This is a genomic window from Halalkaliarchaeum desulfuricum (genome assembly GCF_002952775.1).
In the GTDB taxonomy this organism is placed as follows: Archaea; Halobacteriota; Halobacteria; order Halobacteriales; family Haloferacaceae; genus Halalkaliarchaeum; species Halalkaliarchaeum desulfuricum.
Window position 1 is genome coordinate 2977898 of the sequence record NZ_CP025066.1, and the last position, 57671, is coordinate 3035568.

The window sequence follows — 57671 nt, forward strand, 5'->3', positions numbered from 1 at the left end:
TGTGACGTCCTTGCTCAACGTCAGCGACCTGTTGGCCACCGCGCAGACGCGTGGGATGTCCGTCACCGCATCGTTTCCGGTGTATCGCTACGACCTCTGGAGCTTCGTCGACGCCCCCGACGACGGTGGCCTCACGGTCTCGGTGCCGTTCGGGACGGTGGAGTCGATCGCGCTCGTGATTCCCCTGCTCGTGGCCTACGTGATCGTGTCCGGCGCCCTCAGTGCAGGGTATTTCGGCAGCATCGCGTCGGGACTTACGACCGGGTCGTTCGATTTCGTCGCCAACGTGCGCCGGTTCGGCCTCCGGATGATCGCACTCGAGGTGCTCGTGATCGCCGCGTTGCTCGTCGTCTTCCTCCCGTTGCTCGTGGTCCCCCCGCTGTTCGTCCTCGCGATCCTCGCCGTCCTGGTCCTCGCGTACTTCCTGTTCCCGACCGTCTACGTGCTCGTACTGGAGGACCGCGGCATCGAGTCCGCCCTCCGCCGGGGGTATGACCTCGTGACGACACACCAGCCGATCGTGGTCTTCCTCGCGATCGTCGTGGCGACGCTCATGTGTTCGGTCCCGCTGAGCTCCTGGCGTATTCGGGGATCGGTGGCGCGCTCGTGGCCGCACTCCTCGCCGCACCCCTCGGGCTCGCGTTCAACGTCGCGACCATGGTGATGGTGCCCAGCATGGTCGACGTCAGCGTGGTGGAGTGAGGTCCATCGTCGAAACTGCTTCCAGTTGGGGGACCCACACCTCGTACCGAGTGAAATATGGATGGCTGACGATCACCAGCACTCGGCGGGAGCAGCCCGGTCGGGACGTTCCCGAGTGGAAGCGTCTCCCTCTTCTCTTTCCGTTCCATCCTTCCCCCTCCCGTCACGCTAGCGTCTTCCGATCGCTGTCGTCGTCGAACTGACTCACCACGATTCGACTCACCACGATTCGATCCGTCGCGATTCGACCCGCCGCCATCTCGCCTATCGGGGTAGATCAGGTCAGCATCAGTCGAGCAGCGTTTCGGGGACGAGCCGATCGACCAGGCCGTCGAAATCGTCGTCGAAGCTCAACACCGAGTCGACGTCGTGGTGCTCGACCATCGCGACGGTCATCGCGTCGGTGAAGTTGAGTCCGTGGTCGTCGTACCGTTCGTAGATTGCGACGGCGTCCTCGAAGCGCCGTGGCGAGGAGTAGAGCAACTCGATGGCGTCCGGATATCCCGCTCCCCGGATCCGGCGCCCGACCGTCACCGCGTCGGATACCCGTCCCGTCTGCCGGTGGGTGAGGGTCACCGTCTCGTCGTAGACGTAGTCGCTGGTCATCGGGCGGCCGTACTCCACCGATCGAAGGACGCGTTCCAGTGCCCGCGTGGCGACGTCGTGGCGGGTCGCGTCACGATCGTGGTGCGCGTACAGGACGCCCGTGTCGAGGAAGACGCTCATCCGTTCACCCGTACAGGATCTCGTCGATGTCGTCCTCGTCGGTCTCCACATCCGAGGAGATCTGTCCCTCGTGGAACCGGGCGATCTCCTCCTCAGAAAGCGCCGTCGACCCGTCTCTAAACGAGTCGACGAACTCGTCGCGGGACTCGTAGGCGTCCTCGACGAGCCGTTCCAGGACCTCCTGTTGTGTCACTTTCGTTCCCGTCTCGAGTTTGATCGCCGCCTGGAGTTCCTCGAGGCGGGACTTCGTGTCTTCGTCCATCTTGACTGCCGTCGCCATAGATGTGGTTGTATCTGGAACTCAATTAAGTCTTCTACCGACTCGGCTGGGCGATCGTCCATCCACGAGCCGAATCGTCGTATCGAGAACGAGCATTCCGAAACGGGTATTCACAGCCGTTCCCCGCGGGTATCGTCGACGATCGCTGACGTGTCACAGCGTTTCATCGTCAGGAGGGGACAGCGCGGCACGGCTCAACGCTTCGATATCCGCGATCACCTCGTCGTGGATCTCGCGATCGAGCACGCCGGCGCCCGTGACGTCGGCGAGTTGTCGACGATCCTCGAGATACTCCCGGATGACCTCGCTGAAGCTTCGATCGCCCTTCTCCGGTTCGAGCGACTGTTTCCGGGCGAGCAGCCTCGTTGCATCCGCCACGAACTCGACCTTGTCGATAATTCGGTCGATCGTCCCGTCATCAAGCGTCAACGGCGTCCTCCATCTCGGTGAGTAGCGCGTCGAATCGGTCGAGCCGATCACCGCGCGTGTCTTCAGTCGTTCGATCGGCGAACTCTCGCCGTCGCCGATCGGCCCGTCCGGGGCTCCCGACGAGGAGCACCCCCCGTTCGAGGGCTGCCTTCCCGATCGCCGGGCGAACCCCGTCGAGATCGACGACGTCGACGTCGTCAGTTCCCAGTTCTCGGGTCAGATCGACGATCACGTCGAGTCGTGCCCGCCGTCTCTCGTCGGGTGAGAGCTCCCCGTCGAATTCGACGGCAACGTCGACGTCGCTGTGGGCGTGTGTCGATCCGGTCGCCCGCGAGCCGAAGAGGACACCGAGTCGAATCGGGTACCCCTCGAGGACACGCCGGATCGCATCGACGTCGATTGCATCCGTATCGTCGGCGGTGCCGGCCATACGAGTGGATAGCTCCGCTTCGCGTATAAAGCATGGCTCGCGATGGCAGATCACGGTCGGAAAATGAACCATCACACCTCGTACCGAGTGACGGACGTGCAACTGAGGATCACCAGCACTCGGCGGGAGCAGCCCGGGCGGGACCTTCCTGAAAACAATCGCCCAGCCCACCCCGTCAACCTACCGTCTTTCGCTTGCTGTGATCACCGGGCGCAGTTGTTTCCGGGCCTGGCAGCGTGCCCGCCCCTCTCCCCTGGGGTTCAACATTCCAGAACCGTTCCGTTTCGAGGGTCTGCATCCTCGTCATCGGTGCGATAGATGACTCCGGGGGCGACGTAGTAGGCGGCAGACAGATAGTGATCCCCGTGGACGCCCGGGAGCTCGCTCTCCGAGACCCGGATCAGGTCACCCTGGTAGTCGATGACGACCCCGTCGACGTCGCCGGCCGCCGCCTCGAGTTGGTCCCGGGTCCGTCGGTAGTCGGGGTGTTTCTCGGGAATGTCGGCGGTCCGGTCCCCCGTGGCGGCCTGCTCGAGCGCCTCCTGGAGCGTCGGGTTGTCTTCGAACGTCTCGTGGTCCCACGGGACGGGATCCGTCGCCGCGTCCGTCACCAGTTCGAATCCGAGGACCGTCCGGTCCGGTTCCCACGTCGCCCAGAAGGTTTCGACTGTGACACGATAGCCCTCGTCGACGTGCGTCACGTCCACGATGCTGGTTCCCGGATCCTCGATCCGGTCGTACTGCTCGCGATCGATCCGGGTTTGATCGACGTAGGCCGGTTCGTACTGTTCGAGGAAGGATTCGACAGTGTCACGGTCTAGTTCTGTCGGTGGCTCCACGTCTTCGACGGTGTCGACGGGACACGCCTCCGGGCGGGCGTCGTCGGGCTGGGGTCCGGCGCCGTCGCCGCCGTCGCCGCCGTCGCCGAGACAGCCAGCACTCGCGAGGGGCGGGAGGCCGCCGAGCGACGCGAGGACGGTGCGTCTGTGCATGGGGTCCGGTGAGTCGCTGGGGGAATAACGGTGTTCGAGACTGAAACAGTCACCTGGGTGTTGGTCGGGCATTGTGTGGGGTCCGACGTGGGACGACTGGCGTGTTCCGTGCGCTCAGGAGTCAGCGATCGGATGCCGTTTCGCGTACTGTACTGGTATAACGGAGCGATGTACGGCCGTCGCACGTCGACGGTATATCCGTGCTAACCACTACACCCACCCACACACCTCGTACCGAGTGTACTACTCGCGGTCGGGGGCTTCGAGGACGAGCACAGGAGATTGAAACAACCGGTGGACACGATCGGTCACCCCCACCCCCGGGTGTGTCGTGAACTATTGAGAACTCCTCTACCCCATCCGTGGTTGTTCTCGGCAGGCGGTCCGATTCAACTCGATCACTGTAAGGTCGATCCTCCGATTCGAGTTCGCGACATACCCGGGAGTGGGTTGATCAGTAACCAGTCCGAGATATCGTGCCGCGCGAGCGAGTGTCCGAGATATTTTGTAACTCCTTCGGCGACGGCGATCAGGTTGCTGTCCGACAAGTAGCGGATGGTGGGAATCCGACAACGTTTCATCACCCGAATTGGAGTCACGGCCGAAAGCCGACCATTGCAAACAAACGACCCCAAACAGAGCCCGACCCACCCCCAAAGACGGCCATCGACAGTCACCGGAACCCCGGCACGTCGACGCGAGGTCGGCTGCCACACTGACGACCCATCTGATCCGCGGGCGCAGTCGCAGTCACCCGCCATCCCGGCCGACCGAGAGGACTGCAGACAGGCACCCGGCAGCGACAGCGTCTCTCGACAGCCGTGTGCCGTCGGCGAGGCGGAACACCGTACTCCCGGGAAGTCCGGGTGGCGACACCGACGCCTGAAACCGACGTCGTGGCTGTCGCCGCTGCGACCGACGTCGTCGGCACGCACCGGGTAGGTCTCGTCACCTCCCGTCATCGCCGTTCCCGGCGACTCCAGTCCTGACTCGACCGCACTCGATCTCTACCCTCATCTTCTCGGTCCGGGTTCTCGAGCGACAGATCGGCCGTCGCTCGTCACACCTGTGTGTGTCATGTATCCTGTACTCCGGAACGAAGAGATGTCTGTCAGGCCACTGTGGAGCTATTGCAACCCCCGAGTCCATCTGTGACCGCACCTGTAGCCGTCAATAGTGCTGTCACAGCTGGTATCTCGCTTCAGGAGACGGGACCCCATCAGGGGACGTCGCCGCTGGATCGCTACGAGTTGGATGCGCCTGGGTGTTCGGCGATCCGGACGCTTTCGTCGGTTTCGGCCGAAATGTTCGAGCGGGTGTTGACGGCGGACGGGGGGTGATGGTGGGACTGGTAGCGATCGGGATGGCGGCGAGAGGATGGAGACGGTGTCGAAGGGAGACGGACATCCAGAAAGCCCCCGGCCGCTCGACTTCGTTCGCTCCTTCGGCGGTCTCCCGGCGGTCGACCGCCCGTCGCTCACCCGCCGGGGCTTGCTGCGCGCTTCCCTCGCTTTTCGAGGTCTCCCTTCGGTCGACCTCGCCTCGCTCGGTGCAGTGCTTGCGGCGCCCGGGCGGGATCGAGCGGCCGGCCCCTTTCAGTCCCGCCCGGGATGTTTGGGTGGCTTCGGGGCGGCTGGCGTGTTCTGTGCGCTCAGGAGTCAGCGATTGATTTCATGACTGATAATCGGGAGGAATGGTTTAATTACCACCTCTCAGTAGGATGTGATATCCACCACCGGAGATGCGGGGGTGCGGCGGCGGTGTCGCAGCCGCGTTTGGTGGGGAGGATCGAAGACGACAACCGATTCGAAACACAACGAGACAAATCATGCAATTGAAAGCGTTTTTCGAAGACAGAGAGGCGGTATCGCCCGTAATCGGGGTCATTCTCATGGTCGCGATTACGGAGATCCTGGCTGCGGTGATCGGGACGTTCGTGCTCGGGCTGGGTGACCAGGTCGGGGAGACGGCGCCGAATGCGAATTGGGGTACTGACGTTAATGAGGATGAAACGGAGGTAACGTTCACTCACAACGGCGGGGACAGCGTTGACAAAGACGAACTCCGATTCACGGTGTCAGGTGATGTTTCGCTTGAGGACGCGGATGATCACGGGGATGGCGGGGAATTAAAAGAGGCAGTCGACACCCCACTAACCGCTGGAAGCAGCATCACAGCGGTCGTATCTGTTGATAATGATGATGATACTGGAACAGTAACACTCGTCTGGGAATCTGGAGACCAATCTAGCGTTCTTAAATCGGTTGATGTTGATCCCGACGCATAAGCTGTAGAACTTCTTATTTATTCATCTGCTATATAGATATACATCTATAGCTATGCTTCTCAAATTTTTCACCCATGATAATTAGCAGAAAGGCTTTATCAGTGAGACAAAAGAATCGGCAAGTCACCACCACGATGCTAGGGGCACACGACACACTAGCGGTGCAAGAGATGGCTAGCGCTGCGTGTCACCCATCAGTGGGGGATTCAAAATCATGCACTTGAGAGAGTTATTCAAGGACAGAGAGGCGGTATCGCCCGTAATCGGGGTTATTCTTATGGTCGCGATTACGGTAATCCTGGCAGCAGTGATCGGGACGTTCGTGCTAGGTCTCGGAGATCAGGTGGGAGATACGGCACCGAACTCGCAGTTCGAAGGGGAACAATTGACCGAAGATATGGAAGGACAGGATGTGGAGGAAATTGTAGACTTCCGCCATACCGGCGGAGATAGCGTTGAGGGCAGTGCACTTGGGATAAGTGTTAGCGGACTTAGTGGGGAAGATGTTGACTCTGAGAATATTGAGTTTGATCTGTTAACTGATGAGGGTTCCTTGAGTGCAGGTGACACCGCCACAGTTGAAGTAGAAGTTACTGGAGGTGACCCTACTTCCGAGGACGTAGTAGTTAATGAAGGTACAGAGATCAGCCTTACGTGGGAAAGCGGAGATCGGTCGTCCGTACTCCGTGCATACGAACTACCAAATGACATCGAGTACGGCGAAGAATAAGGAGTCAACCTTAGCGTGAAGGAAGCGGCCGAGCAAGGGTGGATTGGTGGTTCAACAATGCTCAACCGCATGGTTGAGAAGACTCGCCAACAGGAAGTATTTCCCCGAGGGAACACCCCGACCGAGCGGCGTGTCCTCGCAGCGTTTTTGTACATGCTGGCCCCTCGATCAGCGGATCGTACCGTTAGTCGGTCCTGTTTTTGAAGGAAATACTCAACAGTGCCGAGGTCGCCCGCTGGTGCGGGCTGATCGCGGCCCGTAGTACGATTGGACGCTGAAATTGTTAGACTGCGAGTATGAATGTAAAACGTGGGAAATCGGTCACTGATTAAGGTGTGGTTCGGGGTTTTCAAGTACCGAACCAAACGATTTTATCACCGATTCCCCTTCCACAACATCGACAGCTCAACCAGATCGCGGCTCACAGCCTTTGCCGCTCTTCAAATGCCACGCTCTAACCTTGACACCCTTGTAATTCATCTATGATCCAACTCTTTGCGTTTCAGCGATCCGCTCAGCTTAAGTAAACAGTTCAAAGATGAGCCCGTGGTACGACCGACATTCACCGAGATACGTTCTCAATGCGCTCTCGAACGTCGACGATCACATCGACACCAAGGGGCAATCGAAGAACGCCAATACCGGATCAGCGTTTCCGACTACATCGGTAACTCGTCACCGACGGCCGTGAACAGCGTGACGTGTTCGATGCCAAGAGGAAACAGCACGAAGCGTCGCCGACACCGAGATTCCATCATAGAACTGGACCCACACACCTCGTACCGAGTGTACTACTCGCGGTCGAGGGCTTCGACGACGACCTCGGGGGACCGGAGCAACCGATGGACGCGATAGCTCCCTTCCCCATGGCCACCGCCAGTGTACTCGCTTTCGGTGATACCCAAAAACGCCTGTTCCTTGAGGAGACGCTGCACGCGATCGTAACTCAAGGGAGACGTGTTCGTTTGACTGACGACGTTCTCGTAGGCGTCGTACACCTCCGCAGTGCGGAATCGGGTCCTGCCAGTCTCTTCGGTGAGTAACGCAAGCGCGCGAAGGATGTGTTGTTCTAGGTCGCACGACCTCGCGGAGGGCAGAAGTGTAGTCTCCCCTTTTAGGCACCTGTGTTTGATTGACGGCCGTTTTCGCATCCGACAGTGGGATCGCTCGCACCCAGAGATTACTGCGCCCCCAGCTTCGAATAGTAGAAACTACCCCCACCCCCGGGTGTGTCGTGAACTTCGAGCGGTTACTCTCGCTTGGAGCCTTCCCTCCGATCGATCACGGTCGACGTGACGGGAGACGATAGATCACCCCCACCCCCGGGTGTGTCGCGAACTATTGAGGATTTCTCCACCCCATCCGTAGTTGTTCTCGGCAGGCGGTTCCGATACAACTCGATCACTGTGAGCTCGATCCTCCGATTCGAGTTCGCGACACACCCGGGGGCTTGACGACGTTCACGATGCACAAGTTATATATGAAAGACTGATTATGAACAACCTATGCCGGAGTATTTTCAGGACCGGTCGTCGATTTTTGCCGACGAGTCCGTTCTGGTTGAAGAATACACGCCGGACGAACTCCCGGAACGCGAGGCCGAACTCACGGAATTAGGCGCTGCCCTGAGTCCCGGGTTGGGGACTGGCAGGCCTCACGACGTGTTCCTCCAGGGGAAGACAGGTCAGGGAAAGACGGCCGCGGCTCGGTTCATCCTCGATGAGTTCGAAGCCGAGGCGGCCGACAAGGACGTCGATCTCACGACGATCTTTCACACGTGTGCCGGACAGACCTCGTCGTATCAAGTCGTCTGTAATCTCGTCGAACAGCAGACGGGTGAGAACCCGAACGGCCATCCAAAGCGAACGGTGTTCGATCACTTTTATGATCTCCTCAACGATATCGGCGGGACGATCGTCCTCGTTCTCGACGAAGTCGACGCCATCGGGCAAAACGACCTCCTCCTGTACGAACTGAGTCGTGCGAAGGACAACGACCACATCGCCGACGACGTCGACGTGAGTGTGATCGGCATCAGCAACGACGGGAACTTCCTCGCAGAGCTCTCGCCGAAAGTGAAAGACTCGTTCCGGGAGCGTAGGGTCATGTTCGACGCGTACGACGCGGAGCAGCTCCGGTCGATCCTCGAACGTCGCGTCGAGAAAGCCTTCGTCGACGATGCCGTCGACGAGAGCGCGATCGCGCTGTGTGCCGGCTACGCCGCGAACGATCAGGGCTCCGCCCGGCAGGCGATCGACTACCTCTACGAGGCCGGCGAGATCGCGCTCCGGCAGGGCGACACGCGAGTGACGGACGAACACGCCGAGCAGGCCGAGGCGAAAGTCGACCGGCGGTCCGTCATGCGAAGCATCGAGGAGCTCACGCTCCAGGACCATCTGGCCCTCGTCGCGCTCGTCGTCCTGGAGGCTCACGGAGAGACCCCCGCACGGACGCGACGGGTGTATGCGACCTACCGAAACGTCTGTGCGGAGATCGACGCAAACGACATTTCGCTGGACCGCGTCCGTGACCATCTCAAGGAACTCGATCTGCTCGGCGTTACGCAGTACACGACCCGGACAGCCGGATCCGAAGGGGGACGGAAGTACTTCTGGGAACTCAATACGGATCTGGGTGCGACGATCGAAGTCCTGGATTCGATCGATCGGCTCGACGGGGTGATGCATCTGGTCAGATAGTTCACGACACACCCGGGGGTGGGGGGTGGGTCGATCAGCAGCCAGTCCGATATCGTGGTGGAGGCGACACCGGCGAGTTCGGCAGGTAGCAGTCTCTCTCGGAGTTGCGAAAGACTCGGTCAGAATTCGACCGGAAGAACTGCGTCGAGACGGCCAGTTTCGAATCACCGGATGGTCGGTCGTACACGACGGGGGCAGCCCGGGCCGTGTCGACGTCTCGGACGGTGACAGTGGATCCGTCTCGATCTTCACTCGGTACGAGGTGTGTGGGTGGGGGATCGTACGGTGCTGCAGTTGGTCACAGAGTTCGCGACACACCCGGGGGTGGGGGTGTATCGATTAGGGACCAAAACGATGATCGAATTGCAGGGATCATCACTCCCTGGATCACACCGCGGGGTCGTCGACGACTCGATCGAGGAGTTTCCCGATCGGTGTGAGTTCGAGGGATGGCCGGACGAGGAACCAGACGAGGACGAGGCTCGCGCCGAGGGTGTTGACGATGACGTCAGCGACCATGAAGTGGGTTCGTTCGGGCACGAACACCTGACCAAACTCCATGAGGATCCCGTACGAGGCGGCGATGGCGATCACGAGGGCGGCGTGGCGCCAGCGCGGCAGTCGCCAGTGGTCGGTGGCGTACGCGAGGGTGCCGGCGAGGGTGCAGTAGGCGACGAAGTGACGCCAGTACGAGAGTGGACTGAACCACGGGCGGGCGTCGTCGACGATCGTCTCCGGTGGGGGTGACAACAGGGAGGCGTAGAGTATAAGGCCGGCGACGGCGGCGACGGCCGTCCATCGGATCGGACGGGGCAACAGGGGGATGGTTGGCCGCATTGGATTCGGGTGGTTGGTGTGGTTTGAAGGGTGTTGTGGTTTTAGGGTGATTTCGAGTGCAGTTTTGTTGGAGTTGGCAGAGCTGTGACTTCCTCGAAAGCCCCCGCCAGTTCGACTCCCGGGACCGCGGCTGCGCTCCTCGCTCCCTCCGGTCGCTGCGGTGCTTGCCGGGTCCGGGTTCGCCGAACTGGCGGCCCCTTTCAGTCCCACCCGATGGTAATTAGCTAGGCTACAGTGGGTAAGAGAGAAAATGGGACTGGCAGTTCGGAAAACCAGGAGTAGCAACCCTACGAAAAATGAGGGCCGGACAGGGAAAGCGCCTCAGATCACTCGAAAGGTGACCAAAAGTAACCGCGAGAGTCCCGGAAGCCACCATCGTGGGTATTTATAAGGAGCTCGGGGGTTCTGACCGAAAAATTCAGGTGATTTACCTCAGATATAACAAATTTATGATTTTTTGAGATATACTTATTACCGCAGCTTGATTATGTCAATACACCCACACTGGTGGGGGAGAAATACATGAACCGCGAAACTCAGCCGTTTCGACGACGTACAATGCTTAAAACGATCGGCGCGTCCGTAGTTGCGAGTGGCGCGTTAGCGGGAGGCGCAGTCGGCAGCGATCACTGTGACCACACAGTAGAGGATGGGGAATCTATTCAAGCTGCAATTAATGAGGCAGAAGATGGCGATGTCATTTGCATTGAGTCAGGCACGTACGAGGAGAGTCTCAACATTACTCAGGCAGACGGCTTGACGCTCGAAGGTGCCGGGCCTGGTGAAGTAGTGGTCGATGCCTCGGGAGAAAAGGGGTATGGTGTAGATGGCGTCTTCTCGTCAGATGAGTGGGGCAGTGACGTTACACTTCGCGGATTCACCTTAAAAGGCCCGAGGCAAGGAACCGCATCACAGAACTTCGGACTGAAACTCTCATATATAGATGGGTTGACCGTTGAGAACGTGCACGTCACAGAGAGTCGTCGGACAGGTATCGATGTCAATCCTGCCGAGAATGTATCGTTACGTGATGTCAAATCGACGGACAATGATGCAAACGGGATCGCCATCCGGGACGCTGCCGACGTGACTGTCGACAATGCGACGACTGAGGGCAATGCGTGGGGAGGGTTTGCTTTCTATGCACTAGGCGAGGAGAGCGTAGACAATGTGGTCATCTCCAATTCGACTTTCCAGAACGAACCAGCGGGCATCTATCTACAACATACTGATCATACAAATATTCGTATTAGAGAGAGTTCTCTCGTGGATAACACGGTGGGATTGGCGGTGGCGGAAAGCGTAGACGGTGGAGAAGTAACGGCGAACAACAACAATATCGAAGGCAATGCCGATTATGGTGTCGTGAATCAAAGCGATGGTATCCTCGATGCTCGACGGTGCTGGTGGGGCGACAGACGAGGACCGAACAATCCCGCAGATGAACGTGGTGGCGACGGGGACACAGTTTCCGAGAACGTGCGCTTTCGCCCCCACCGGAATAGACCAGTCTGATCAGCGTATCGGCATCTATCTCATCTCAGATGTCTCCGCCGTTCCTTGATTGGTGGTTCGTCAAAACCAAGGGTTCAGTCGGTATATGACGTCGAATCGAACTACCCGTCATGCCACATCCGCCTCTGTTTTGCAGGACGTTGGTCAGTTTCCTTGAGTAAGCAAGAGCCGTTCTAAAACCGACTCACAGACATCTCTCGACACCACCTTCTGGCACTGACGCCCCAAATTGAATAACGAGGACCGAACTGGTCACAAAACGAATCCAATGCGTATAAACGAAGGTAACCCGACCACCCGATAATGAGCGAGGCCGAAGAGATCAGTCGGCGCGAGCAGCTCCGGGCGCTGATACGGGTCGCCAGATATCGCCCGGTGTTTACCGCCGCGATCGTGGTCGGCGGCGTCTTCGCCGCCCTGCTCGAGGGCGTCGGCCTGAGTTTTATCCTCCCGATCGTCGAGATCGTCCAGGCCCCCGGCGATCCCGCAGCCGAAGCCGACGGGGTGATGCTTGCGTTCGTGACTGCCTATCAGTACCTCGGCATTCCCTTCACCCTCGGATTCGTCATCGCCGGCGTGAGTCTGGTGCTCGCGATACGGTGGACGTCGACGTTCCTGGTTCGGTGGCTTCGAGAGGCACTGGTCGTCGATTACACGCGAGAGATCCAGAAGCGTTCCTTCGACAATGCGCTGGATGCACGAATCGCGTACTTCGACGAGGAGGGATCCGACGACATCCTCAACGCCATCGTCACGCAGGCTGAGTATGCCGGGCGGACGATCAAGTACGTGATTCAACTGATAGAGCAGTTCTTCTTGGCCTTAATGTATCTCGCAATCGCACTCATTCTGGCCCCGTATCTGACGCTGTTTGCGATCGCGCTGCTGGGTGGGTTTACAGTGTTGTTCCGGTACGTCGTCGAGCCGGGATACGAACTCGGTGACAAGGTCGCCGAGGCGAACGAACTCGTCCAACAGACGGCGCAGGCAGGGACACAGGGGATTCGGGACACGAAGGCGTTCGGACTCAGAAAAGAACTGTTTCAGGACTTCCTCGATGCAGTGAACCAATTCGCGGAGTCGAGTATCAAGCTTCGCCGAAATGAGCAGGCGATCAAGAGCTTTTACAACCTGTTGACTGCCGTATCCGTGTTCATTCTGATCTATCTGGCCATCGTCTTTGCCGACATGTCGCTTGGCGCGTTGGGGATCTTCCTGTTCGCGATGTTCCGGTTGGGGCCGAAGGCGAGTAACCTGAACTCGCTGTTTTATAAGGTCGAGAACAACCTTCCGCACCTGGTTCGAACCCAGCAGTTCATCGACGAACTCGAACGGAACAGCGAGCCCGACGCCGATGCAGAGCCGGTTCCAAGCGAGGTTCGGACCGTCGAGTTCGACGACGTGTGGTTCTCCTATAACGACGACGAGCAGGTTCTTCGCGGCATCGACTTCGAGGTGGAGAAGGGCGAGTTTATCGGGTTCGTCGGGCAGTCGGGTGCCGGGAAGTCGACGATCGTGTCGTTGCTGGCACGGATGTACGAGGTCGATCGAGGAGAGATTCGGGCGAACGGTCGGCCGATCGACGAGATGGACATCGACGAGTGGCGCGATCGGCTGTCGTTGGTACGGCAGAGTCCGTTTATCTTCAACGACACGCTTCGGTACAATCTGACGGTCGGGAACCGGGACGTGAGCGAGCGGGAGCTGGATCGGGTGTGTGAGATCGCGAAGGTGGACGAGTTCATGATGGATCTGCCCGAGGGATACGACACGATGTTGGGAGATGATGGGGTTCGGCTTTCTGGTGGGCAGAAGCAGCGGGTTGCGTTGGCGCGGGCGTTGATCGAGGACGCGGATCTGTTGGTTCTGGACGAGGCAACGAGTGACCTAGACTCGAATCTGGAGAAGCAGGTGCAGCAGGCGATCGAAGAGATGGAACGCGACTATGCTATTATTACGATTGCGCATCGGTTGTCGACGGTGAAGAACGCGGATCGGATCTATACGGTCGAGGATGGCCGGATTACGGAGGCTGGGGAGCACGGAGAGTTGGTCGATAACGGTGGGAAATACGCAGAGCTGTACGGAATCCAGTCGAGTGGATAGTCACCGAAAAGGAATAGCTACCGGATTCGAACAAGGTAGTCTCGATTAGGGAGATTTTTCCCTAATCGTTGAATCTGCCATTGTATGCACAACAAGCGAGTGCTTGTAACTGGTGGTGCCGGATTTATCGGCTCGAATCTCGCCAACTATCTCGCAGACGATAACGAAGTACACGTGGTCGATGACGGATATTTGGGAACTCCGGAAAACCTTGACGACGACGTGATGTATCACGAACGCAGCGTGCTCGAAGATGACCTCCCAACTGATGTCGATGTCGTGTTTCACCTTGCAGCACTCTCCTCGTATGCCATGCACGAGGAGGATCCCCAACGTGGGGCTCGCGTAAATGTAGAGGGGTTCGTGAACGTGGTCCAACAGGCTCGTCAGGACGGATGTGATACCATAGTCTATGCAACGACGTCATCCATCTACGGGAGTCGAACCGAGCCGTCCCCAGTCGACATGGACGTGACTGTCAATACGGGATACGAAGCGTCCAAAATGGCCCGAGAGAAGTATGCCGAATACTTCTCGAATCACTATGACCTCTCGATGGCCGGACTTCGGTATTTTTCAGTTTATCAGGGTTACGGTGGGGCAGAAGCGCACAAGGGTGAGTACGCGAACGTCATCGCACAGTTTGCAGACGACATAGCAAATGGTCGGTCCCCCAAACTCTACGGGGATGGCAAGCAGACCCGTGACTTCACCCACGTCTCAGACATCGTACGTGGGACCGTACTCGCCGCCGAAAACGAACTCGATGGTGTCTACAATCTCGGCACCGGTGACCGCTATTCATTCAACACCGTCGTGGATATGATCAACGACGAACTCGGCACCGATGTCGAACCCGAATATGTGGAGAACCCAATCCCATCGGACGTTTACGTTCACGACACGTGTGCCGATACATCCAAGATTCGTTCGGAAACCGGATGGAAACCGGAAATTGAATTTGAAGAAGGAATCGAACGCGTTTGTAGACAGTACAAGAGCTGAAAGGGAGAACTCCAAGCGACATGCTTCGGGAGGGCCAGTGACTTTCTGATATAACTGGCGGAACGAATGGGAATCCTTTAGCCGAAGAATATATAGTGCAAATACATGACAGAGCAGATCCGTGTCGGCAATCGAACGATCAGTCACGACGACCCAGCGTACGTGATCGCCGAGGCCGGAATCAACCACAACGGAAGTATCCAGATCGCGAAGGAACTCGTCGACGTCGCGGTCGAGGCGGGGGCGGACGCCGTGAAGTTCCAGAAGCGGAAACTCACAGAGACGTACGTCGAGGATATTGTCGAGGATCCGGCAATCGCCGAGATGGGCGTCGAGTATACAGTATCCAATCTGAAGGACGTCCTACTGACAGACAACCAGTACCGTGAACTGGCGGAATACTGTGAGGAACAGGGAATCCAGTTCCTGTGCTCCCCCTGGGATGAAGACAGCGTTGACTTCCTAGAGGATATCGGTATCCCAGCATACAAAGTCGGATCCCCAGACATGACGAATTTCGTACTGCTGGAACGACTGCTGGAAACTGGGAAACCACTCCTGCTGTCGACGGGTATGTCCGAGGAGAGAGAAATTGATCGCACCGTCGAATTCCTCCAAGAACGGGATGCTGAATTTGGACTATTACACTGTCGAAGTACGTACCCCTCTCCATTCCATAACCTCAACCTCGACTTCATGAACGAACTGAAACGGCGATATCAGGTTCCGGTCGGATATTCCGGGCACGAACGGGGTATCGCTGTTTCGTCTTCGGCTGTCGCGATGGGTGCTTGTGTGATCGAGCGACACTTCACTCTCTCGCGTGACATGGATGGTCCCGATCACTCCGCTAGTTTGGAGCCCCAGGGACTCGAAAAGCTCATCCGAGATATCAGAAATATCGAAGAAAGTCGGGGGACACCTCGGCGATACATTACACGCGGGGAGTACAACAATCGAGTCTCCCTGGCCAAGAGTCTAGCGACAACACGAAATATTCAAAAAGGCGAAGAGATCACTCGGGAGGACCTTACTTCGAAGAGTCCGGCAAAGGGAATCTCACCGCAAGAATTGTACAACGTCGTTGGGAAGCGCGCCCAGCGTGATATTGGGTCAGATGAACTCCTCCAATGGGAGGCTATTGAAGACATCGACGGGGAAAAATTTGATATCGACCTCGAAAACTGGGGGATTGTCGTCCGATTCTCAGATATCTCCGAACACGACTGGGGGAATCCGGATGTCTTCGAGTTCCGGATCAACGGGGCGGATCTCGAACAGAAGTTCGAGATCGAATCCTACGATAAGCAACTCGGTATTCACGCACCCGAACAAAAAGGCCACGACGTAGTCGACCTCAGCGCTCGTGACGAAACCCGTAGGCAGGAAGCGGTGGACATCATGCAACGGGTCATCGACAAAGTCCGGGAAGACGTCAAACCACACTTCGAGACGGAGGAACCACCGATCGTTATTCATCCTGGAGGGATCACGGAACACGACATGAATTTAGAAGCTGTCCCGGAGATGAACGACGCGCTGGAGCGCAGTATGAACGAACTAGACGATGACGGTGTCCAACTGTTATTGGAGAACATGCCGCCGCTTCCGTGGATCTACGGCGGCCAGCAGTACCACAATAACTTCATGGACGCCGACGAGATTGCAGAGTACTGCGAGAGAACCGGACAGAAGATCTGTTACGACACATCTCACGCGAAATTGTGGTGTAACTACGCGGGCGAGGATCTCTACGAGCACGCCAAAACGCTACGACCGTACACAGAGTATCTACACGTTGCAGATGGAATCGGTGTCGACGGCGAAGGAATACAAATCGGAGAAGGAGAGATCGATTTCGCTCGTCTTATGGAACTCTATCAGGACTTTGATGGCCCGATCGTGACTGAGATCTGGCGAGGCCACGAACGAAAGGGTCGAGGGTTCAAGAAGGCAGCTGAAACGCTGTCTCAATACATCTGAGACGTGTGCGTCATGAAGTAATTGGACGATCTATCCGGACTGTTAGTGATCCTTGGCCGCGAACTTGATGTTTTTGCCGATTGCTTCGACGATTCGGTAATCTTCAGGCGTATCGATTTCAAAGCTCATCTCTTTGGGCATTTCGTGGATACCGATAGATCCCCCCAGTCGGCATTGCTCTTCTTCCAGAATTTCTCGTTTCATCACGTAGATGGACCCGTTCTCTTGATACCGTCTGTCAAGATCCTGTCGGCGCTTTCGTTCGGCCGGATCGTAATTGATAGGAACGGCAGTATTGTCTTCGTAGGTCCAGTAGAAACTGTGGTCTTCACAGCAACTTACTACAGAATCGTAACCCTCGTCTTTTACCAGACGGATCGCCTCGTCGAGATCGTCTTCTCGGCGAAGGGGGGAAGTACACTGGAGTAGGACGACTATTTCGGGAGACTCCGGAATTGATTCAAGGGCGTGTAAAAGCGCCTCTTCAGTTGAGGAGGTATCACGAGCCAGTTCGGCGGGCCGATCAATGATTGTTGCACCAGCCTTTCGGCTAACCTCTGCGATGTGGTCGTCATCGGTCGACACGTACGTCTGATCCACAAGATCAGTCGTTTCAGACTGGCGAATCGTATAGGAAATAAGCGGTCGACCCAGAAACGGGACGACGTTTTTCTTCGGAATTGCTTTGCTTCCACCGCGTGCCGGGATAACAGTGTTGATCACGAGTTATATCTATTTCACGTGGTCAAAATCACTTGCGACTGAATGGATAAGGCAGATCTTGCGAAGAAAATATTATAACGGATTGCTTTCTATTAATTAATCTCGTGTGATGGAAAGCCAATGAACACCGTTCAGAGAGCACTTCAAATACTTCAAACAGATGGGGTAAAAGTCCTCACACAAAAATCTGCACATAAATTAAAAGATAAGATTATCACAAATATGTTCACATATGCTAATAATCCAATTCCGCTGCTTCAAAGATATTATTCTACATGCAGACTATTGTTCCCCGATCGTTATACTGATGCTGATCCTTTCAAAGTAATTTATGTTGATCCTCACGATATCCGATTTGAACAAGGCCTACAATATAATACGCGGGACGGGCCTACTGGATGGGCACGTGTTGTTGAGGGAGATTGGGATAAGAATAAAATCAGGTTTGATGATTGTTTCAAATATAAATCGATCTATAGAAGGTACAAAGAGAAAGTCCCATGGGAAAAGACAGAGTACTACCAGCGATATGTTGAGAAGGTCAAAACAGATCCACCGGTATATGGTTGTGAATCGCCAAATGAAATGAAAGCAAGATTTCAACACCTCGATGATATTTATGAATCTATCCAGGAAAATGGATTCAAAACACAAAAACAACTTTTAGCGAAAAATCCAGATCTAACTCAACGCGATTTAAATGATGGATATCACCCATTAATGAACGAAATTACTGTGAACATCACTCGAAATGGAAATCTCATTTATTCTTGTAGTGGCCGTAATCGGTTATGTATGGCAAAAGTTTCAGATGTTGATAAAGTTCCCGTCCAAGTAAGAACGCGACATAAATCATGGCAAGAAGTGCGAGAAAATATCTTGAGTTCAAGAAATGACCGGAAGAGAATTTCTGATCATCCAGATCTCCAAGATCTCATTCACTAATGGGGACTACTTGCGTCAATATCAAAAACGACTTCTTTGGTGAATTAGAGTTAAGACTATGACTGATGTCTATTTTGTAAACGATACGACTACAGCTAAAAATTGGGGTGCTCGTGGCACTACACGGGCACTGCGAGGATTGGTAGAAGAAACTGGTGCAAATATCACCCATACGCTCTATCTCTCAGAAATGTCTAAGCGAAAACCACTGTTACTACACCACATCTTCCCAGATAGAGTTAGAAGATATATAGTAAAAAATTATGGAATTCAAGAATCGTATCTCTGGTTCCAACGAAACATTACTGGAAAGTCTCATCTTGAGGCTTTCAAGTCTTATGAGTCACTCACCTCAAATTGGGATACCGTACCTGGATCTTGGAACGAATTTGACAACTTTGCTTCCAAAGTTAAAAAAGAAGAATTACTAGAACCTGTCGCTGAAGCCATCCAAGCTACAGATATCGTGGTGATAAATGGTGAAGGGAGTATCTATGATCGGCAGCGGAAAGGACGTATGATGCTATTTGTTGCTTATCTCGCAAAGGAATATTTCGATACAGACACCATTTTGGTTAATCATACGGCCGATTTGTCTGATAAAGAGATGCGGAAGATGGCCGCAAACGTGTACCCGATCCTTGATGATGTGGTGTTCCGTGAACCGGCCTCCGCTGACCATGTAAGCAACGTAATCCAGAATGTAGAGTATCGGACTGCAGCAGATGCAGCATTTGTATACGACCCAATAAAAGACCACAATTCATGGGAAACCGTGGCCAACCGCAACGGTTATTACAGCGTTTGGCCAGATTCGGCGGCTGGATTTGATCTCACAGAAGATTATATCTGTGTCGGTGGAAGTTCTATCTACAATCGTCCAGATCGACCACCGTACGATCCGGTACCAGCGTTCCAGAATCTATGTCAACGCCTCAAATCAGAGGTAGGTCCAGTTGTACTAACGGCATGTTCAGGCGATATCGATATCATCCGACCTATTGCTGATGAGTTGGATCTGCCTGTTATTGGTCCCCGAACCCCCATACAACAACTGGTAGACGTTTTTGGAAACGCATCTTTGTTTATTTCCGGGCGCTGGCATTCAAGCGTGTACGCATTGACTGGGGGAGTCCCAATTATAACGCTAACAGCAAATACACACAAGACAAAAGGAATTCTCGACTTAGTAGGATTGGACCAACCTGTCTTCGACGCACTCGATCTCGATTCAGAGGTTGAGTCAATCGTCAGCTTAGCCGAAGAATTGATCCAATCACCTGTGAAAAAAGATTTACAAAATCGATCTGTTGAACTTTCAGATTCCACTCGAAGTAATATAAGATACATTGAAAAATACCCCCAATAGTATACAAAATTTTACAAGAATATCAGTGCACTATAAGTGAAGTGCGTGAATACGTCTGTAGTCAGGCCTGATACGAGGGTCCTGTCGTTAGTCAACTAGTTGAGGATTTCGCGCAGCCGTTCCGTTGAACTTGGTGCAAAGTAGTAACCGTTGTCGAACGAGGCGTCATTCGTCCCGAGCGACGACGCCAGTTCCTCGGCCAAAGAGATCAGTTCGGTCTCGTGGCGGGGACGATGTCGAAGTCTGGTACTTCCCGTCGAAGCTTCCCGAATTAAACGCCGTCGAAGGATTCTGAGATCAGCTACAAGAGTGGTTCAAGTATTGGCTCGTGCCAGATCTTTCGTCGCTGAAAGACTAAATCTCACGAGGAGTGAACGCGATCAGCGAACCAAACATTTGGCCGTATCTTATCGAGCGTGTCATAGAAAACCGTCCATGGACGGTACTTCCCGAACGAGTCGAAACAGCGGTGTCTGAACGGCCAGAAATAGTCACTTGTTGTATGGTTCTACGCCGAACTCCGGTCATGACTGGAGAGTAACTGACCGGAGAAGTGGTTCACCGCTTCAGACGGACGATCCCACCTGCTTGTTGCCGCCTCTCGAAGAGAGCAGTCGCTCACGGCGTGGCAACTGGCCGTGGGCTGACCAGGGTCGGCCCGCGGCCACAGCCTGTGACGCCGGCACACCAACACCATTCATCTTGATCCTCCAGCGACGCCGTAACTCTGCTTCCAGCTCGTGTCGGATCCAGTCGCAGAACGTCTTGAACGTGAACTCCTCGGGCAGGTCGCGCCCGCCCCGTCGCAGGCGGGCGACGACCGCCCATCGCAGCACCAACCACAAGTTCTCCAGCAGTGCTGCAACGAGCATGATCGCAAACCGCGCGAGGGGATCACGTGTCGTCGTGATCTCTCGTACTTGCCGAAGCAGTCGGTAGCTCGTTTCGATGCCTGAACGCTTCCTGTAGAGGCGTTCGACCTACTTTGCTGATCGATCAATCACGCCGCAAGCCCCGTAGCCACGAACAACCTCACCACTCTTGCCTCGATCTCCTGCGTGATAGGAGACAGCGACCGCGAGCGGGAAGCGCAGTTCCCGCTCGCTGTCCTTGTACATGCGATAGGTCGTCATGTACGACTTGTGGATGTCGAGTTTGTCTTTCATCCGCTCGCTCTTCTTTGGCACGTGGACGACCGTTGCAGCGATCTGACGAGACCGGCGAATGACGCGCTCGTTGTAGAAGCCGCTGTCGGCGAGCAGCAGATCGATCTCGAAGGGATAGTTCTCGACGCGGGCGAGCACGCGCTCGACCGCGTCGGCCTCGTCTTCGTCGTTACGGACGTACGTCATCGCCAGCGTCACCGGCTTTTCGTTTGAGACGACCTACGCTGTACAGTATCGGTGGCAAGTGGTTGTCCCGTCTTTGGGAGCGATCGAGCAGAGTTCGCCTTCATCGACGTAGTGCTCGCCGTGGTAGGGGTTGACGATGAAGTCGATGGAGACGATTCTCGACCCTGACCGGTCGAGAATCGTCATGGCAAGGCGTCTTAGCAGAAGGTTTGCGACAAACTCAAGCCAGTATCGGTCGAGAGTGTGGAGCCACGTCAAGAGGGTGTCGTCACACGGCGTTCCGTCGGTGTCTTTTCAGGTTTCCCAGATCGAAGTTTCGTTGACACAGGCTAAGATAACGACGAGCCAGATATCGCCGGGGTTGAGGGGGCTCCCCCCGACACCCGGCAACGGGAGCGGAGTGATGACTTCTTCCGCTACGCCTTTTACGTCCGAGGCCGAAAGGTATTCGTCTGGGTCTGGTATGCTGAACACATCCTGATCCAGACACTTTCTCGTGGTTAACTCGGCGATTCAATCTGACCGATTACGTTAGTTGGGAAGTACCGAAATCAGTGATGAACCGCGAGAGCGTCCACCGGGACGGTGGGCGCTCGAAGCCGCATTGTCGCCACACGTCTTCGTTGCGGAGTTCTCGCGCTATTGGGCGTAGTCCGTAAATATCGTTGTAGAAGCAGTGAAGAACAGCTTTCAGCAACTCTGGGGGCTCATGGACCCGTGTTCGCCCCCGATCGAGGGGGCGAACACGGGCAAGTCAATGAGAAAGGAGAGATCAAGGTGTTCGAACAGCGCTGTCGTCTCTGTTTCCAGTGCTTTGAAGACCTGTTCGACCGTATCGTTATCTGGTAGGACGGCTTTGGTCGTAGACACATCAAATTCGTCCTACCGCTTTCCTTGTGAAGACTTCTGCACCACTCCTCTTAATCACTATCAATAACTGATTCAAAATCAATTCTGGGATGGATCTCTAGTTCTCCACCAATAGTAGCGTTATAAATTTGGGCTTCTCTTTCCATTAATTTATCACGAGCTAATAAATGTGCCCTCCTTTGGCGATCATCCTCCCCAATCATAATCGTGCTGGTACCATATCCGTCAAAATGTGGATCTTTCGCACTAAGCAGCCTTGGGATGTGGCTTGTAAACCAACCATATAGGCCATTAAAAAAAGATAAAAGTTTATTATTTGATTCTAATATAAAATGCAAATATAATAAGCTTGTTGAATCATATTTCCCTCTATTATTCCTTTTATAGGAATATGGATTACTACCAGAAGCAAATAACAAATGTTGATTACCGATCTCGACTGCAGCTAGATTCAATATAGATTTGATAGGGTGATCAGAATTTCTTATGAATTCAGAATAGATACTCAGAGGATACTCACCGCTATAATCGGATAGATTATTATTAAGGAACTTAATGGGGTCCCCACTATCTTCAAATAACAGGTAGTCTATATCCATTCCTAGGTCACATCCTATAAGGATTATTTTTTCAAATCCCATATAATATGCCATTTGATAAAGAGGATAAATTGAAGAATTATACAAATATACATAATCTGATAATTGATCCGACCAATAACTTCTCGCTTCATTCGGAATGGAGACGTTATCGAAACATTCAATAAGTGGATCATTATCTGGATGACATACATCAATAGGAATCGTACCCTTATACTCTGAAAGTATTTCTTGTCTTTTCGAATTTATAAAACATGTAGTACTATATCCCACAACATTTGACATGTCGTTGGTTTTAATATCATCAGTCATACTTGATAAAAGATAATAATCGGGCCTCCATTCTGTACTATCGTATATTTTATAAATTTTGTTTGTGGCTATTGTGTATTCGTCTTGTAATTGTTTAAGCGGTGTCTTAGCCAAACTAGGTCCATTCCCAACAATAAATACCCTCTCTCCAGAATGGATATCCTCATAGTCACCAACCTTATTTTCAGTCATTTCCAGATACAAAGACGAACATATTATCTTTTATCCATGTGGATTTTTCAAGGTTAAGATTTTGTTTAAGTCTAGTTTCTATCATATTATCTCGTATATATCCTTTTTCTTCAAACTTTTTTTCCCAGTAGGAATCTTTTTTAAGGTTTATGTGGTGTGTGCCCTGTTGACCTGGTGGTGCAGCCGTAAAGAACACACTTTCAGCTGAGTCAGTAAGTGAGGCAACAAGTTGATTAGCATATCGTTCTGGTATATGTTCTGCAACTTCGATGCAAAGTGCTAGATCCCTCTGTTTAGTGATTTCATACGGCTCTCGAAGGTCATGTTCCTCCAGATATTCATTTGGTATTAATGAATACTCAAAAGCTGTTGTATTTCCTTCAATTCCACAGACCTCAATTCCATGTTCGTGAAACCATTCTAAATGACCACCGATAGCACAGCCAAAATCAATTACTGATTCCGGTTCAAACTCATCATATAAGACTCGACTTACTTCGCGTGCATCCGAACGCCACGGGTCTTTTTTTCGTTTCCTGTAGTAGTCGTTATTGTATATTTTATTGGGACCAATAATTCCATATCCATCTCCAATTTTATAAAGTTTGTCACGGATATATTTTGCACTTTGTTTAATTTGTTCTAAAGTTACACTCAGATACAAAACCATCTGCCTATACGTCAAAATGAGGCGGAGTCTTAAATGGATAACGTATGACTTTTATCCGGGGTGAGAGCTTGTCCGAAAAACATCGGACACTCCTCTGTGAAATTGCGGTTCCACCTGAAACGCCCTCCTAATTTAACTAACTGCAAGTCCATCATTTCAATAGAATGGCTGTGTTGAATCACTAGACTGCGGCGGAACAAGCCAGTAAATCAAAGGCGTTGAAGCGGGAGACTCCGGTTGCCTATGACCGGTACTTCCCGAACGAGTCGAAACAGCGGTGTCTGAACGCCCTGAAATAGTCACTTCTTGTATGGTTCTACGCCGAACTCCCGTCATGACTGGAGAGTAACTGACTAGAGAAGCGATTCACCGCTTCAGACGGACGATCTCACCCGCTTGTTGCCGCCTATCGAAGAGAGCAGTCGCTCACGGCGTGGCAGACTGGCCGTGGGCTGACCCCGGTCAGCCCGCGGCCACAGCCTGTGACGCCGGCACACCAACTCCATTCATCTTGAGTCTCCACCGACGCCGTAACTCTGCTTCCAGTTCGTGTCGAATCCAGTCGCAGAACGTCTTGAACGTGAACTCCTCGGGCAGGTCGCGCCCGCCCCGCCGCGGGCGGGCGACGACCGCCCATCGCAGCACCAACCACAGATTCTCCAGCAGCGCTGCAACGAGCATGATCGCAAACCGCACGACGGGATCACGTGTCGTCGTGATCCCTCGTGCTTGCCGAAGCAGTCGGTAGCTCGTTTCGATGCCTGATCGCTTTCTGTAGAGGCGTTCGACCTGCTTTGCTGATCGATCAGTCACGCCGCAAGCCACGTAGCCTCGGACAACCTCGCCGTGCTTGCCCCGATTACCGTTCTGGTAGGAAACAGCGACCGCGAGCGGGAAGCGCAGTTCCCGCTCGCTGTCCTTGTACATGCGGTAGGTCGTCATGTACGACTTGTGGACGTCGAGTTTGTCCTTCATCCGCTCACCCTTCTTGGGGACGTGAACGACCGTTGCAGCGATCTCACGAGACCGGCGGATGACGCGCTCGTTGTAGAAGCCGCTGTCGGCAAGCAAAAGATCGATCTCGAACGGATAGTTCTCGACGCGGGCGAGCACGCGCTCGACCGCGTCGGCCTCGTCTTCGTCGTTGCGGACGTACGTCATCGCCAGAGTCACCGGCTTTTCGTTTGAGACAACGTATGCCGTACAGTACCGATGGCACGTGGTCGTGCCATCTTTCGGAGCCATCGAGCAGAGTTCACCTTCATCGACGTAGTGATCACCGTGGTAGGGATTGTCGATGAAGTCGATGGAGACGATTCTCGACCGGTCTGGGTCGAGAATCGTCATAGCAAGGCGTTTAAGCAGGAGGTTAGCGACGACTTCGAGCCACTCACGGTTGAGGGTGTGGAGCCACGTGAAGGTGGTGTCGTCACATGGCGTTCCGTCGGTGTCTTTGCAGGTTTCCCAGATCGAGGTCTCGTTGACGCAGGCTAATATGACGACGAGCCAGATGTCGCCGGGGTCGAGGGGGCTCCCCTCGACACCCGGCAACGGGAGTGGAGTGATGACTTCTTCCGCTACATCTTTGACGTCCGATGCCGAAAGATAACCGTCTGGTTCGGGGATCTTGAACACATCCAGAACCAGACACTTTCTCGTGGTTAATCCGACGATTCAATTCCACTGATTACGCCGGTTGGGAAGTACCGATGACGGCTGTGTTGAATCGCCATAAGGCAGTGGAATTCACTGTTTTACGGCACGCTTGATGTTGTAGACGACACACATCAGGGCAATTTCTCGAAACTCACGGAACCAAGATCGCGCTCGCACGGCGATAGTGATTAGGATAAGAACTGCAAGCGATTTCCGAGGAAATCGTCGATCCAAGACCGAGCGAAGCTTAGTCGTGAGGTGAGTTCCTCGAAGAGATCTTCGACGAGAGCGCGGAATTCGGTCGCGCTCTCGACGATGAGCGGTGAGGCTTCCCATTTCAACTGTTTCCAGACCTGTTCGATTGGGTTGAGGTCTGGCGATCCAACGGGTAAAAAGACGAGATCGATACCGAGTTGATGGGCACGTTTCCGCGTGTACTCACACGTGTGTGCGAAGTGGTTATCCAACACGAGCAGAATCCGCACGGCGGGATTCTGCTCGCGGACCCGTTCGAGCACTCGCAGATCCGTTCTTTCGTCTGATCTTCGGGGAAGCTAACCACGCTTTCTCCCTCAAGCGCATAGAAGCCGACCGCTGGTTCATGGAGATTCACCAGCGGTCGTTCAATATGCGGATCATCGACGTACCACAGCCGGTGAGAATTGTCCCACGGCTGTGGATGTGACGCATCAAAAAATCCCAGTACAGTACCGCCGTCTGTGCAGATATCGTCGTCAACCACCCAACCTTCCTCCTCGTCACCTTTGCGTTTGTTATGAGGCTCATCGGTGTTACCCTCGTCGAGCGCGTCGGCGACGCGCTCGTCGAGAATTTCTTCGGCATCATCCGGTCGTGAAGGCCGTTTAGTTCGAGGTATAGAGTAGGAGAGACCAAGATCGTCGAGAAATTGACTGAGGTAAACCGGATGGTACTCAACGTCGAACTCTTCGTTAAGGAGATGCTGGATCTCCTGTGATTTCCACGGTTGTCCATCACGAAGGAGTTCAAGGAGCTGTTGTTGTTCGGTTTCGCCGAGCTTCGGGGGACGTCCGTCCCCGAAGTTCGGCGTAAGAAGTCCGAGACCACCCTCGTTCCAGCGTCGTGCCCAGCGACTCCCAGTTGATTCTGACTTGCCGACACGGTTGGCTGCCTCTTCGAGAGTATCGCCTCGATAGAGATTCTTGATGAAGATGAGACGCTTGCTGATCTTTTCATCGTCTGTTTCGGCCAACAGGCGGTCGAGATCGTCCTCACTCAAGTGACGGACGATCTCTTTCCGACGCTTCTCGCTCATTGAGTGAACTTCTCACGCCATCCCCATAACTTCCCTTACGTACTAGCCAGCCCAGGTCAGCACGCCATCGCCTACTGGCAAGACTACTCTGTCCCAACTCACAGTACAGCTGTCGCTGTCTTCGCTCGTGTTCTCTCGTTTCAGTGATCGACATGACGACTGAACCGACCGATGAATCATCTCACCGACTCTCCGAGTTATCCAAATCAGCAACTACTGTTTAGGTGTGCGATCGTCTCGACCGGTTCAAAGAGTCCGATAGCGGCTAAATTCACACAAACCAACCAAGCGAATCTAGAGAAGGCGATGCTCGTCACGCGTGATGCGCCGATTTCTCCCCCGAAGTATCGCAAGAGTCACCAACACATTTGACTTCATTTTTGATCACAGGAACGGGTATGGTAAATACAAAATTATATTTCAATGTCGTCTGTATATCGCGTTTTCGTATCGATAACTTAAACTAAACAACGAATGAATTAGAAACCGTGATTTCGGTAACACACAATTTGATCATGCGGCCGACATCAACAATCGAAAGACACGTCACATCCACTGCTCTGTACAAGGAATAAATGAGTGGTATAACTGAAGCTGTCCCACATATCAGTGTGGTCATCCCGACGTACGAACGCCCAGAGTTCCTTCGAGGTGCGATAGAGACAGCTCTTGGACAGACCCACAACGATCTTGATATCGTCGTGGTAGATGACGGATCATCTGAACAATATGCTGAGGAAATAGTCGCCGAGTTTCCAGAGATAGTCCGCTGTGTTCGTCATAAGGAGAACAAGGGACTTTCAGCAGCTCGAAACACCGGTGTCAGCGAATCCAGCAGCGAGTACATAGCCTTTCTTGACGACGACGACCGATGGCACCGGGAAAAAATCGCTCGTCAAGTAGACGCGCTTGAGCGAAACGACACGGCCGGTATAGCCACTTGTCTCGTTGGTGCAATCACACCAAACAACGAACTCATCCACTGCGAGCAAAGCGCACCAAGTGGAGACTGCTCAGAGACCATTCTCGTAGGGAATCAGATCGGAACCCCGTCACGCGTTCTCGTTCGTCGAGATGCCTTCAAGGATGTCGGCGGCTTCGACGAATCACTCCCGACGAAACAGGACTGGGATTTCTACATCCGACTCTGTCAACAGTGGACGGTTGCTGCGGTACCGGAACACCTCTGTTTCAGGATGGTTCACCAGAGTATGTCTAGTTCACCGGAATCCGCGAAACGAGACAATGCCGCGATACTAGACAAACACGCCGCGTTGCTACGTAAACAAGATAGGTGGGAGAAAGCGCAAGCAGAGGTTGCAGAACGAGTGGGAAGAGCGTATTTACGAAACGGAAAACAGCCCAGTGCGCGGGAACAGTTTGAGAGGTCCCTACGATTCGACCCAACCATTCAACGGGCCGTACTGTATCTACTCACTGTCACACCACCCGCCGTCGTCAAAAAGCTACGAAAGATAAAAAGGCAACGTTCAATTCGGAAAAGCGGCTGTGACGATATGTTGACAACAGATGAGGTGAAGTTTACTGATGAGAAAGATATTATATGAGCAGAATAAAACGCATTAGACGAGCCCTCAAGAGTCCGCGACTATTCATCCGAGGCTTCAATAGGCTCTATCACCGCCGTGGAGGATCACGATCCGAAAACACCGCTGGCATAGGGGTGTTCAACGAGGACTGGGATACTCTCGTTGTGCTTGATGCCTGCCGGTACGATATGTTCGAGTCGACGAGTCAACTCGATGGGAGACTATCGTCACGCGGTTCTAAAGGTTCGTCGACTACGGAGTGGCTGCAAGCGAATTTTGACGGTCGCGATCTTCGAGATACCGTCTACGTCACGAGTAATCCCCAGCTCGAACGAAACCGAGATCGATGGGACATCACGCTTCACGAAACTATCAACGTCTGGCTCAATGACGGTTGGGACGACGAGACGGGGACAGTACTCGCCGAAACAATGAACGAAGCAGCCCTTGACGCCGCCGAACGATTCCCACACAAGCGTCTCGTCGTCCATTACATGCAACCTCACTATCCATTCGTTCCAGTTGACACTGAGTTCGACAAAGACCATCTTAGGCAGATAACCAGCACCGAATCTGGACCAACGGGGGAAAACGTCTGGAATCAAAAATTCATCGGTACTCTTGATGTATCTCGGGACGACCTTTGGACGATGTACGTAAGGAATCTCGAATATGTACTCGAGCACGTCGAAGAATTATTGGAAGAACTCTCAGGGAAGACAGTAGTCACAGGAGATCACGGGAATTATGTCGGTGAACGTGCGTCACCGATACCGATTCGAGAGTATGGCCACCCTCGCGGTTTGTATGACGAGCCCGTAGTTCGGGTGCCATGGCTTGAATATAACAGGGGAGAAAGGCGAGAGATTATTGCCGACTCTGTTCAGTCAGAGCGGAACGAAGTTGAGTCTGAAAAAGTTATTAATAGACTACGAGACCTTGGTTATACAGAGTAGATGAGACGATGTTGACAAATGTCCATCCAAGAGTGAGGTATCTCTATTTTGTGACCTGGTACCCCATAACTATTGAAATTATTACAGAGTGTAACGAGATTCCGATAAACGTGAGAGAATTAAACATCTGGATGATGAAAAATGAAACGAGAAACATCGATAGTAAAACTCCTGTTTTAGACACCGCTTCCAGCGCACTCTTGAAGAGTGTACTCAAAAAGAGTCCCAAGTACGCTATCCCACCTCCCACCCCCAGTGCAAGGAAAGCCCGAAGATATGAATTATGCACATTTGCAGGACTGCTGGGGGGCACCCGAGTACTAACTACATCAGCTGTATTTCCAAATCCATAGCCTAAGAGGTACTGCTGTTTGAAAACATCCGCACCTGCTACCCAAGACCCCCTACGATTGTTTAGCGAAAGTTCTGTAAGAAAGGCAGGACCCGGTATGATTTTGAACATCATAGCTAAGGCGACTACTGTAGTCAAAATCCCACCAGCGGTGAGTAACACGATCGCATCTCGGTTCAATAAAATGTATCCAGCCAATATACCGATAGCGGCGGCAAACGCAACCCAACCAGTACGATAGTTAGTAAAAAGTAATCCAACAAAATTTATGAATATTAGATATTTTGATATTGATGATTTGAATTTCCACCACTCCCCAATGGCAGATAGAGATCCGACTAACGTTAAAAAGCCCAGCCAATTTGCACCAACGAACACGCTTGTTAATGGACTAAGGTTAGGATACCAGTACAGTCGTGCGCCCCAGAGAGACAAGTCAATCACGCCGATCTGCGTTGGTCCTCCCAGATAAGGTAAAAATCCAAGGAGAACGATTCCAGCAGTGACTCTACTAGAAGCGAATAGAAAATGGTCAAAATCTATTATTTTTGGGAGAATAAACAGATTCATACTAGTAAATACAACAAAGGCCCCAAACCGACTAAAACTGCTTGCAGTTAGATTAAACATAGTTGATAATAAAATAGAAAAAGACAATAATAAAAACAACATAAAATAAATTTTCTCTGTTTTGATTTTTAAATCAGATATGGTCAAAAATACACCTAAAATAATAACATATACAAACGTGATAAAAGGTAAGCTCGCAACAGACGGAATCCCGGTATGGCGAGAAATAACCGACAATAAGAGTAGTACGGCTAGTACCAATGAAAGACGGTGTAGAGCCGTAATATCATGCCCTTGTTTTAAACTCTGTGTCGCGTTTCCATCCAACCATCTACTGAATATTATACTAAACATGAACGAAACACCAGATCACAGATATGCACCATAACAATGGTGTATCCAAGTCAAGGTTAAATTAGGTACAACCAATAATAATGATTCGGTTCCAGGTATGGGAGTAGACCAACGGAGCAATCTAATAGTGAGAGGTATGAACTATCAGTGCGTTACTCTAATACGTACTGGAGCCACAAACAACTATCAACTATGACAGTAGGAATAGGTATTAGAGAACGATGATTCGCGCACTCATCTTTTTGAACAGTATTACCCATACATCAATTCCGTTTGAATTATCTGTGCGTATTGCAGAGATAACGGAGGGAGAAATTGTTATCGCGTCATTTTACGACGACGATTTTGATGATCAATCCCCTGTTGAGGATATAGCAGACCTCCCAGTCGATGTTCGAACGTTCGGTGCCACATCTAGATTCGATCAGAAAGCGTGGTCAGCATTCCACAACGAGTTAAACCAGGGATATGACCTGATTCATACCCACCACAACTTCTCCGGATCGGTGGCCAGACTTCTTGCAACGAAAGAAGACCACCCCATCGTCAATACGGAACATCGAAACCACCGATCGAATTCACCACTTCAAAACATCGTTAATGCACCTACACTCCCTCTAGCTGATCGAATCGTTTCGAACTCACAAATAACACAGGATTCGTTCCGATGGTATGAACGTCTCCTTCTCAAGGATAGCCAGCTAGATGTCATTCACAACGGTGTTGACATTGAACGCATCGACAACGTCATAACAGAAACACCGAATCTAAATGAAGAATCCTCGTTGCGTATCTGTACCGTAGGTCGGATGGTTCCGGTCAAAAACCAGTCGACACTATTGCGAGCATTTGATTCTGTTGTTGAAGAACATCAGCAAGCAGAATTGCTTTTCGTGGGAGATGGACCTCTCCGAAGCGAACTCGAAACGCTCGCTGTTGATCTCGGCATCAACGATAACGTTCAGTTCACAGGGGAAGTACCTCGTCATCGCGTGTACGAAATCTTTGCACAGAGTGACGTCTTTGCGATGCCTTCGATCGCGGAGGGGTTTTGTGTCGCTGTCGTCGAAGCGATGGCTGCTGGGCTTCCCGTAGTTGTCAGTGATATTCCGATCTTCCATGAAGTGGTCGATGATGTAGGGATCTTCGCACAAGCGAACGATCCATCACAATTCACCACCGCAATCAGCAAATTACTGTCAAAGCCTGTAGAACGTGATCGACTTGGAAAACTCGGGAGTCGCCGCGTTCGCGAGCAATTCTCACTTGAGGAGACCGCAAAACAGTATATTGAAGTCTATGAACAGTGTGTCGCCGATTTATGATCGATACGGTCGCCGAGCTATTCACAGACCTCGACGACCGCGGGATAACCTACTGCCACTGGAAGAGTAACGAGAAGCTTCAAGCGGCACTTAACGCAAATACAGATCTCGATATTCTTTGTCACCATGGTGATCAGCGGACGTTTCACGAGGTTCTAAAAGATCACAGATTCATCAGACAGAAGGACGTCATATTCACCGGGTATCCGGGAATCGAGAACTACGTCGGCCATGACCCAGAAACCGGCCGTTGTATCCACGTTCATCTCCACACCGAGCTCACATTTGGCACACCATTCTTGAAGGAATTCGTCACCCCCTGGGGCCCATACGTACTCGAGAGAAGAATCATTGATCCAGAATCCGGCGTGTCGATCACCGACCCGACTACGGAACTCTTTCTCCTAATCGTCCGATACGCCCTGAAAATTCGTCGCTACAATCCGATCGCTCGACGGTCCTACTTCGAAGAGTTCCTCGAGGAATACGACTGGCTAGCCGAGCGCGCCGATGAATCCGAGGTGGAAACGATCGCTCGTGATTTACTGAATCCGAGAGCTGCAGACCGAATCCGTGACGTTTTCGACGGTGATCCGACGATCCGTGATCTCATCCGGGTTGGGAAACCCATCCGATCAGAACTCGATCCATATAGCACGTATCCATCGTGGACGACGACGCCGATCGCGCTGGCACGGAAGGGATTTCGCGGAATCGGAAAGCTCAACCGCGAGTTCTTGAACCGACCGTATCCTTCGAGACGAAAGCTTCCGAACCGCGGCATCGAGATTGCGATCATCGGGATCGACGGCTCGGGAAAGTCGACACATCTCTCCTCGCTTCACGACTGGCTCTCCTGGAAGATGGATGTCCACTCGGTCTACTTCGGCAGCGGTGATGGTCCATCCTCGCTCCTGCGATATCCTTTGAAAAAACTCAACGAACTTCGGACCAAGTTCAATGATGGCAGTGCAACGGGTTCCGGAGACGAATCCACGGATCTACACATAGCTCCGAAACAATCCGACGGTGATGATCAAAAGGAGAAAACAAATACTGACACAAGTGTTGGTCTTGCCAAGGCCGTCTGGGCAATACTACTCGCCCGTGAAAAACGAAAGAAACGACGAAGGGCGACTCGGGCCCGAAACCGGGGGATGATTGTCTTAATGGATCGATATCCGCAGAACCAGTTCGAAGACATCAACGACGGGCCACTCTTGCAGGGATGGCTCAACGGCAACTCGAAGCTTTTAGAGAAAATCGCAACGTGGGAACGAGACATCTACGCTGACTTGGAGGAAAACTCACCTGACCTCGTGATCAAACTCGAGACCGATCCGGAAGTAGCCAAAGAGCGGAAACCCGAAACACCGATGTCAAACCTGCAACGAAAGGCCGAAGTCATCGACTCGCTCGAATACGAGAACAGTCGTGTAGTCACCGTCAATACCCATCGCGATATCGATGACGTTCTGAACGAGATCAAAAAGGAAGTATGGGCCGAAATCTAAAACCTTCTGAAAAACAGTATAGTATCTCTAGTCCTATAGTCGTCGAGTTCGTGGGCCTTCCAGGTGTTGGCAAGTCCACCCTCTCAAGCCGAACCGCCGCAGCACTTGCGAATGACCACAACAAAGTCTCGGAACCAACTCGTCACGTCGACAATCGATCCGGACCCCACCGAGTTCTCTCGAAAGCCCGCTTTGTCGCCGAACACTCATTCCGACGTCCACGAACCGCCCTCGCAACTACACGAGGCCTACTTAAAACAAATCAGGCCTCAACCGCCGATCGCGTCCATGTGAGTTTCAACCTCCAGTACGTCGCCGGGGTCGTGGCTCGCGCCCAGTCGATTCCCTGCGTGACGCTCCTCGATCAAGGCCCATATCAGGGTGTCTGGTCGGTCGGCCTCCATTCGACAACCGAGTGGGATTCCCTCTTCGATCAATTCGACCGATTCCTCTCACAAACTGCACCCGACCTAGTGGTCCTCGTTGAGGCCGACACGGACACGATCGCCGATCGCCTCCGGTCGCGCGAAGCTGGTGACACCCGATTCGCCCCCGACAGCCCGGTGTTCGACCGTGGCGTCGACGGCTACGAAACGCTAAAAGAGCGGATCCAGTCCGAAGACACCCCCAGATCGATAGTCGTCGAAAACAAAACTCATGCAGACCTCGACGCGGGCGCCAATCGAGTCGCAGAGACCGTCGAATCGCTCTACGATTAACTCTTGCAGATCCCTTCGAGCATCGACGTCGTCCGCTCGACTGTCTCCCCCCAGCGATGCCCGCCCGCACCTGCTTCCCCATCCGTAGCCGATCCGAGTACGTCCGTAACAGCTCTGGCGAAGGATTCGGGGGTCGCCTCGTCGACGCCTCGGTCCTGATCCCGAAGCACCTCGCGCACGTGATCGAGATCGTTCATCACGACCCGCACCCCACTCGCCATCGCCTCCAGCACTGTCCGGGGGACCCCCTCGGCCCGACTCGGCAACACCAGCACGTCGCCGCTCCGGTACACCTTCGGCATCTCGTCGTAGGGCACGTGCCCCAGGAACGTCACCGACTCGCCGATCCCCAGCTCCCGAACCTGCGCTTCCAGATCCGCACGCAACGGTCCGTCCCCACACAGGTATAGCTCCGCGTCGGGATACTCATCTAACACCTCCGCGAACGCCTCGACCGCGATCCAGGGACGCTTCCCCTCTGCAAAGCGCCCGACGAACAGCACCACCGGACCCGACGCGTCGATCAACTCGCTTTCGGGCCCCGCGGGCGTGAACCGCTCGGTGTCGATCCCGTTCGACACGACCTCGATCCGACTCGTCACGCCCAGCTCCCGCACCCGGTCCCGATCCGTCTCGGTGTAACAGAACACCACGTCGGCCTGATTGAACGTCCACCGCCCGAGCGTCTTCAGGTACCACCGGAACACGCGCTCGGGTGCCGATTGAGAATAGAGCCCGTGGTTCGTGAGCGCAAGCGGGATATCGCCGAGTCGACGCTTCAGCGCCGCCAGATTCGTCGTCAGGTAATAATGCGAGTGCGCGTGCATCACGTCGAACCCGTCGGCAGCGGCCAGATACCGGGCCAGCCCCGGCGAGACCTCGTTGCCGAGTGGGCTGGCGATGGAATCGAATCGCCGAACCGTGTAGCCGTCGCGCTCCTCGACCCGGGGCAACGACTCGTCGTGCCGGATCGTCACCACCGTCACGTCGTGCCCCATCGCCGCCTGATCCCGACTCATCGCGTGGACGTGGTACTGGCCCCCGCCCTTGGTGTCGGGGTACAGCCACGGTGCGACCCGGAGGATTCGCATTCGGCCGATGGATTCCGGACCGAGGTACAAGAGCACCCCGATTCCCGGCTGTACGGCCTGGGGTCGAACGTAACTGGCGAGCAGGCAACGTTCCGCCGACACAGACACACCACCGTTTCAATCGTTCTCGCTTTCGAGAGGGGTGGGGAGACAGACGGACACCCCGAGTCACCCCACGATCCTCCGAACTCGAAACCACTCCCCACGATCCCCACCAAAAACGAATGAAAGCGGTGTGTCTTCCAACCCGATCCGGTTCGACGATAGAACGCTCGACACGCGAGGGAGCGGCCGATAGTTTATGTGCGGTGACGGCCAATCCACCCACACGATGACACGCATCGTCCGGACCGACGACGTCCTCGGCGGGGAGCCTCGCATCGAGGGGACCCGGATCGGCGTCCGTCACGTCGCCGCCCGGACGGTCGACGCCGGCCAGCCGCCCGTTCACGTGGCCGACCAACTCGGGGTTTCTCTCTCTGAGGTGTACGAGGGGCTGTCCTACTACTATGCGCACGTCGAGGAACTCCGCGAATTCGAACGAGCGAACGAGGCCGCTTTCGACCGCATCGAGAACGAGTCGCTGGAGCCGAACGAGCGAGTCCAGTGACCGATCCGACGATCCGTCTGGACGAACAGTCGGAGAGTCTTCGAAACCGTCCTTCGGGAGCGCGGCTACGAAACCATCCAGGCCAAAGATCAGTTCGGAGAGGAAACCGTCGACTGGGAACTGCTGGAGTGGTGTGGCGAACACGGAATCGTGTTGCTCTCGAACAACGCGAAGGACTTCGAGCCGCTCCATCGAGATCGAACACACGCTGGGATCGTTCTGTACCGCGAACAGGATCTTCCCGACCGCGACCCCGAAGGGCTGGGTCGGGCCCTCGACGAGGTGTTCGCACAGTACGGAGCTGGCGGCCTCGAAAACGAGATTGTCGACCTCGGAGACTGGTACGACTGGCTCCACGAGTGACCCGCAGGCACGGCCGTCGACTATTTCGGGGGCGACCGCGCCCTCCTGCGCGGTCGTCCCGGTAGGTAACGAGAGCTGACCGACTTCGGGTACAGCCACGGTGCGATCCGGAGGATTCGGGTTCGAACCCGGATTGTGTACCCCGATACACGAGCGTGCCGATTCGATTTCCCCGATGGTCCGATCGAATTTCGGGGACGACGAGGTACCGAAGCGAGGAACACACCCCTCGGTTCGTCTGTTCTGGATCGAGTGTTCTTCCTCCCACACACTTATCTTCGGAACGGCCCCGGACGAGTGACCCGGGGTTTTACAACCGATTACCCAACGAACTGCGTCCGGGATCAGAGGATCCAGAAATCACGTATGTCAGGGAGACAAAACAGCTGGCCATCAAAAACGCGACGAAGAACTTCGAGCGGCCGTGTGTGATGAGAAATGACGGACTACGAGGTAACGCCCCCGCCCGAGCGGCTGGCCGACCGCGTGCAGTTGCGCACGGCGTTCTCCACAGAGAGCGGCGAAGTGACCCGGTTTATGATCCAGTTGGAGTACTGGATCGACGGCGACTGGCAGGAGATCGTTCGGTACGATCACGATCAGGACGCGCCCGGCGGCCACGACGTGACCGAAGAGGGGTTGCACCGTGACGTGTACCGCGACGGAGAGAAGTACCGCACAGAGGAGGTTTCGCCGCCGATTCCGGCGAACGAGGCGTTCGACTACGCCGAAGAAGATTTACGCGAGAACGCCGAACGATTCGTCAAGAGGTTTGAAAAATGGCACGGAGTGAAAGACAGGAGCGGCCTGTAAGCGAAAACGAGTTCGAGTCGATGCCCGAGCGCATCAGCAGCCACTTCGACCGAGTACGTGAGCTGTTGAAGCAAGAAGCCGACCGCTCTGACGCCTGAACGCTGCTTTTCTCAGCTCTCGATTGGAGAGAACGATCTACGTAGTCGCTCGGATCACGCCACTGGTCGGTGACGATCTCGTCGAGTTTTGAGACGATGCGCTCCTGCTCGTGCGGCTGGAGCTTCTCGTATTCACGTTCCGCGGGGTCAGTTAACTTCCAGTCCCACTCGTCGTCACTCGCTGGCATCCGTGTCCTCATTCAGACGCGCTCGAATCTCGTCGCTGCTATAGGTTCGTCCCTCACCGGTCGCCAGCTGGTGTTCGCTGGCGGCGATGTCCTTCCAGCCCTTCCGCGAGAACGAGGGGTGCTTCACGGCGTCTCGAAGCGCCCATCGGATGAACTCGCTACGGGACGGGAAGTGTTCGGCCCGCCAGGTCGCATCGAGGTCGTCAAGGAACGCCTGTGGAATCTTGAGCGTGATGGTGGTCATGTTGGGGTCGTCGTTGGCCCCTGCGTCAGCGTCGGACATACGTCTGTATTACCTCTGTATTACCATAAGCGTTGTCGGTGTGTCGGAGGAGATATTGCACCACGCGGGGGAAGACTTCAGGGCACACCACTTGGTGCAGAATAGCCAGCGAGCGAGGACCCTCGCGACACCGACACACCCAGTCCAACTGGAATCGAACTACTCAGCGTCCTCGAGTGACGTGAATAGAGAACGGACTGACGCGCTCCGTTTTCTCTGAACGGCCCCGGACGAGTGTCCCGGGGTTTTACAACCGATAGCCCAACGGAATGCGTCCGAGATCAGAGGATCCAGAAATCACGTATGTCACGGAGACGAAGCAGCTGGCCACTGGCCGGTACGTTCAAGACGCTGGGTAAGGAATTCTTACCCACAATGAGTACAGACGATCCAGAAGTGGCGACGGTCACCTCGAAGGGCCAGATCACGATTCCGAGCCGGTTCAGGGAACAGCTCGGCCTCGAAAAGGGCACGAAATTGATGGTCGTTCCGACCGACTACGGGCTCGTCTTGAAGAAGATCGAACTGCCGTCGGTCGAGGAGTTCAAAGAGCGCGTGGAAGGTCGAGACGACGAGGTCGAACTATCCATCGACGAGATCGACCGACTGGTTCACGAGGCACGAGGAGCCGAATGAAAGCGGTTCTCGATACGAACGTCCTCATCTCGGCGGTGATCTCGACTGGAACGCCTCACGAAGTTGTGGTGGCAGGATTCGAAGATGAGTATCGAATAGTCGTCTCAGTCGCCACGCTTGCGGAGTTTCGAGAGACGTTGCGCAAGTATCCAGAACGATTCCACCTGGACGAAGAGGAGGTTCAAAAGGAAGTCGAAACGATCCGATATTTCGCGGAGTTCGTCGAACCGAACGAGGAAATTGCTGCAGTCGATGACGATCCGGACGATGACAAGTTTTTGGAGGCTGCTGTCGCTGGAAACGTTGAGTATCTGGTATCCGGTGATCGACACCTACTCGACATCGATTCGTTTCGTGGGATCGACATCGTCACACCGAGGGAGTTTTACACCGTTCTCGAAGGCCGTTGAGACACCCCCTCGATCTCCCGGGCTGTGACTCGTCCACCTTCGTCGTCAGGACGGTGACGGCGTGTCCCATCTCCGCCTGATCCCGACTCATCGCGTGGACGTGGTACTGGCCCCGCCCTTGGTGTCGGGGTACAGCCACGGTGCGACCCGGAGGATTCGCATTCGCCTGAGAGATTCCGGACCGAGGTACAAGAGCACCCCGATTCCGGGCTGTATTCGGCCATTGGTCGGTTTGGGGTCTACAGGGAAGATGGGACAGTCGGATACTTCGAGGTACCCAATCAGCCGGTTCGGGTGGGACTGAAAGGGGCGAGTCGCTGGAGGAAGGCGGCCGAAGTAAGCACCGAAGCGAACGAAGTGAGCAAGGAGCGCAGCGAGGCCCCCGACTCCAGCGACTCGGGGCTTTCGAGGTCGTCTCAACTGTCGTAGAGCACCACCAGTCACTAATGAGGTCTCCTACCTCCATCGAAGCCTCCGATGATCGAAATCTCACCGGACCCTCAGCACCCCAAGTTAATGAACCAACGACCGCACGAACAGGACAGATCGCATTAGTTTACAGTTCGATCTCGAAGACGTGCTCAGTTGGTTCGTCAACGTACAGTTCCGCAGAGTCGAGGTGGGTTCTCCATTCCCATTCCCCATCGGGATGATAAACGTTTGTATAAACCGGTCCGCTCACTTCGATTCCCGGTTTATCGGCTCCCCCGAACACGAACATCCCATCTTCATTCGTTTCGTGACGACCGCTACCGTACCAGGATTCACACTCAGCAGCTAAACACGTCGCGACCCTGACACCGGCTCCCTCAACCGGATCTCCTGCTTTGTTCTCTACCTTCACGTTGAGTACGTGACCTTCCGGGAGTTGCAAGTTGCCGACGTTTAGAGGCCGGGGTCCAACGGATACGTCTTTTATGTAGTACAGATCTGGAATCCCGTCCCTTTCTGTGATAGACTTGCCACTCAGACCCCAATAAACGATTCGTACCTGACTTGGCTCAGTGAGCGCGTGCTCGAAACGACCACTAGGACCTAGTTCGATGATTTCATAGTATCGGTTTTGACCTCCATCGGGTTTGATGTCCAAGAACACCACGTGCTCAGTTTGTGGTCTGTTGTCCGGTCGCTGTATCCGCCCACGTATCACTGGATTCGACCCGGAGTTGTTTCTTCCCACTACGGTCGTCGACCCAAAGACGCCAATTCCGGAACCACTACCGAGTGCTCTGAGAACTGATCTTCTTTTCATGATTGTCATTCCCACCCACTATTGAAGAATATACAGTCCCTTCTTATTAAAATGATTTATCATAAACATTCATCATCAAGAATGGCCGCCTTTGGATGCTACCGCCAAGAACATCCATCCAAGTGAAATCTAATATCCTCGTTAAATGGCATCTACACTAGTGCGGCTTCAGTCGTGAAACGCTAGATTCACGGCCTACAACGCCTCTGCTCAGATTCTATCAGTTCAGAGTTGACGTGGCACTAGTCGATTTCTTGAACAATGAACTCAAGGCGACCCAACACGAGGAGTCAAAAAATGAAACTTGCTGTGCTGTCCGATCTCCACGCGAATCATCCTGCGCTCGAAGCAGTCTTCGCGGATTTACCGAACACTATCGATAATGAAATCTATCTGGGTGATTTCGTCGGCCTGATGGGATTCCCGCGGGAGACAGTTATTGCTGCGAGAGAGCATGCGGATTTCGCAGTGAAGGGCAACCATGACGTTGCCGTCCTCGAGCGAAAAGAAGGTCACGTCAACAGCCAGGCGCTCTCAGAATTTGAATGTGAGCAGACATGGGCGGCACTTGATGCAGAACACCGCGATTGGATCGCTGGACTCCAGCCGTACGCTGAACTGCCTGACTTTGGGCTGTTGCTCGCCCATGCAAAGCCAACACCGGAGGCTGCAATCGGAATCTCTCCCCGCAATGCTGGCGTCGAGAAAGGTGGATTCACTCAGGTTGCGGCGTCTGTTGATACCATTACCTTCGACTACGTCATGTTAGGCCATACTCACGAGCAGGCGGTGCTTGACTGTTCACGGTTCGGAAATAACGTCACGGTCTTGAATCCGGGTAGTATCGGTCAGCCGATGGGGGAAGCCAATTACGCAGTGGTCGACTTGTGTGATGATAGCGTCGACCTCCGAACGGTTGAGTACGATGTCGATCCTGTCATCTCCAGGCTGGAAGACGCTGGTGTACCGATGACCTGGTGGTAAACTGCCGCAGCGCGTATGTCAAGGCGTAGCGTAGTGGGACTTCAGTCGTGATTAGCTAGATCCACACTACAGGCCGTCTATCGCTCGTATCTAGCAGTTCAGCGTTGAAGAGGCACTAGACTCCAACACGTCATACGAGGTAAACCGAATCTCATCGGGATCCGCCACAAGCAACGGACCCAACAATTCGTCCTCCCATTCGAGCCACGGATCCGGATACTCCGCCTTCGGCTTCGGATCCTCGACGGGACCCCATAGCTCCCGCCACGCCTCCCGACTCTCGTACTGCCAAACAGCAGTGTACTGGTCAACACGATCACCCTTGATTCCCATGAGGAACCAGTACTCCGTCAACCCCGGAAGGTCGAACAACTCTCGCGACTCCGCCTCGTCAACAGCTGCCTCGAATTCTGCTGGCGTTGCATCGTCGGCCAGTTCGTATTCGTGAATACTGACGATCATTATTCTTCGAGATCCTCGGGTGTCGTCCCGAACTCCGAGTTGACGCAGTTGCGAACCACGTCCGGATCCTTCAACAGGCGGTGGAGTTTGTACGTTCCCGCCCCGCGACCGCCGCTGGTCACGTGGGCCTCCGTGATGTCCAGGAACGCCTGTTCGTCGAGGAGCTCCCGAACCCGGTCGAGTTTCAGCGCTTCGATTCCCTCGTTCGCACAGACGAGCCGGTACACGTCGAACACTTCCGTCGTCCGGAACTCGTCGCGATCGCGGTGTTCGGTCAGGGAGGCGAGCGCGAGGAGCACGTGCTTGGCGTGAGGCGTCTGCGTCGAGAGCAACTCCAGCAGCCGGTCGGCCTCCGCACGCTTTTTGGCGGCCGTGAGATGCGACTCCCGGACCATCTCGTCGGCACGTCCCTCGGCGATCTCGCCGGCGTTCTTGAGGATCCGAATCGCCTTCCGGGCGTCGCCGTGCTCCCGGGCGGCGAGGGCGGCCGCCTTCGGGATCACCTCCTCGGCGAGGGCACCCTCCCGGAACGCGTCCTCGCGGGCATACATGATGTCCCGAAGCTGGTCGGCGTCGTACGGGGGGAAAATGAGCTCTTCGCTGCCCAGCGAGGAACGAACCCGCTGGTTGAGTTCCTTCCCCCAGTCGATCTTGTTGGAGATGCCGATGATCCCGACGTCAGTGTCGATCTTGCCCGCCTCCCGTGCCCGGGAGAGCTGCATCAGGATGTTGTCGCGGTTGCCGTCGGCGTCGGGCTGCAGGCGGTCGATCTCATCGAGGATCACGATCGCGCCGTCGAAGTGCGTCTCGAGCAGCTCCCACGTGTACGTGTAGTAGTGAGATCGGCCGAGCCCCTTCAGGGGAATCCGTTCCGGAGACCCGGCAGCGGTGTTCAGCGCTCGGGCCACGGCGCAGGCGGCCTGCGCTTCCGTCGAGTGTTGCGCGCAGTCGACGTACGCGACCGCGAGACGCCGACCGCGTCGGTCCGCCTCCGCCCGGGCGCGCTCCGAGACGTGCCGAGACACCAGCGATTTTCCGGTCCCGGTCTTGCCGTACACGAGTACTGGCGTCGGCGCGGCACCGGAAACTACTGGACGGATGTAGCCCGCGAGATCCTGTATCTCCTCGTCCCGCCCGACGATGCGATCCGAATCGGGAACCGTCCCCACCTCCAGCAGCGTCCGGTCCCTGAACAGCGTCGTGGTTTCGTCGTCGTCCGGGGCAAAAAGCGGATCCGGACCCGACGCAGCCGAGTCGTTCGTCCCGGACCCCGTCTCACCGGGGCGTGGATCGTCGGTCACGTCCGGCTCGTTACCACGGGCAGTATAAAATAGTACCTAACCCGAGTCAAAGTGTAAATACTATTGAACCGGGGTTTGATGGGTATAACCCATACTATCTCAATGTGAAGCCTACAGACACACACCTCAGTCCAACTGTATTCTCCGAACGTTCCAGTGAGCACTCCCCGAAGAGGAGGTGTATTCAGTCTCTGGAGACGCGAACGTTTCAACCGACCACCGACGGGCATGGATATTCGACGGCGCAGAGACGAATCTGGTCCGAAATCACTGAATCGAACGAGGGGGCACACACCTCAGTCAAACTGTATTCGTCGGACAGTCGTGACGAGAAGTCGGGGTTGAGGAAACGGGGGACACACCCCAGTCCAACTGAAAACGAACGCTCGAGGAACGTTTCGAGGATCCGACACCACTACCAGAACCACCCGCAGTATGGCGATTCGGTACAGTTTCGTCCCGAGACGTCGGACGCCCCCACCTGCCGCCGAACGCTTACACTTGGACTGGGGTGTGTCTCCGGGGGTCCGGCGGCAGTTATTACGAGTACGAACTGTCAGTGACTCTCGACACGGCACTCTCCGCTTCCGAGGACGGCATTGCGCTCGACGGAATCGATATAGAGGCCCCGAGTTCGCGCCTGACGAACGACCGAGAGCGCTCAGAACGATTGAAACGGTGGTGTGTCTCTCCCAACTCGACTGCAGAACACTCGACGCGGTGGGGTGTGCCGAACCACACACCGGCAGTTCGGATGACGAGTGACTGTCCAGTACGTCCCCGGCGTTATCGCGCTTCACTTGCAGCAGTGGTGTGATGCTTCACTTGCAACGGTGGTGTGTCTCTCCGGACCGCCCTATCGGTTAGAGAGACACGGACCGGTATGGGGCCCTCGAGAACGAATGAAACGGTGGTGTGTGGGTGTCGTAATTTACTGGGGAGAGTACGGTTCGATAGCACTCGCTCTGTTGCAGTCACATCTGCCGACGTCCTTCCGATCTACCGGTTCGGGTGGAGCGTTCGAAGTCGTCTCGACTGTCGGGGAAGCACCGAAACTCAGGTCCGAGTCGTCCACTGACTGTCGAAGCCTCCCTCATACGGACGGATGTAGGGACTAACGCACGCGTGGGTACGGTCGCTCCTGGAATAACCGACGTCCGACCGGATCACTCCTCGAGAAACACGTCGAAGTCGCGGGCGGGCGACCGGAAACCGGCCTCGTCGATCCAGCGTTTGAGATACTCGTCGGCCGTCGACGCCGAGGTGTGGCCGTCTTCGACGAATCGTACCAGAAGGCCGATGGACCCCGTCAGATCCACACCGCGCTGCTTGGCAATCGTGCGCGCATCGCCGTCGTCGGTGACGAGCATGCCGTTTGCAACCGCTGCGACGGCCAGCGCCTGTGCCTCCCCGGGATCCAGCGATGCGAGGAGTTGTTCCTCCAGTTTCTCCGCCGATCCAGATGGAGTGACGACGGGGATCTCTCTCCCAATGAGGGCCAGTGCGTGTTCGACGTACGAGTGCGTTTCAGCCCCGGCTCCGAGTTCTTCCCGAACGGCATCCACGGTCACCGGTCGGGGTAACTCCAGTAGCAACTCGACGTGATCCACCTGGGCAAAATTCGAAAGAACGGTCGTGTCGAGAACCGTCGCGTTTCCCGGTGGGCCGTTCATTCGAGGTTGCGGGCGGCCTCGATCTCGTCTCTTGCGGCGTCCATGTCTTCGGGGCCAAACCGCAGTTCCACGCCCTCTTCCCGCAGGATATCTCGCATCTCGAACCGGTTGACGCCGGCGAGCCGGGCGGCCGTTCCGAGGGTGATCTCGCCGTCCTCGTACATCGAAACCGCAGCTGCAACCCTCGCGTTCCGGTTCTCTTCGAAGTACTCCCGGAGGACGTGACGAATGGCGTCGCTTTTGTTTTCGAAAATTCCCGCCCTGATAGCCCCCTCCATGAGATCGGTGAGATCATCCGGGATGGTGGCAGTGGTTCGGGACATGCCTTCACTCGACGTACGTCTTCATACATTATATGAATTTGGATGGCCGACTCATCGCGTGTCCGTGGTACAGCCCGCCGCCCGTGGTGTCATACTGGCTGTTGTAGCGATTTACCGGTCGATCGGCCACCCGGCCCGCCGATCGCCCGGTTACGGCCGAGAACAGTCATTATCCAGAATCGGGGGTGAAATCAGTTTTCAGTTTTCGAGGAACCTGTTCAGTTCGGCGAATTCGTCGGATGAAAGAATAACCTCGGTCTCGAACGCATCGAACCGTTCGAAGTCGTCGTCGATCGTCAACACCGTATTCACTCCTTCGTCGATCGCAACCTGCGCATAATATCCGTCCCATCCAGCAACGCTTGCCTCGCTCGCCTGTGAAAACCCACCCCGAACGACATCCTGGGGCATCCGGTCGTACCACTGGATTCGCTTTGCATCCATGAAATTCTGGAGCAGACGCGACGCATCTGCGTTTGAATATCCATAGTACGTCGTGAGGACAGTGTGGGCTCCGAACAGCGCAGGATACGGAACGACGGCATCGATCTCTCCAGCGACACCCCCTCGAACGTACGAGAGTGCACTATTACGAACCGGAGCCGTCGAATGTGCGAGGGCAATTACCCCGACGTCAAACAGATACGGGCCACCGGCGTCACTCGTCACTGTCGTTCTCCGCTCCTCGTCGAACGGCAGCTCGATGCTTGCGAGCGATTGGATCGACTCCTTCAGGAAGCGGCGTCGTCTCCTCCCGGTTCGAAGCCGCTTCCTCGACGAGCTGTTCCATCCGTTCCAGAATTTCCTCGGGGCTGTCCTCGGGTTCGATAACCGCTTTCCCGTCTTCGTCGCGGACGTCTACCTCTGTACCCGGAGTGATACCGAGACGTTCTCGGACGTCCTGTGGGAGAACGATTCGTCCTTTTGAATCTACCGTGGGCATATTCCCACTTGCGGTGGGAACAGACATAACCGTTTTGGGTGAGACACTGTTTCCAGCCTCGTATCTGAATCAGATAGACAGTCAGTCGGCCATCGGCTATTCCGGGGGCAACCGCGCCCTCGGGATTGTTCGATCGCCCCGAGAACTATCCGGCAGCCATAACACCCGAGCTACCTCGAGGGCGTGTCGAGTTTCAGTTGAAACGGTGGTGTGGTGGTGTCGTTCCATCAGAACCCACCGACAGTAACGGAAGAACACTCGACGCGGTGGGGTGTGTCTCTCCGGACTGGTCATCCGATCGAGTCGACCGAAACGGACCGATCAGGGATTCCCGGGAACGAATGAAACGGTGGTGTGTGAGTGTCATAATTGACGGTCACGACTCGAATTCAGAAACGAAATCCTCGGCTAGTTCGTCAGCGAGTTCGCCACCGGATCGCAGACGCAATCGAGGAAATTGAACGAAACGTCACAGGACTTCGGGAGTATCAGCAGTTGTCCCGGGCTGAGTATCTGGCACCGGATGCACAGAATCGCCGCGACGCCGCCGAGCGAAAGTTCGAAAAGCTCGTGGCGGCGACGATCGACGCAAGCGCAGAGATTTGCAAGATCGAGAAGGAGTCGACACCCGAACGGCGAAAGACAGTAATCACCGCCCTGGAGTCGGAAGGGATCGGGGATCCAGATCTCGCCGATCGTCCGGAGACGAAGAATCACAAAACGAACGCTCAGCTACGGCGACTCGACCACACGAAGGATCTCCGGGGCTTCGTACACGCGATACCGTTCTGAATCCGAGATCTCGTCGACGATGCCCGCCGCCTCGAGCGCCTCGATCGCGTCGTAGACGGCTTGCCGTGAGCGACCCGTCGCCTCGATTGCTCGCGTCGCCGTGAGATACGGTTCCTCGAAGACGTAATCGATCACGTCCCGGACGGCCGGGCGGTTCGGGAACCGCGAGTGGTACTCCCGGCGGAGCGTCTGCAATTCGACGCCACACTCGTAGGCGTCGATCGCCTGCTCGGCGATCGCGTTCAAGACGAAGGTGATCCACTGCTCCCACGCCCCGTCCCGGCTTACCGCAAGCAGGTAATCGAGATACTGCTGTCGATGACGGTTGAAGTACGCACTTAAATACAGATACGGTTCCGGCAACAGCCCCGCATCGTACAGCTGAAGCATCATCAACAGGCGACCGAGTCGACCGTTTCCGTCGCGAAACGGGTGGATCGTCTCGAACTGGTAGTGCGTGATCGCGACGTCGATCAGCGGCGGGTACGACCCGGCATTCATGTACGAGACGAGTTGTTCGAGGAGGAGATCCACGGTGTCGGGGTTCGCGGGGACGAATCGGGCCGACTCGGCCGAGCCATCGGGAGCGCCGATGTACACCGGCACCTCGCGCAGTTGTCCGGGGCGGTCCTCGCTCCCGCGGCCGTCGGCAAGCAGCGTTTCTTGGAGATCACAGACCAGGTCGACCGAGAGTTGTTCCCCGGCGGCGATGCGGTCGAACCCTTGCTGTATCGCGTCGACGTAGTTGTACGCCTCGGTGACGTCCTGGGAGTCCCCACCACTGCGCCGTGGTGAGGTGTCGATGTCGTGGAGGATGATGTCCGAGACGGTGACGTTCGTGCCCTCGATCTGTGAGCTCATCGCCGCCTCCCGAACCACGAACGGTGCAATGAGGAGGTTTTCGTTGTCCACGTTCCGGTGGAGTGTCGCCAGGCGTCCAAGCGCGTACTGGGCGTCGCCATACACGCACAGGATGGCATCGGTATACTCGATCTCCGGCGGGAGGCTCGCTGGTCGATAGCAGGCAAGCCCGTCGTACTCGACGATCGTTCCAGGGCCATCCGCAAACTCGTCGGCGTCCATCTCGAGTTAGCGTTGCGTGGGCACCCATCTAAGTCTACTTATCCAAGATAAGTTGACTTAGAGCCGTTTCTGAAGGGGCTAGATCAGCGAGACGGCCAGTTCACAGACTGCATGATTCGGGGAGCGGATCGGCTGGGACATCGAGCCGCGGTGGAACCCCGAGACAGTTCCGTGTTCAGTCTCACCCGTCTGGGCGCGGGCGCTTGGGATAGTACCGCCGATACAGCGGGAGAAATACGGGAGCGAGCGCAAGGAAGACGAGAAACGCCACGACGACGAGCCAGTCCGGGAGCAGCGTTGTCCAGAGAACTCCCTTTTATCTCTCCGGCCCGCCAACCGTCGCTATCGGCAGCCCCGCCAACGCATCCATGTCAGACGACAGCTCCACCCACCCCGACGACATCGACGGTACCGTCTTCGAACTCCCCGACCTCGTCGACTACCAGACTGGCGCGATCGTCAGCCGGACGCTGATCGACGACGAGGGCGGCTCCGTCACCGTCTTCGCGTTCGACGACGGGCAGAACCTCAGCGAACACACCGCCCCTCACGACGCGCTTTTGCAGGTGTTCGACGGCACCGCCGCCGTCACCCTCGACGGCGAGCGCCACGAACTGGAGGATGGCGAGTCGATACTCATGCCCGCCGACGTCCCCCACGCCGTCGACGCCGTCAGTTCCTTCAAGATGGCGCTGTCGATGATCCGGTGAGGGGCTGAGCCGGGATCGGTCCTAAATCACGTCGTCGGGATCGTGTTTCTCGGCCATCCGCTGGGCCTCGGCGGCGTACCGTTCACGTTCCGCCTCGTCTCTCACCCGCCCGAGATTCTCCGAGGCGGCCCACACCGCGGCCGTCGTTTCCCGGACATCGTCGAAGGAGGTCAACGCCCGTTCCTTCCGGAAGTATTGCCGGCCGTCGGTTGTGGCGTACGTCAGGATGATCAGGTTCTGTTCGTCGTCGGAGTAGGTGCGCTCCACCAGCCATACCCGGACGGAGTCGTCCTCGTCGGCGTCTTCGGTCACGGAACCACGTAGAGAGCCCACCAAGAAGTGCGTTCGGACGACAGTTCATGGGCTGAAAACACGCATCTCCGAACACTGTATCTTCACAGTATCAAAATATTAATATAATATCCCGCCCGCGGTAGTAACGAATGCTCTCCGGCTGGCGGTACCGAATCGCGAGTGCAACCGGCGTGATCTGTCTCACGATTGGAGCCGTGCTGCTAGCCAACCATCCGACCGCCCAACTACTCTTTACGACCTACGTTCCGCTCTTCAACCGCCTCGAACCGACGGTTCTCACCGGCGACTCCCTCCAGCTCGCACTGCTCTTGAGCGTCGCTGCGATCGCCGGCAGCCTCGTCCCCCTTTATAAACCCCGTCCGCGACGAATCCTCGACACGATCTTCCTCGCACAAAAGCGCGTGCTCACCGGCGGCCTCGTACTGGCAACCCTCGGGTTTTTCAAGTGGTCTCACCGCCTCCCCAGGGCGACGCTGACGATGCTGGTCGGGACCCTCCTCGTGGTGATCCCGCTGTGGTTCGTCTGGATCCGTCGTCCCGCCGACGAGGCCGACCGCGCCATCCTGGTGGGCGACGATCTCGAACAGATCCGTCGGATCACTCCCGACGTCGAGGGACACCTCATCGGCTGTCTCTGCCCGACGTACCTCAACGGCGCCGAGATCGCGGCCGAAAACTGGCTCGACGACGACGCCGGACGATACTCGACTAGCGTTCCGGACGGCGGTGCCACAGTCGACCATCCGCCGGCGGACGAACGCGTCCTCGAAATCGGCACCGACGCAGGGACGATTAAACGTCTCGGGGGACTCTCCCGACTGGAGGACGTCATCCGGGAGTACGACGTCGACACTGCCGTGTTGGCGTTCCGGCACGCCGATCGGGCGGAGTTTTTCGGCGCACTGGACGCCTGCTACGAACACGGCGTCGCCGCCAAGGTCCACCGGGAGTTCGCCGACGCCGTCCTGACGTCCGACACCGGCGGCGGCCCACTCGTCGACGTCGAAATCGAACCCTGGGACCCACAGGACTACGTCTTCAAACGCCTCTTCGACATCGCCTTCGCGACGGTGGGGCTGTTAGTTTTAACTCCAATAATTCTCGGTATTGCTATCGCGATAAAGCTCGACGACGGCGGTTCAATTTTGTACGAACAAGAACGCACAGCAGCTTTCGGGGAGACATTCAGCATATACAAATTCCGCAGCATGATCGAAAACGCGGAATCCCAGACTGGTGTGAAAATCAGTGAGGAAGATGCAGGAGGAACGGACCCTCGCGTAACGAAAGTAGGACGAATACTCAGACAGACCCACATGGATGAAATCCCACAACTGTGGTCTGTACTGGTTGGTAACATGAGCGTCGTCGGTCCACGACCGGAGCGCCCAGAATTGGACGCAGATATACAGATCGGAACGGGAGATTGGCACAAACGGTGGTTCGTCAAACCAGGGTTGACAGGGCTAGCCCAGGTAAACGATGTTACCGGATATCAACCGAAGCAAAAGCTACGTCACGACATCAAATATATCAAAAAACAGTCGTTCTGGGTCGATTTAAGGATCGTCGTCCGGCAGATTTGGAAGGTACTCTCGGACATGATTGAGGCAATTACATGATCCCGTCGACCGTCTCTGCCGAAGAGTGTGGCGTAACCGACCGGACGATACTCGTCACCGGCGGCGCCGGGTTCGTCGGGGGCCACCTCGTCCGGGCGCTGTATCCGGACAATGAGGTCCGGGTCCTGGACGACTTCTCGACCGGGCGCCGCGAGAACCTTCCGGACGGCGTGACGGTGTTCGAGGGGGACGTCCGCGAAGACGACCTCCTCGAACGCGCGGCGGCGGGCGTCGACGTCGTCTATCACCTGGCGGCGCTCGTGAGCGTCGAGGAGTCGGTCCAGGACCCCGTGGGGACGCAGTCGATCAACGCCGACGCGACCCTGTCGGTCCTGGAAGCGGCCAGGAACGCTGATGCCAGACTCGTGTTCGCCTCGAGTGCAGCCGTCTACGGCGAGCCCGAATCGATTCCCATCACCGAATCGCACCCGACAGAGCCGACCTCACCGTACGGGCTCTCGAAGCTCACCGCCGACAGGTACGCGAGGCTGTACACCCGGCTCTACGACATCCCGACGGTGACGCTGCGGTACTTCAACATCTACGGCCCCGGACAGCAGGGTGGCGACTACAGCGGCGTGATCGATGTCTTCCTCGAACAGGCGCTTTCGGGGGCACCGATCACCGTCCACGGCGAGGGCACCCAGACCCGCGATTTCGTCCACGTCGCCGACGTCGTCGAGGCGAACCTCCGGGCGGCGACGACCGACGCCGTCGGGCGGGCGTTCAACGTCGGCACCGGCACCGAAACCTCGGTGCTCGAACTCGCGGAGGTGATCCGGGACGCCGCCGACTCGGAGTCGAAAGTGGTCTTCGAGCCGGCCCGCCCCGGGGACATCTCCGAGAGCAGGGCAGATATCAGCCGGAGTCGCAAGGAACTGGATTTCGAGCCGGAAGTCTCGCTCGAAGCGGGGTTGAGACAGATCGTGGCGGTCCGACGCGGGTGACGGCCACAGAAAAATCACGAGTACATGTTCCACAGGGGAGGGTATCGTATTTATCCCCGGCAATGCAACACGTTACCTGAGAATGACAGAACTCCCAATCGACGTCCGGAACCGCGAACTCCGCACGGCCGACCAGTTCGGTATCAAGGAGACGTATCAGTCGGATCTCGAGGGGGTTTTGATCCCACGAGCGGAGATCGAGGATTGCGTGGCCCAGCTCGGGTCCGAGATCTCGGCGGAGTACCACTCGAATCCAGACTTCTACCCGATCTGTGTTCTCAAGGGGGCGATTCGGTTCTTCGTGGACCTGCTGCGCGAGGTCGATCTCGGCGTCCCCTACAGCGAGGGTGTCGTCCACTCCTCCCGATACCACGCCGGTCCGACCACCGACACGCCGACCGTGCAGTTCTTCCACGAAGAGCAGATCGAAGGCAAGGACGTCCTGTTGGTCGAGGACATCCTCGACGAGGGATACACGCTGGCGACGCTCCGTGACCGGATCGAGGAGTTCGACCCGTCCTCGATCCGAATCGTGACGCTGTTCGACAAGACTGTAAACCGGGAGGTTGCGGTCGACTCGGCGTTCACGGGGTTCACGGTCCCGGACGAGTTCTTCATCGGATACGGACTCGATTACGACGAGCAGTACCGGGACCTCCGTCATCTCGGCGTTCTCGATCCGGAAATCTTCCGCGGTTGACGTGCGAACCCACGGAACGGAACACCGCCCACGCCGGGGTCACGCCTATAGGTACCGATACACATGGATACGCTATGAGCGAACAGTTCTCAGAGCAGGTCGATCCAGGAGCGGTGTTCTCGTTGCTGGGCAACGAGACGCGACTCGAGATACTCCAGACGCTCTGGGCGACCGACGTGGAGACGGTTCCCTTTTCAACGCTGTACGACGCCGTCGACGTCGACGACACAGGACAGTTCAATTACCACCTCGGCAACCTCGTCGGACAGTTCGTTGCAAAGACCGAAGACGGGTATCGGCTCACGCAGGCGGGCAGACACGTCAACGGGGCTATCGCGTCCGGAAGCTACACTGTCGAGGGCGAACTCGAGCCGATCGAACTGGACGGTTCGTGTCGTATGTGTGGAGGGAGCCAGTACCTCCAGTACGACACCGAGCGGGTCGAAGTCGAGTGTGACTCCTGTGCGGCCGGGTGGGAGGGAATCGTCCCGCCGGCGGTGCTGGCCGGGCGCGACCGCGAAGCGATTCCTACGGTCGTCAGCGATCACCTCCGGACCCAGTTCCGCCGGATCGCAGCCGGCTTCTGCCGCTATTGCAGCGGCGAGACAGTCCCGACGGTGCAACCGATCGCTGAGCTGGCCGTCGGTACCGAACCGGAGGAGGACGGCCCACCCGCCGATCAACCCGCCGTCCAGTTCGAGTGTCGGCGGTGTGGCCACCGTTCGGGACTCTCGCTGGATCACGCGCTCTTGCTGGTCGAACCAGAGGTGGAGTGTTTCTTCTACGAACACGGGATTCACGTCCGAGAAACACCGGTCTGGAACGTTCCCGAGCTCGATCCCGGGAACGCCGCAGTCATTCAAACGGATCCGACCCGGGCACGAGCGACCTTCAGAATCGATGATGACGAGCTACTCGTGACTGTCGACGAGGAGTTGCAGGTTGTAGAAATCGATAGGCGCAACAACTGAGGAAAAAGATTCCGCCATGTTTGCGTCATTCAGACTAAAATACGTCAATTCTATTGACAACAATTGAGATGTTCGAGCGCACCGAACGGAGGTATCTCGAGTCCGCACCGATCGGTCGGCTCGCCACTGTCGACGTCGACGGACGACCACACGTCGTGCCAGTCTGCTTCGCGTTCGCCGACGGGAATATCGTGACGCCGATCGACGAGAAACCACAGGACGTGGCGCCGAGGGAGCTCCGACGTAGTCGAAATATTCGGGAGAATCCCCGCGTCGCGCTCGTGGTCGACCACTACACGGACAACTGGTCGGAGCTCGGCTGGGTGCAGGTGCGTGGAACAGCCACGCTCGTCGATCCCGACGACACGATCCACGCGGCGGCAGTGACTGCACTCCGGTCGAAGTACGACCAGTACGACGCTCACGACCTCGAAAGGCGACCGCTCATCCGGATTTCGCCGGGATCTGTTCGGTCCTGGGGGACACTCACCTGTCCGGACGATTCCGGAGGAGCGTGAGCGAACGGCCGTCGAACGCGTGAAAACTGCAGCCGCGAGCCGGACACTGTCGCGCCGGGCGTTCCGCGAAGAACTGTTTGTCGTTCCGGCAGTGCTGACAGCCGACGAGCCACTGCGTGGGTTCGTCGATAGGCCCGATAGTATTACGATAATAGTCAAAAGTATTATTGAGGTTCCGGAGGGATCTTCAGCGGGATGCAGACTCGGAGGGTCGATTCGGGGACGCAGGCCGTAAGCGTCTGTGACGCCGAATCCGGGGCGGTGACGGCCACAGCCGGCGGAACTCGGAGCCAACGCGCTGCCGACCGAGTAGCCCGAGTGACCCGCCGTTGCGACGCAGTCCGGACGGATTCCGCAGTACCGCACCAGAATATCCCCCGACGTCGACCGGGAGGCTCCGCGAAGGGGCACAGGAGCCAGGTCGGACAGTAATGAGACTGCGACGGATCGTGTTGCGGCGGATCGGTTCGGCCACCGTCGTCATGGTCGGGGTGTCCGTGATTACCTATTGGCTCCTCTTTCTCACCCCCGGCGATCCGGCGTACACGATTCTCCGCGCACAGCGAGGGGGCCAGCCGTCCACCGCCGAAGTCGAGGCGTTCCGTGCCGAACACGGATTCGACGACCCGTTCCTGTACCAGTACGCCGCCTGGATCACCGACGTGCTTCAGGGTGATCTCGGGACGTCCTACTCCTACTCGGAGCCGGTGGCGTCGCTCTTGCTCGCTTACCTCCCGAACACGCTGGAGTTGGCCATCGCGGCCATGGCGGTCTCGTTGGTCGTGGCGCTCCCGCTCGGTGTGTTGAGCGCGGTCCATCACGACACCTGGATCGACAGGGCGAGCCAACTCGCGGCTCTCGCGGGCGTGTCGATTCCGAACTTCTGGCTTGGGTATCTGTTGATCCTCCTCGTCTCGCTGCAGTTGGGTCTGACCCCCACGTCCGGCTCCGGAACGGTCGCTCACCTCGTCCTGCCGGCGATCACGCTCGGGACCGGTCTCGCAGCCGTCGTCACGCGGCTCGTTCGTACGTCGATGCTGGACGTTCTCGGGGAAGCATACGTGGATACGGCGCGGTCGAAGGGGGTTCGCGAGCGACTCGTGATCTACAGACACGTCTTCCGGAACGCGTTGCTGCCCGTCGTGACGATCGTCGGCCTCCAGTTCGGGTTCGTGTTGAGTGGCGCGGTGATCGTCGAGGTCGTCTTCCAGCGGCCGGGGCTGGGGACGCTTCTGGTCGATGCCGTGTTCGCGCGGGACTACCCGGTCGTGCAGGGGGTCGTCCTCCTCATTGCAGCCGTGTTCGTCGCGGTGAACCAGCTCGTCGACCTCGCGTACGTGCTGTTGGATCCACGGATCGACCGCGGAGGGCGACTGTGACCGACCCCACTACACTTCGGGAGCGCGTCGGGGCAGCCCCGTGGGGACTCTCGGCGTGGCTCCGCCGCGTCGACTCGTCGTTCGTGCGGTCGATGCGGCACAACGCCGGCGTCCGTCTGGGCGGTTCGATCGTGGCGGTGCTGACGATCGTTGCCGTCCTGGGGCCGGTCGTCTCCCCGTACGATCCGACAGCGCAGGTTCTCGACTCCCGGCTTGCGGCACCGTCGCTCGCCCACCCGCTGGGAACGGACGCGCTCGGCCGTGACGTCGCCACGCGACTCGTCTACGGTGCCCGCGTCTCGCTCGTGCTCGCGTTGGTAGCGACGGCGGTTCGGCTGGGCGTGGGAACCGCTGTCGGACTGGTCGCGGGCTATGCAGGCGGGGTCGTCGACGCGGCGCTCATGCGGCTCGTCGACATCCAACTGGCGTTTCCCGGGCTCGTGCTCGCTCTCGTCGTCGCCGGTGTGCTCGGCCCGAGTCTCACGAACGTCCTGATCGCCCTCTCTGTGGTCGGCTGGGCGTCCTACGCCCGTGTCGTCCGGGCGAACGTCCTGGCTGTGAAGGATCGGGCGTTCGTCGAATCCGCCCAGCTCTACGGGACGCCGCCGCGACGCGTCGCCCGCCGCCATCTGATGCCGAACGTCGTCAATCCGGTGCTCGTGCTGGCGACGATGAACCTCGGGTCGATCGTGCTGACCGCGGCCGGGCTCTCGTTTCTGGGGCTGGGCGCACAACCACCGACACCGGAGTGGGGAACGATGATCGCCGGCGGCCGCGAGTACCTCCGTACGGCCCCGTGGCTCGTCACGGCCCCGGGCGTGGCAATCATGGTCACCGTCATCGGATGCAACGTCTTCGGTGACGGTCTCCGGGACGTTCTCGACCCCGATCATCTCGGAAATCGTACCAGGAGGAAGCCAACGTGACCCTCACCGTCGAGAACCTTCACGTCCGGTTTCCGACGGGATCTGCCCCCGTCCGCGCGGTCAACGGCGCGTCCTTCGAAGTCGGGGACGGGGAGATCGTCGGGCTGGTCGGCGAAAGCGGCTGTGGGAAGTCGGTGACCGCCCGCTCGATCGTCAGGCTCGAAGCGCCCGGCGAGATCGCCCGTGGAACCATTACCTTCGATGGGACGGACCTGACGACCGCCGGGAAGCCGACACTGCGTCGGCTTCGCAACCGGGAGCTCGGGATCGTCTTCCAGCACCCTTCGGAGGCGCTGAACCCGGTCTACACCGTCGGCGAGCAGATCGCCGAGGCGCTTTGCGCCGATCGACAGCCGGACGATCAACCGGACAGTCGATCGCTCGTGGGAGCGCTGTTGTCCCGGGCGAGAACACGACTCGACACCGAACCTACCCGACACCGTGTCGTCGAGTTACTCGCGGAGGTCGGCATGCCCCAGCCCGCCGACCGCGTCGACGCCTATCCACACCAGCTCAGCGAGGGGATGTGCGAACGAGTGATGCTCGCGATCGCCCTCGCACGACGACCGTCCGTCCTCGTCGCCGACGAACCGACGACCGCGCTCGACACGACCACACAGGCCGCGATCCTGGATCGTCTCGCGACGCTCAACGAGTCGTTCGGGATGGGGATGCTCCTCATCAGCCACGATTTGGGCGTCGTGTCCCGAATCTGTGACCGTATCGTCGTCATGTACGAGGGGACCGTCGTCGAGACGGGACCGACCGGGGCGGTGCTGAGCGATCCGGTCCACCCGTACACCAAATCGCTGTTGGCGTGTCGTCCCGGCTGGACCGACCCCGGGAACCGACTGCCGACAGTCGGCGGCCGTCCCTCCTCCGAGACCGGGGGCGACGGCTGTGCGTTCGCTGACCGCTGTCCGGCCGCGGTCGAACACTGCCGGCGGTCGACGCCCCCGGTCGTCTCCGTGTCCGACGCCCACACCGTCCGCTGTGGGGTGTCCGACGCACGGGAAAGCCCCCTCCGGGCGCTTTCGAACCGCGGCGAGCGGGAGGATGTCCCCGGCGATACGACACATGCACGCAAATCGTCGGATGGGGGTTCGACCGCCCCGCCGGTCGAACTCGACGGAGTCACGAAATCCTTCCGCACCGACGACGGACTCTTGGCTCGGCTCCGCAAAACGACAGATCGGCTGACAGCAGTGTCGGACGTCTCGCTGAAACTCGAGGCCGGCGAGACCCTGACGCTGGTCGGCGAATCGGGATGCGGGAAAACGACGCTGGCGCGACTGATCGCCGGTCTCGAGACGCCCGACAGGGGAACCGTTCGGCTGCACGGCGAGCCGGTCGGTGGTGTCGAGTCCCGGCAGCCAGACCAGCTCGAAGCGGTCGGCGTCGTCTTCCAGAACCCCGCAACCAGCCTCAATCCCCGTCGAACCGTCCGTGCGGCGATCGCGGAACCGCTCGTCGAAGCCGGGTGGTCCCCCTCGCGTCGACAGGATCGCATCGAGAACCTCCTCGAACTGGTCGACCTCCGGCCGGACCACGCCGAGCGGTATCCGCGCCAGCTCTCGGGCGGGCAACGACAGCGCGTCGCGATCGCCCGTGCGCTCGCGCTCGAACCGTCGGTGCTCGTCCTCGACGAGCCGACGACCGCCCTGGACGTCTCGGTCCAGGCGCGGATCCTCAACCTGCTTTCGGACCTGCAGGCGGAACTCGGGGTGACGTATCTGTTCGTCACCCACGACCTCGAAGTCGCCCGTCACGTCGCCGACAGGGTCGCCGTGATGTATCTCGGGGCGCTTTTCGAGACCGGCCCGGCCGAACAGGTGCTCTCGGAACCGCGCCACCCCTATACCGGGACGCTGATGAGCGCCGCGCCGGGTACCGAAGGCGCCACAGTGGGCGACCTGGCGGGCGAGCCACCGGATCCGACGGAGCAGCCCGCCGGCTGTGCGTACCACGACCGGTGTCCGATCGCCGACGAGACGTGTGAAACGTCCCGACCACCGGTCGTCACCGTCGGCGACGGACGTTCGCGGTGCCATCACGTTGACGCGTGGTTCCGGTACCACTCGCGAACAAAAACGGGAACGAGAACGGACACAGTCGCGAACGACGACATCCGGACGGACACGGCCTCGAACGACAGGGTTCAAAAACGACAAACAAATGACTGATCTGACAGCAGGCGAATTCGACCGACGCACCGTCCTGCAAACGACCGCGGCC

Annotated in this window: 55 protein-coding genes and 7 pseudogenes (2 of these 62 running past the window's edge); 34 read left to right on the forward strand and 28 right to left on the reverse strand. The window is 56.6% G+C overall.

Annotated elements, in window-relative coordinates:
• A pseudogene (locus AArcSl_RS14770) lies at nt 1-702 on the forward strand (hypothetical protein) (it extends 110 nt beyond the left edge of the window).
• Between the two features lie 288 nt (nt 703-990).
• On the opposite strand, the gene AArcSl_RS14775 reads toward AArcSl_RS14770, so the two are convergent.
• The 5 genes from AArcSl_RS14775 to AArcSl_RS14795 form a co-directional block, all read right to left on the reverse strand.
• Nucleotides 991-1428 (reverse strand): type II toxin-antitoxin system VapC family toxin, encoded by a 438-nt coding sequence (locus AArcSl_RS14775; protein ID WP_119820945.1) that lies wholly within the window; start codon nt 1426-1428, stop codon nt 991-993.
• Between the two features lie 4 nt (nt 1429-1432).
• Nucleotides 1433-1708, reverse strand: coding sequence for a hypothetical protein (locus AArcSl_RS14780; protein WP_119820947.1), 276 nt, complete (start codon nt 1706-1708; stop codon nt 1433-1435).
• Between the two features lie 153 nt (nt 1709-1861).
• Nucleotides 1862-2086, reverse strand: a complete 225-nt coding sequence (locus tag AArcSl_RS14785) for a hypothetical protein (RefSeq protein ID WP_119822028.1) — start codon at nt 2084-2086, stop codon at nt 1862-1864.
• A gap of 40 nt (nt 2087-2126) precedes the next feature.
• Nucleotides 2127-2567 carry a type VII toxin-antitoxin system MntA family adenylyltransferase antitoxin gene (gene mntA / locus AArcSl_RS14790; RefSeq protein ID WP_161945982.1) on the reverse strand — a complete coding sequence of 147 codons (441 nt, stop codon included), beginning with the start codon at nt 2565-2567 and terminating at the stop codon, nt 2127-2129.
• A 260-nt stretch (nt 2568-2827) separates the two neighbouring features.
• Entirely contained in the window at nt 2828-3559 is a 732-nt protein-coding gene (locus AArcSl_RS14795) for a hypothetical protein (RefSeq protein ID WP_119820958.1), read from the reverse strand.
• 1151 nt (nt 3560-4710) lie between these two features.
• Here AArcSl_RS14795 and AArcSl_RS16695 point away from each other — a divergent pair.
• From AArcSl_RS16695 to AArcSl_RS14805, 3 genes are all read left to right on the forward strand, one after another.
• The gene (locus tag AArcSl_RS16695) at nt 4711-4899 is read left to right on the forward strand and encodes a hypothetical protein (protein WP_133412176.1); all 189 of its coding nucleotides are present in this window, start codon (nt 4711-4713) and stop codon (nt 4897-4899) included.
• Nucleotides 4900-5387: 488 nt separating this feature from the next.
• A complete protein-coding gene (locus tag AArcSl_RS14800; protein ID WP_119820960.1) occupies nt 5388-5846 on the forward strand; it encodes a type IV pilin in 459 nt (152 codons plus the stop codon).
• 214 nt (nt 5847-6060) lie between these two features.
• Complete coding sequence (locus AArcSl_RS14805; protein ID WP_119820962.1) at nt 6061-6576, forward strand: type IV pilin; 516 nt, start codon at nt 6061-6063, stop codon at nt 6574-6576.
• Nucleotides 6577-7367: 791 nt separating this feature from the next.
• Here the strand turns inward: AArcSl_RS14805 and AArcSl_RS14810 are convergent.
• Nucleotides 7368-7727, reverse strand: a complete 360-nt coding sequence (locus AArcSl_RS14810) for a Cdc6/Cdc18 family protein (protein ID WP_119820964.1) — start codon at nt 7725-7727, stop codon at nt 7368-7370.
• A 354-nt stretch (nt 7728-8081) separates the two neighbouring features.
• Between AArcSl_RS14810 and AArcSl_RS14815 the strand changes: the two genes are divergently transcribed.
• Nucleotides 8082-9275, forward strand: a complete 1194-nt coding sequence (locus AArcSl_RS14815; protein ID WP_119820966.1) for a Cdc6/Cdc18 family protein — start codon at nt 8082-8084, stop codon at nt 9273-9275.
• 387 nt (nt 9276-9662) lie between these two features.
• Here the strand turns inward: AArcSl_RS14815 and AArcSl_RS14820 are convergent, their stop codons facing one another.
• Complete coding sequence (locus AArcSl_RS14820; RefSeq protein ID WP_119820968.1) at nt 9663-10112, reverse strand: VanZ family protein; 450 nt, start codon at nt 10110-10112, stop codon at nt 9663-9665.
• 522 nt (nt 10113-10634) lie between these two features.
• Here AArcSl_RS14820 and AArcSl_RS14825 point away from each other — a divergent pair.
• The 4 genes from AArcSl_RS14825 (at nt 10635) to AArcSl_RS14840 (ending at nt 16721) form a co-directional block, all read left to right on the forward strand.
• Nucleotides 10635-11627 carry a right-handed parallel beta-helix repeat-containing protein gene (locus tag AArcSl_RS14825; RefSeq protein WP_133412177.1) on the forward strand — a complete coding sequence of 331 codons (993 nt, stop codon included), beginning with the start codon at nt 10635-10637 and terminating at the stop codon, nt 11625-11627.
• Nucleotides 11628-11930: 303 nt separating this feature from the next.
• Nucleotides 11931-13733 (forward strand): ABC transporter ATP-binding protein, encoded by a 1803-nt coding sequence (locus AArcSl_RS14830; RefSeq protein ID WP_119820972.1) that lies wholly within the window; start codon nt 11931-11933, stop codon nt 13731-13733.
• An 84-nt stretch (nt 13734-13817) separates the two neighbouring features.
• Entirely contained in the window at nt 13818-14738 is a 921-nt protein-coding gene (locus AArcSl_RS14835; protein ID WP_119820974.1) for an NAD-dependent epimerase/dehydratase family protein, read from the forward strand.
• A 162-nt stretch (nt 14739-14900) separates the two neighbouring features.
• Complete coding sequence (locus AArcSl_RS14840; protein WP_245883279.1) at nt 14901-16721, forward strand: N-acetylneuraminate synthase family protein; 1821 nt, start codon at nt 14901-14903, stop codon at nt 16719-16721.
• Between the two features lie 42 nt (nt 16722-16763).
• Here the strand turns inward: AArcSl_RS14840 and AArcSl_RS14845 are convergent, their stop codons facing one another.
• Nucleotides 16764-17444 carry an acylneuraminate cytidylyltransferase family protein gene (locus AArcSl_RS14845; RefSeq protein WP_119820978.1) on the reverse strand — a complete coding sequence of 227 codons (681 nt, stop codon included), beginning with the start codon at nt 17442-17444 and terminating at the stop codon, nt 16764-16766.
• A gap of 120 nt (nt 17445-17564) precedes the next feature.
• Here AArcSl_RS14845 and AArcSl_RS16700 point away from each other — a divergent pair, with 120 nt between their 5' ends.
• Complete coding sequence (locus tag AArcSl_RS16700) at nt 17565-18389, forward strand: hypothetical protein (RefSeq protein ID WP_133412178.1); 825 nt, start codon at nt 17565-17567, stop codon at nt 18387-18389.
• Nucleotides 18390-18447: 58 nt separating this feature from the next.
• Nucleotides 18448-19758: a polysaccharide pyruvyl transferase family protein gene (locus tag AArcSl_RS14850; protein ID WP_119820980.1), complete on the forward strand. Its 1311-nt coding sequence runs from the start codon at nt 18448-18450 to the stop codon at nt 19756-19758.
• A 656-nt stretch (nt 19759-20414) separates the two neighbouring features.
• Here AArcSl_RS14850 and AArcSl_RS14855 read toward each other — a convergent pair.
• The 7 genes and pseudogenes from AArcSl_RS14855 to AArcSl_RS14885 all read right to left on the reverse strand — a co-directional run.
• Nucleotides 20415-21584: pseudogene (locus tag AArcSl_RS14855) on the reverse strand (ISH3 family transposase); the annotation flags it as partial.
• Nucleotides 21585-21660: 76 nt separating this feature from the next.
• Nucleotides 21661-21920 (reverse strand): annotated as a pseudogene (locus AArcSl_RS17510) (hypothetical protein); the annotation flags it as partial.
• Between the two features lie 110 nt (nt 21921-22030).
• Nucleotides 22031-23083: a 6-hydroxymethylpterin diphosphokinase MptE-like protein gene (locus AArcSl_RS14865; RefSeq protein ID WP_119820985.1), complete on the reverse strand. Its 1053-nt coding sequence runs from the start codon at nt 23081-23083 to the stop codon at nt 22031-22033.
• Nucleotides 23076-23753 (reverse strand): class I SAM-dependent methyltransferase, encoded by a 678-nt coding sequence (locus tag AArcSl_RS14870; protein WP_119820987.1) that lies wholly within the window; start codon nt 23751-23753, stop codon nt 23076-23078. The genes AArcSl_RS14865 and AArcSl_RS14870 overlap by 8 nt, the downstream gene beginning before the upstream one ends.
• A 462-nt stretch (nt 23754-24215) precedes the next feature.
• Entirely contained in the window at nt 24216-25388 is a 1173-nt protein-coding gene (locus AArcSl_RS14875; RefSeq protein ID WP_119820989.1) for an ISH3 family transposase, read from the reverse strand.
• A gap of 111 nt (nt 25389-25499) precedes the next feature.
• A pseudogene (locus AArcSl_RS14880) lies at nt 25500-25589 on the reverse strand (IS5/IS1182 family transposase); the annotation flags it as partial.
• 8 nt (nt 25590-25597) lie between these two features.
• Nucleotides 25598-26703 (reverse strand): annotated as a pseudogene (locus AArcSl_RS14885) (IS630 family transposase).
• A 219-nt stretch (nt 26704-26922) separates the two neighbouring features.
• Here AArcSl_RS14885 and AArcSl_RS14890 point away from each other — a divergent pair.
• From AArcSl_RS14890 to AArcSl_RS14900, 3 genes and pseudogenes are all read left to right on the forward strand, one after another.
• Nucleotides 26923-27030 (forward strand): annotated as a pseudogene (locus tag AArcSl_RS14890) (IS5/IS1182 family transposase); the annotation flags it as partial.
• Between the two features lie 284 nt (nt 27031-27314).
• On the forward strand, nt 27315-28271 hold the full coding sequence (locus AArcSl_RS14895; RefSeq protein WP_161945984.1) for a glycosyltransferase: 957 nt from the start codon (nt 27315-27317) through the stop codon (nt 28269-28271).
• A 116-nt stretch (nt 28272-28387) separates the two neighbouring features.
• Nucleotides 28388-29209, forward strand: coding sequence for an alkaline phosphatase family protein (locus AArcSl_RS14900; protein ID WP_119820993.1), 822 nt, complete (start codon nt 28388-28390; stop codon nt 29207-29209).
• 43 nt (nt 29210-29252) lie between these two features.
• On the opposite strand, the gene AArcSl_RS14905 is transcribed toward AArcSl_RS14900, so the two are convergent.
• The gene (locus AArcSl_RS14905) at nt 29253-30458 is read right to left on the reverse strand and encodes an O-antigen ligase family protein (protein ID WP_161945985.1); all 1206 of its coding nucleotides are present in this window, start codon (nt 30456-30458) and stop codon (nt 29253-29255) included.
• A 248-nt stretch (nt 30459-30706) separates the two neighbouring features.
• On the opposite strand from AArcSl_RS14905, the gene AArcSl_RS14910 reads away from it, so the two are divergent.
• The 3 genes from AArcSl_RS14910 to AArcSl_RS17830 are packed head-to-tail and all read left to right on the forward strand — an operon-like array spanning nt 30707 to nt 34043.
• On the forward strand, nt 30707-31810 hold the full coding sequence (locus tag AArcSl_RS14910; protein WP_119820997.1) for a glycosyltransferase family 4 protein: 1104 nt from the start codon (nt 30707-30709) through the stop codon (nt 31808-31810).
• Entirely contained in the window at nt 31807-33324 is a 1518-nt protein-coding gene (locus AArcSl_RS14915; RefSeq protein WP_119820999.1) for a hypothetical protein, read from the forward strand. Before AArcSl_RS14910 ends, AArcSl_RS14915 begins: the two co-directional genes overlap by 4 nt.
• Nucleotides 33309-34043: an AAA family ATPase gene (locus AArcSl_RS17830; protein WP_119821001.1), complete on the forward strand. Its 735-nt coding sequence runs from the start codon at nt 33309-33311 to the stop codon at nt 34041-34043. The genes AArcSl_RS14915 and AArcSl_RS17830 overlap by 16 nt, the downstream gene beginning before the upstream one ends.
• On the opposite strand, the gene AArcSl_RS14925 is transcribed toward AArcSl_RS17830, so the two are convergent.
• Nucleotides 34040-35134 carry a glycosyltransferase family 4 protein gene (locus AArcSl_RS14925; RefSeq protein ID WP_119822029.1) on the reverse strand — a complete coding sequence of 365 codons (1095 nt, stop codon included), beginning with the start codon at nt 35132-35134 and terminating at the stop codon, nt 34040-34042. The two genes, AArcSl_RS17830 and AArcSl_RS14925, sit on opposite strands and share 4 nt — an antisense overlap.
• Nucleotides 35135-35465: 331 nt before the next feature.
• On the opposite strand from AArcSl_RS14925, the gene AArcSl_RS14930 reads away from it, so the two are divergent.
• The 3 genes from AArcSl_RS14930 (at nt 35466) to AArcSl_RS14945 (ending at nt 36920) form a co-directional block, all read left to right on the forward strand.
• Nucleotides 35466-35744: a DUF433 domain-containing protein gene (locus AArcSl_RS14930; protein ID WP_119821003.1), complete on the forward strand. Its 279-nt coding sequence runs from the start codon at nt 35466-35468 to the stop codon at nt 35742-35744.
• Nucleotides 35745-35819: 75 nt separating this feature from the next.
• Nucleotides 35820-36107: a DUF5615 family PIN-like protein gene (locus tag AArcSl_RS14935; RefSeq protein ID WP_119821006.1), complete on the forward strand. Its 288-nt coding sequence runs from the start codon at nt 35820-35822 to the stop codon at nt 36105-36107.
• Between the two features lie 438 nt (nt 36108-36545).
• Nucleotides 36546-36920 carry a DUF7718 family protein gene (locus AArcSl_RS14945; RefSeq protein ID WP_119821010.1) on the forward strand — a complete coding sequence of 125 codons (375 nt, stop codon included), beginning with the start codon at nt 36546-36548 and terminating at the stop codon, nt 36918-36920.
• A gap of 272 nt (nt 36921-37192) precedes the next feature.
• On the opposite strand, the gene AArcSl_RS14955 is transcribed toward AArcSl_RS14945, so the two are convergent.
• Entirely contained in the window at nt 37193-37489 is a 297-nt protein-coding gene (locus AArcSl_RS14955) for a ribbon-helix-helix domain-containing protein (RefSeq protein WP_119821012.1), read from the reverse strand.
• A gap of 375 nt (nt 37490-37864) precedes the next feature.
• On the opposite strand from AArcSl_RS14955, the gene AArcSl_RS14960 reads away from it, so the two are divergent.
• Entirely contained in the window at nt 37865-38125 is a 261-nt protein-coding gene (locus AArcSl_RS14960) for an AbrB/MazE/SpoVT family DNA-binding domain-containing protein (protein WP_119821014.1), read from the forward strand.
• On the forward strand, nt 38122-38535 hold the full coding sequence (locus tag AArcSl_RS14965) for a putative toxin-antitoxin system toxin component, PIN family (protein ID WP_119821016.1): 414 nt from the start codon (nt 38122-38124) through the stop codon (nt 38533-38535). The genes AArcSl_RS14960 and AArcSl_RS14965 overlap by 4 nt, the downstream gene beginning before the upstream one ends.
• Nucleotides 38536-38554: 19 nt before the next feature.
• Here the strand turns inward: AArcSl_RS14965 and AArcSl_RS17835 are convergent.
• Together AArcSl_RS17835 and AArcSl_RS16705 are read right to left on the reverse strand one after the other, a co-directional pair.
• A pseudogene (locus tag AArcSl_RS17835) lies at nt 38555-38697 on the reverse strand (glycosyltransferase family 1 protein); the annotation flags it as partial.
• Between the two features lie 394 nt (nt 38698-39091).
• Nucleotides 39092-39787, reverse strand: a complete 696-nt coding sequence (locus AArcSl_RS16705) for a hypothetical protein (protein ID WP_133412179.1) — start codon at nt 39785-39787, stop codon at nt 39092-39094.
• Between the two features lie 297 nt (nt 39788-40084).
• Between AArcSl_RS16705 and AArcSl_RS14975 the strand changes: the two genes are divergently transcribed.
• Nucleotides 40085-40771 (forward strand): metallophosphoesterase family protein, encoded by a 687-nt coding sequence (locus AArcSl_RS14975; RefSeq protein WP_161945989.1) that lies wholly within the window; start codon nt 40085-40087, stop codon nt 40769-40771.
• A gap of 90 nt (nt 40772-40861) precedes the next feature.
• Here the strand turns inward: AArcSl_RS14975 and AArcSl_RS14980 are convergent, their stop codons facing one another.
• The 6 genes from AArcSl_RS14980 to AArcSl_RS15005 form a co-directional block, all read right to left on the reverse strand.
• Nucleotides 40862-41233, reverse strand: a complete 372-nt coding sequence (locus tag AArcSl_RS14980) for a hypothetical protein (RefSeq protein ID WP_119821020.1) — start codon at nt 41231-41233, stop codon at nt 40862-40864.
• Complete coding sequence (locus AArcSl_RS14985) at nt 41233-42534, reverse strand: orc1/cdc6 family replication initiation protein (RefSeq protein WP_119821022.1); 1302 nt, start codon at nt 42532-42534, stop codon at nt 41233-41235. The genes AArcSl_RS14980 and AArcSl_RS14985 overlap by 1 nt, the downstream gene beginning before the upstream one ends.
• A 1166-nt stretch (nt 42535-43700) precedes the next feature.
• A complete protein-coding gene (locus AArcSl_RS14990; RefSeq protein ID WP_119821025.1) occupies nt 43701-44207 on the reverse strand; it encodes a twitching motility protein PilT in 507 nt (168 codons plus the stop codon).
• Nucleotides 44204-44530, reverse strand: coding sequence for a UPF0175 family protein (locus tag AArcSl_RS14995; RefSeq protein WP_119821027.1), 327 nt, complete (start codon nt 44528-44530; stop codon nt 44204-44206). The genes AArcSl_RS14990 and AArcSl_RS14995 overlap by 4 nt, the downstream gene beginning before the upstream one ends.
• Nucleotides 44531-44728: 198 nt before the next feature.
• Complete coding sequence (locus AArcSl_RS15000) at nt 44729-45199, reverse strand: hypothetical protein (RefSeq protein ID WP_217563467.1); 471 nt, start codon at nt 45197-45199, stop codon at nt 44729-44731.
• Nucleotides 45189-45473 (reverse strand): AbrB/MazE/SpoVT family DNA-binding domain-containing protein, encoded by a 285-nt coding sequence (locus AArcSl_RS15005; RefSeq protein WP_119821031.1) that lies wholly within the window; start codon nt 45471-45473, stop codon nt 45189-45191. Before AArcSl_RS15005 ends, AArcSl_RS15000 begins: the two co-directional genes overlap by 11 nt.
• Before the next feature lie 369 nt (nt 45474-45842).
• Here AArcSl_RS15005 and AArcSl_RS15010 point away from each other — a divergent pair, with 369 nt between their 5' ends.
• Complete coding sequence (locus AArcSl_RS15010; RefSeq protein ID WP_119821033.1) at nt 45843-46265, forward strand: HepT-like ribonuclease domain-containing protein; 423 nt, start codon at nt 45843-45845, stop codon at nt 46263-46265.
• Here AArcSl_RS15010 and AArcSl_RS15015 read toward each other — a convergent pair.
• Nucleotides 46206-47348, reverse strand: coding sequence for a Fic family protein (locus AArcSl_RS15015; protein WP_119821035.1), 1143 nt, complete (start codon nt 47346-47348; stop codon nt 46206-46208). The two genes, AArcSl_RS15010 and AArcSl_RS15015, sit on opposite strands and share 60 nt — an antisense overlap.
• Before the next feature lie 368 nt (nt 47349-47716).
• On the opposite strand from AArcSl_RS15015, the gene AArcSl_RS15020 reads away from it, so the two are divergent.
• Complete coding sequence (locus AArcSl_RS15020) at nt 47717-48058, forward strand: cupin domain-containing protein (protein ID WP_119821038.1); 342 nt, start codon at nt 47717-47719, stop codon at nt 48056-48058.
• Between the two features lie 21 nt (nt 48059-48079).
• On the opposite strand, the gene AArcSl_RS15025 is transcribed toward AArcSl_RS15020, so the two are convergent.
• Entirely contained in the window at nt 48080-48370 is a 291-nt protein-coding gene (locus tag AArcSl_RS15025; protein WP_119821040.1) for a hypothetical protein, read from the reverse strand.
• A 131-nt stretch (nt 48371-48501) separates the two neighbouring features.
• On the opposite strand from AArcSl_RS15025, the gene AArcSl_RS15030 reads away from it, so the two are divergent.
• From AArcSl_RS15030 to AArcSl_RS15070, 9 genes are all read left to right on the forward strand, one after another.
• Nucleotides 48502-49995 (forward strand): sugar transferase, encoded by a 1494-nt coding sequence (locus tag AArcSl_RS15030; protein ID WP_119821042.1) that lies wholly within the window; start codon nt 48502-48504, stop codon nt 49993-49995.
• Nucleotides 49992-50942, forward strand: a complete 951-nt coding sequence (locus tag AArcSl_RS15035) for an NAD-dependent epimerase/dehydratase family protein (RefSeq protein WP_119821044.1) — start codon at nt 49992-49994, stop codon at nt 50940-50942. Before AArcSl_RS15030 ends, AArcSl_RS15035 begins: the two co-directional genes overlap by 4 nt.
• An 82-nt stretch (nt 50943-51024) precedes the next feature.
• Nucleotides 51025-51642, forward strand: coding sequence for a hypoxanthine phosphoribosyltransferase (gene hpt / locus AArcSl_RS15040; protein ID WP_119821046.1), 618 nt, complete (start codon nt 51025-51027; stop codon nt 51640-51642).
• A gap of 74 nt (nt 51643-51716) precedes the next feature.
• Complete coding sequence (locus AArcSl_RS15045) at nt 51717-52613, forward strand: DUF7351 domain-containing protein (RefSeq protein WP_119821048.1); 897 nt, start codon at nt 51717-51719, stop codon at nt 52611-52613.
• A 68-nt stretch (nt 52614-52681) separates the two neighbouring features.
• Complete coding sequence (locus AArcSl_RS15050) at nt 52682-53131, forward strand: TIGR03668 family PPOX class F420-dependent oxidoreductase (RefSeq protein ID WP_119821050.1); 450 nt, start codon at nt 52682-52684, stop codon at nt 53129-53131.
• A gap of 431 nt (nt 53132-53562) precedes the next feature.
• Entirely contained in the window at nt 53563-54510 is a 948-nt protein-coding gene (gene nikB / locus AArcSl_RS15055; RefSeq protein ID WP_217563468.1) for a nickel ABC transporter permease, read from the forward strand.
• Between the two features lie 92 nt (nt 54511-54602).
• A complete protein-coding gene (gene nikC, locus AArcSl_RS15060) occupies nt 54603-55436 on the forward strand; it encodes a nickel transporter permease (RefSeq protein WP_119822031.1) in 834 nt (277 codons plus the stop codon).
• Complete coding sequence (locus tag AArcSl_RS15065; protein ID WP_119821052.1) at nt 55433-57619, forward strand: dipeptide ABC transporter ATP-binding protein; 2187 nt, start codon at nt 55433-55435, stop codon at nt 57617-57619. The genes nikC and AArcSl_RS15065 overlap by 4 nt, the downstream gene beginning before the upstream one ends.
• Nucleotides 57612-57671, forward strand: the start of a protein-coding gene (locus AArcSl_RS15070) for an ABC transporter substrate-binding protein (RefSeq protein ID WP_119821054.1). It continues 1470 nt past the right edge of the window; 60 of the gene's 1530 nt are visible here — the first part of the coding sequence; it begins with the start codon at nt 57612-57614; its stop codon lies beyond the right edge, outside the window. The genes AArcSl_RS15065 and AArcSl_RS15070 overlap by 8 nt, the downstream gene beginning before the upstream one ends.

Bases quoted from the DNA above. Each gene is read 5' to 3' on its own strand.
- AArcSl_RS14810 (WP_119820964.1), bottom strand. From the start codon at position 7,727: ATGCGAAAACGGCCGTCAATCAAACACAGGTGCCTAAAAGGGGAGACT.
- AArcSl_RS15045 (WP_119821048.1), top strand. From the start codon at position 51,717: ATGAGCGAACAGTTCTCAGAGCAGGTCGATCCAGGAGCGGTGTTCTCG.
- AArcSl_RS14915 (WP_119820999.1), top strand. From the start codon at position 31,807: ATGATCGATACGGTCGCCGAGCTATTCACAGACCTCGACGACCGCGGG.
- AArcSl_RS14825 (WP_133412177.1), top strand. From the start codon at position 10,635: ATGAACCGCGAAACTCAGCCGTTTCGACGACGTACAATGCTTAAAACG.
- AArcSl_RS14960 (WP_119821014.1), top strand. From the start codon at position 37,865: ATGAGTACAGACGATCCAGAAGTGGCGACGGTCACCTCGAAGGGCCAG.
- AArcSl_RS14835 (WP_119820974.1), top strand. From the start codon at position 13,818: ATGCACAACAAGCGAGTGCTTGTAACTGGTGGTGCCGGATTTATCGGC.
- AArcSl_RS14805 (WP_119820962.1), top strand. From the start codon at position 6,061: ATGCACTTGAGAGAGTTATTCAAGGACAGAGAGGCGGTATCGCCCGTA.
- nikB (WP_217563468.1), top strand. From the start codon at position 53,563: ATGAGACTGCGACGGATCGTGTTGCGGCGGATCGGTTCGGCCACCGTC.
- AArcSl_RS15015 (WP_119821035.1), bottom strand. From the start codon at position 47,348: ATGGACGCCGACGAGTTTGCGGATGGCCCTGGAACGATCGTCGAGTAC.
- AArcSl_RS14965 (WP_119821016.1), top strand. From the start codon at position 38,122: ATGAAAGCGGTTCTCGATACGAACGTCCTCATCTCGGCGGTGATCTCG.
- AArcSl_RS14780 (WP_119820947.1), bottom strand. From the start codon at position 1,708: ATGGCGACGGCAGTCAAGATGGACGAAGACACGAAGTCCCGCCTCGAG.
- AArcSl_RS14930 (WP_119821003.1), top strand. From the start codon at position 35,466: ATGACACGCATCGTCCGGACCGACGACGTCCTCGGCGGGGAGCCTCGC.
- AArcSl_RS14995 (WP_119821027.1), bottom strand. From the start codon at position 44,530: ATGTCCCGAACCACTGCCACCATCCCGGATGATCTCACCGATCTCATG.
- AArcSl_RS14870 (WP_119820987.1), bottom strand. From the start codon at position 23,753: ATGGTTTTGTATCTGAGTGTAACTTTAGAACAAATTAAACAAAGTGCA.
- AArcSl_RS16705 (WP_133412179.1), bottom strand. From the start codon at position 39,787: ATGAAAAGAAGATCAGTTCTCAGAGCACTCGGTAGTGGTTCCGGAATT.
- AArcSl_RS14795 (WP_119820958.1), bottom strand. From the start codon at position 3,559: ATGCACAGACGCACCGTCCTCGCGTCGCTCGGCGGCCTCCCGCCCCTC.
- AArcSl_RS17830 (WP_119821001.1), top strand. From the start codon at position 33,309: ATGGGCCGAAATCTAAAACCTTCTGAAAAACAGTATAGTATCTCTAGT.
- AArcSl_RS14925 (WP_119822029.1), bottom strand. From the start codon at position 35,134: ATGCGAATCCTCCGGGTCGCACCGTGGCTGTACCCCGACACCAAGGGC.
- AArcSl_RS15030 (WP_119821042.1), top strand. From the start codon at position 48,502: ATGCTCTCCGGCTGGCGGTACCGAATCGCGAGTGCAACCGGCGTGATC.
- AArcSl_RS15035 (WP_119821044.1), top strand. From the start codon at position 49,992: ATGATCCCGTCGACCGTCTCTGCCGAAGAGTGTGGCGTAACCGACCGG.
- AArcSl_RS14865 (WP_119820985.1), bottom strand. From the start codon at position 23,083: ATGACTGAAAATAAGGTTGGTGACTATGAGGATATCCATTCTGGAGAG.
- AArcSl_RS14945 (WP_119821010.1), top strand. From the start codon at position 36,546: ATGACGGACTACGAGGTAACGCCCCCGCCCGAGCGGCTGGCCGACCGC.
- AArcSl_RS15005 (WP_119821031.1), bottom strand. From the start codon at position 45,473: ATGCCCACGGTAGATTCAAAAGGACGAATCGTTCTCCCACAGGACGTC.
- AArcSl_RS14955 (WP_119821012.1), bottom strand. From the start codon at position 37,489: ATGTCCGACGCTGACGCAGGGGCCAACGACGACCCCAACATGACCACC.
- AArcSl_RS14830 (WP_119820972.1), top strand. From the start codon at position 11,931: ATGAGCGAGGCCGAAGAGATCAGTCGGCGCGAGCAGCTCCGGGCGCTG.
- mntA (WP_161945982.1), bottom strand. From the start codon at position 2,567: ATGGCCGGCACCGCCGACGATACGGATGCAATCGACGTCGATGCGATC.
- AArcSl_RS14800 (WP_119820960.1), top strand. From the start codon at position 5,388: ATGCAATTGAAAGCGTTTTTCGAAGACAGAGAGGCGGTATCGCCCGTA.
- AArcSl_RS14990 (WP_119821025.1), bottom strand. From the start codon at position 44,207: ATGAACGGCCCACCGGGAAACGCGACGGTTCTCGACACGACCGTTCTT.
- nikC (WP_119822031.1), top strand. From the start codon at position 54,603: ATGCGGCACAACGCCGGCGTCCGTCTGGGCGGTTCGATCGTGGCGGTG.
- AArcSl_RS16700 (WP_133412178.1), top strand. From the start codon at position 17,565: ATGAACACCGTTCAGAGAGCACTTCAAATACTTCAAACAGATGGGGTA.
- AArcSl_RS14815 (WP_119820966.1), top strand. From the start codon at position 8,082: ATGCCGGAGTATTTTCAGGACCGGTCGTCGATTTTTGCCGACGAGTCC.
- AArcSl_RS14980 (WP_119821020.1), bottom strand. From the start codon at position 41,233: ATGATCGTCAGTATTCACGAATACGAACTGGCCGACGATGCAACGCCA.
- AArcSl_RS15050 (WP_119821050.1), top strand. From the start codon at position 52,682: ATGTTCGAGCGCACCGAACGGAGGTATCTCGAGTCCGCACCGATCGGT.
- AArcSl_RS14910 (WP_119820997.1), top strand. From the start codon at position 30,707: ATGATTCGCGCACTCATCTTTTTGAACAGTATTACCCATACATCAATT.
- AArcSl_RS14820 (WP_119820968.1), bottom strand. From the start codon at position 10,112: ATGCGGCCAACCATCCCCCTGTTGCCCCGTCCGATCCGATGGACGGCC.
- AArcSl_RS14975 (WP_161945989.1), top strand. From the start codon at position 40,085: ATGAAACTTGCTGTGCTGTCCGATCTCCACGCGAATCATCCTGCGCTC.
- hpt (WP_119821046.1), top strand. From the start codon at position 51,025: ATGACAGAACTCCCAATCGACGTCCGGAACCGCGAACTCCGCACGGCC.
- AArcSl_RS14850 (WP_119820980.1), top strand. From the start codon at position 18,448: ATGACTGATGTCTATTTTGTAAACGATACGACTACAGCTAAAAATTGG.
- AArcSl_RS14775 (WP_119820945.1), bottom strand. From the start codon at position 1,428: ATGAGCGTCTTCCTCGACACGGGCGTCCTGTACGCGCACCACGATCGT.
- AArcSl_RS15020 (WP_119821038.1), top strand. From the start codon at position 47,717: ATGTCAGACGACAGCTCCACCCACCCCGACGACATCGACGGTACCGTC.